This window comes from Streptomyces sp. SID5643, from assembly GCF_009872555.1.
In the GTDB taxonomy this organism is placed as follows: domain Bacteria; phylum Actinomycetota; class Actinomycetes; order Streptomycetales; family Streptomycetaceae; genus Streptomyces; species Streptomyces iakyrus.
Genome location: NZ_WWIC01000217.1, coordinates 1 through 45797 on the forward strand (window position 1 = coordinate 1; position 45797 = coordinate 45797).

A 45797-nucleotide genomic window follows, 5' to 3' on the forward strand; every position below is an offset into this window, starting at 1 on the left:
CGCCCTGCCCAGCGAGGAGGTGCCGTCGCTGCTGCGCTCCGCGGACGTCGTCGTGTGCCCCGCCGACTACGAACCCTTCGGCATCGTCCCGCTGGAGGCCATGGCCTGTGGCGTGCCCGTGGTGGCCAGCGCGGTCGGCGGGCAGCTCGACACCGTCGCCGACCCGGGCACCGGGCGTCTGGTGCCGCCCCGCGACCCGGCGGCCCTGGCCGCCGCCGTCGCCGCGCTGCTCACCGACCCGGCGGCCCGCGCCGCCTGCGGTGCGGCCGGCCGCCGACGCGTCCTGAGCCGGTACGGCTGGGGCCGGGTCGCCGCCGCCACCGAGGCCGCCTACTGCGAAGTCCTCGACACCGAGCCCGCCGCGACCCGCGCCGGCTGACCGCCCGGTCCCGCTCCCCGCCCGACGACAGCCACCACGGCCCGACGTTCGACATCCGAAGGAGGTGCGGGTTCGCCGCCGTCACCCACGGCGGTACGCCCGATCGACATGAGCGAACCCCCCGCACACCCCGTCCTGGAAACCGCGCGACTGCACTGCCGGTCACTGGAGGAATCCCTCGGAGGGTTCCGCAGGCACGGACTCGACAGGGTGGCGGACTGGGGCGGCCGCCTCGCCGACGTCCTCACCGGCGGCGGACGGCTGCTGGCCGCGGGCAACGGCGGCAGCGCCGCCCAGGCCCAGCACCTCACCGCCGAACTGGTCGGCCGCTACCGCCGGGAACGCCGCGCCTACTCCGCGCTCGCCCTGCACGCCGAGACGTCCAGCATGACCGCCATCGGCAACGACTACGGCTTCGACCACGTCTACGCCCGTCAGGTCACCGCCCACGGCCGCCCCGGCGACGTCCTGATGCTGCTCTCCACCTCGGGGCGCAGCCCCAACCTCATCGCCGCCGCCGTGACGGCCCGGCAGGCCGGACTGCGTGTGTGGGCTCTGACCGGACGCGGCCCCAACCCCCTGGCGGAAGCCGCCCACGAGTCGCTGTGCATCGACGCCGGCAGCACCGCCAACGTCCAGGAGATCCACCTCGTCGCCGTCCACCTGCTCTGCGAGTGCTTCGACACGGCCGTGTCCGCGCTGCCGGCACGCCGCGCCGTCCTCACCCACGGGAGCACCTCATGACCGGGCCCCACCCGCTCGTCGTCGTCGGGGACGTCCTCCTCGACGAGGACATCGAAGGCGTCTCCACCCGCCTCGCCCCGGACGCCCCCGCCCCCGTCGTCGACGTCACCGGGGATCGCCGCCACCCCGGCGGAGCCGGACTGGCCGCCGCCCTGGCCGCCCGCGGTGGCCGGGACGTGGTCCTGGTGACGGCGCTCGGCGACGACGAGGCCAGCGAGGCGGTACGGCGCGGGCTGCGCGGCCGGGTCGGGCTGCTGGAGATCCCGCTGGACGGCACGCTGCCGGTCAAGACCCGTGTCCTCGCGGGCGGGCGGCCGGTGGTCCGCATCGACCGGGGCGGCGGCACCCCCGGCGAACCCGGTGACGCGGTCCGTGAGGCTCTGGCCGGCGCGCACGCCGTCCTGGTCGCCGACTACGGCCGGCACACGGCCGGTGCCCTGCGGCCGCTCCTGGAGGACGCCGCCCGCCGCACGCCCCTGGTGTGGGACCCGCACCCCAAGGGCGACCCGCCGGTGCCGGGAGCCCGCCTCGTCACCCCCAACGCGGCCGAGGCACGGGCCCTGCACCCCGGCTCCGGGGACACCACGCTGGGCGCGTACGCCGAGAGGGGGGCCCGTCTCGCCGAGCGCTGGCGGGCCGCCGGTGTCGCCGTCACCCTCGGCGAACGCGGGGTGCTGCTGGTCCGGCCGGGCTCCGGCACCCCGATGCTCGTCCCCGTGCCCTACCGGGCCGCCGGGGACCCCTGTGGCGCCGGCGACTGCTTCGCCGCCACGACGGCGGCGGCCCTCGCCGACGGCCTGCTGCCCGAGGAGGCGCTGCAACGGGCCGTCGCCGAGGCGGCCGCGTTCGTCGCGGCGGGCGGGGCGGGCAACCCCGACCTGTGGCGGACCGAGCCCGCCCCCGGCCCCGCCGCCGATCCCGTGCACGACGCGTTCGGCCTTGCCGAGCGGGTCAGGTCCCGGGGCGGCACCGTCGTCGCCACCGGTGGCTGCTTCGACCTGGTGCACGCGGGTCATGTCGGCCTGCTGGAGAGCGCCCGGCGCATCGGCGACTGCCTCATCGTGTGCCTGAACTCCGACGCGTCCGTCGCCCGCCGCAAGGGGCCGGGCCGTCCGCTCAACCCGGCGGCCGACCGTGCCCGCGTGCTGGCCGCGCTGGGCAGCGTCGACGCCGTCGCGGTCTTCGAGGAGGACACCCCCGAGGCGGTACTGGCCCGGCTGCGGCCGGACGTCTGGGTCAAGGGCGGCGACTACTCCGTCCAGGACCTGCCCGAAGCGGAGGTGCTCCGCACCTGGGGCGGCCAGGCCGTCGTCCTGCCCTACCTCGACGGCCGCTCCACGACCCTGCTGGCCCGCCGCGCGGCGGTGGCGGCGGAGGCGGCCCTGCGACCGTAGGGCGTCCGGGACGCAGCCCTGCGGGTGCGGGCCGCGCGCCCGGCCCCTTGGGGCGAGGCAGCTCAGGCGGCCGGGCTCAGGGCCGGCTTGCCCAGGGCGTCGTGGTCCTCCTTGCGGAGCAGCACGGGCGCCGCGGCCCGGCGCCGGCGCAGCAGGGAGCCCGCCCCGATCGCGCCGGCGATGAGCAGTCCCCCGGCGACGAGGGCGCCGCGGGGGCCGGCCAGTTCCATGAGGAGGCCGAGTGCCGGCGGGCCGCCCAGGCCCCACACCGTGCCGATGCTGCCCCACACGCCCAGCACCCGTCCCCGCAGGTGGGCAGGCGGATCCGTCTGGAGGACGGCCGTACCGGCCGTGTCGGAGACCGACTCCACCACGGCCATGGGCAGTACCAGCACGATCAGCACCGCCAGCGACGGCGACAGGCCCGCCACGACCTGCAGCAGCGCCCCCGCGGCCGCCAGGGCGCCCACGAGCCGCACCGACGGCCGGCGCAGCCGGGCGCCCAGGACCGCGCCGAGGATGCCACCGGCGGCGAGCACGGTCGACACCGTGCCGAACGAACCGGCGCCTCCCGCGAGCGGCCCGGTGACGAGCACGGCCAGGGTGAGTCCGTAGTTGCGGCCGAACACCGCGCTGATCCCGGTCACACCCGCCAGCGCGACCAGGCGCGGCCGCCGCACGAAGTAGGCGAGCCCCTCGCGCACGGTCAGGTCCGAGCCGGCGCCCCCGGGCTCCCGGCCGGTCTGCCGCACCGCTCCGGCGGCGGGGCGCAGGAACGGGATGACAGCGGCCACGAAGAGGAACGAAAGACCGTTCGCGAAGTACGCGGCGGACGTGCCGAGGAACCCGACCGCCACACCGGCCAGGGCCGCTCCCACCAGCCGGCCCGCCTGGTGCACCAGCGCCCCGACGCCGATGGCCGAGGGCACGTCCTCCGCGGGCACGAGGTCGTTGCCCAGCAGCGCGCACGCCGGGTTGTCGACGGTCGCGACGACACCCGTGACGGCAGCCAGCACCATCAGCGAGGTCATGTCGATCCGGTCCAGTGCCACGAGGACGGCCGTGGTGAACGCGACAGCGCCGAGCAGCGCCTGGCTCACGGCTGCCGTCAGCTTGCGGGGCCACCGGTCGACGGCGGCCCCGCCCAGCACGCTGATCAGCAGCGCCGGGGCGGCCTGCACGGACATGGACAGACCCGTCGCGGCGGCGGACCCGGTGATCTGCAGGACCAGCAGGTTCTGCACGGTGAGCTGCATCCACGTACCGGCGTTCGACACGAAGTTCGCGACGGACCACCAGCGCATGCTGCGGTACCGCAGCGACCGCCAGGGCGAACGGGAGGCGGGCAGGGCAGGGGAGGGGGAGGAAGACACAGTGCGGTACTCGGAGACGAGTCGGAGGACTCAGGAGAAGGGGACGAGGGGGCGGGGCACACCGGCCGCGCTGCGCGGTGGCTCCCCTCGACGGGTACGGCGCCGCCCATCGTGGCAGAGGAGGCCGGAGAAGCGGTTCCACCGCACCGTGATCCGCCGTCCCGCACCTTCCAAACTCCCTGCCGCACACGGGCGTTGGGGTCACAGTGTGGTTACTCACACGCACACACACGGAAGCGGGGCCCGTCGCCTCGGCGACGGACCCCGCACAGACGGTGACGGCCCTACTCGAACGTGCCGCGGCCGCTCAGCGCGTCCCGCAGCCGGTCCACCATCCCGGTGCCCGGGGCCAGGAGCTTGTTCGCCGGCGGCTTGTCGGGGGCCGCCGGGTGGGGCCGGGTCGGAGCGGTCTTCTTCGCCTTGCGCACCTTGTCGCCCAGCTCGTTGAGCGCGTCCATCGGACAGGCCTGCCGCAGCCGCGGGAAGAGGTTGCCCTCCTCGTCGGCGATGTGCGAGCGGATCTCGCTCATGAGCATGCCCATCAGCCGGTCGAACTCGGCGTCGCCCGCGTCGCAGCCCTCCAGGTCCTTCATGATCTGCTCGGCCGTGGCGTGGTCCTGGAGCTCCTGGTCGGCGATGGCGTCCCCACCGGCCACGTGCTCGCGGACCGCCGGGTAGAGGTAGGCCTCCTCGGCCACCGAGTGCCGTACGAGCTCCATCGTGACCTGGTCGGCGTACACCTTGCGGTCTTGGTGGCCGGACGGCAGTGCCTCGATCCTGCCGAACATCTCCTCGACCTCGCGGTGATCGGTCACCAGCTCGTCGATGACGTTTCCTCCGTGTCCCATGTCCTTCACCTCCAGCGCTCGGGTCCCCCCGGCCCCATGGGGTTAACGTGCGGTCCCGCCGGTGCCGCACCGGCGGGCCGGGCGGGTCCGGCGGTTCACGCGGGGAGCTTGGCCCGGACGCGCCCGGCCGCGGCGGCAGGCCGTGCGGTGGCACGCACGGAGCGGCGCACCAGACCCGCGTCGCGCCGCAGACCACGGGCGGCGTGCGTGCCGCGCCACACCACCGAGGGGCGGGCGCCGGTGTCGTCGGCGGCGATCAGCAGCCCGCCGAGCATGGACAGGTTCTTGAAGAAGTGGATGCGCTGCTGGGCCCGCTCCTCGGGGTCCTCCGCCTCCCAGAAGCGGTGCCCGGCCAGCGTCGTGGGCACCAGGGTGGCCGCGATGGCCAGCGCGGCCGGACGCGGCATGCGCCCGGTGGCCAGCATCAGCCCCGCGGCGACCTGTACGGCGCCGCTGAGGCGCACGACCTGCTCGGTGCGGTCCGGCAGGGCCGGGACGCGCTCGGTGACCGGTTGGACGACAGGCTCGGCGGCGTCGGCGACCTGCTCCGGGTCGCGGACGGAACTCAGGCCGCCCGTGAGGAACATCGAGGCCAGCATGGGGCGGCCGAGCACTCGCAACAGACTCATGGCCCTCTCCAGGGGGTCGGTGGGTACAGCGTTCGCCGGGTTCCCCAGCCGGAGCCGAACCACTCACACCGCCCGGTGCCGCGCCCAGGCCTCCTCGCGCAGTTCGCCGGACAGCAGGACGTCGGCGGCGGTGCAGGCGAGCGCCTCGGTCGCGGCGAGCAGCACCACGCGGGCCCGGGGCGAGGCGGCCGCCTCGGCGAACTCCGGGGTGTGGTCAGAGCCGTCCCCGCCCATGATCGCGACGAACGGGTGGATGGCGGGCACCCGCGTGCTGACGTTGCCGATGTCGGACGAGCCCAGGTACACGCCGGGCGCCGGCGGCGACAGCGCGACCCCGGCCCGGGCCAGGTGCGCGGCGAACCGCTCGGACAGCACCCGGCTGTCCCGGAAGTGCTCGTAGCGCACGGTGGCCCGCTCCACCTCGGCGGTGGTGCCGGTGGCCCGGGCCACCCCGTTTGCGCACACCCGCAGCCGCTCCGTCAGGTCCTCCAGCGCCGCCGTCGTGGCCGCCCGCAGCCCGAACAGGCCCTCGGCGAAATCCGGGACGATGTTCGTGGCCGTTCCGCCGTGCGTGACGATGCCCTGCACGTGCGAGCCCTCCGGCAGCCTCCGCCCCAGCACGGCCAGCACGTTGAACAGCTCCACGAGCGCCGCCAGCGCGTCGACGCCCTCGGTCGGGTTGCCCGTGGGATGGGCGGCCCGGCCGTGGAAGGCCACCCGGTACTGCACCTGCGCCGTCAGCGGCGCCCGCGCCCAGCTGTACACGCCCGGGTGGAACATGAGCGCCGCGTCGACCTCGTCGAACACCCCCGCCTCCACCTCGACGGCCTTGCCGCCGCCGCCCTCCTCGGCGGGCGTGCCCACCGCCAGCACCGTCCCGGCGGACGTCTCGGGCAGGGCGGTGGCCACGGCCAGCGCGGCACCCAGTCCGGCCGCCGCGATGAGGTTGTGGCCGCACGCGTGGCCGAGACCGGGCAGGGCGTCGTACTCCATCAGCAGCGCCACGGCGGGCCTGCCCCGGCCCCGGCGGGCGCGGAACGCCGTGGGCATCCCCGCCACACCGCGCTCCACGTCGAACCCGGCGTGCTCCAGCTCACCGGACAGCAGGGCGGCCGCCCGGTGCTCGGCGAAGGCGGGCTCGGGGTCGGCGTGCAGGCGCAGGGCCACGTCCCACAGGGCGTCGGCCCGGGCCGTCACGTGTGCGCGGACGGCTCGGTGCACGGCGTCGGGCGTACGGGGCACGGTACGGGTCACGGGGGTCTCCTCGATGCCGGTTCGTCCCGGCCGGGTTTCACTCCCCGCCGCCGTGACACCCCGGGCTCCCGCCGCTCTCCCGGCCGGCACGGCACCCGTGGCGTTTCGTCCGGTGTCCGGGGTCAACACGGTCGGTGTGCCCGCCGGGCCACGAGAGCGTGGACGCCGCGGCGGCGGCTCGGGCGGGCCGGACCCGGGAGGAACCATGGACCACTCGCGCGCGCCCGTCCTGGAGGCGCTGGCGGACTTCCGGCGCCGCGGCGACATCGCCTACGGTCCGCCCGGCCACAAGCAGGGCAGGGGAGTGGACCCCCGGGTGGCGCAGATCGTCGGCCTCGACGTGTTCCGCTCCGACGTGCTCTCCCTCAACGGGCTCGACGACCGCCGCCAGTCGCAGGGCGTCCTGAGCCGGGCCCAGGAGCTGATGGCCGACGCGGTCGGCGCCGAGCACGCGTTCTTCTCGACCTGCGGCAGCTCCCTGTCCGTGAAGACCGCCATGCTCGCCGCGGCCGGGCCGGGGGAGAAGCTGCTGCTGTCGCGCAACGCCCACAAGTCCGTCGTCGCGGCCGTCGTCGTCAACGGCGTCGAACCGATCTGGGTCCGTCCGAGGTTCGACGCCGAACGTCATCTGGCCCACCCGCCCGAGCCCGACGACGTCCGACGGCGCCTGAAGGAGCACCCGGACGCCAAGGGCATGCTGCTCATCACGCCCACCGACTGGGGCTCCTGCGCCGACATCGCGGGAGTGGCCCGGGCGTGCCACGCCTACGACATGCCCGTCATCGTGGACGAGGCCTGGGGCGCCCACCTGCCGTTCCACCCCGAGCTGCCCGCCTGGGGCATGGACGCCGAGGCCGACCTGGTGGTCACCAGCGTGCACAAGATGGGCGGTGCGGTGGAGCAGAGCTCGGTCTTCCACCTCCAGTACGACCGTGTGGCGCCCGAGGTCCTCGCCCAGCGGGAGGACCTGCTCGGTACGACCAGCGCCTCCTCCCTCGTCCACGCCACGCTCGACGGCTGGCGCCGGCAGATGGTCGAGCAGGGACACGAGCTGCTGGACGCGGCCATCCGCCGTGCCCACCGCATCCGGGCGGCGGCCGCCGAGCTGCCGGGACTGCGGCCCATGGGCCGGGAGATCGTGGCGGAGGGGCTCGCCGCCGACCTCGACCCGCTCAAGATCGTGATCGACGTCCGCGAGCTCGGGATGAGCGGCATGCAGGCGGTGGAGTGGCTGCGCGACCACCGGCACGTGGACGTCGGCGGTTCGGACAGCTGCCGCATCAGCGCGTCGGTCACCTGCGCGGACGACGACGAGACCGAGGAGGTCCTGCTGGACGCCCTGCGGGCGCTCGTCGAGCACGCGGACTCCGTCGAGCGGCGTCCGCCGGTCCGGCTTCCCGAGCCGTCGGCACTGGAACTGGAGCAGGCCATGCTGCCCCGCGCGGCGTTCTTCGCCCCGGTCGAGCACGTGCCGGCCGGGCGGGCGGCGGGCCGGGTCTCCGCGGAGATGATCAGCCCCTATCCGCCGGGGGTCCCCGTGGTGGCGCCGGGTGAGGTCATCACCGACGAGGTCCTGGACTACCTGCGCAGCGGTGCCGAGCACGGCGTCCTCATCCCGGACGCGGCCGACTCGGCGGTCCGCACGCTGCGCGTCGTGGCACGCGGGGCGGTCCCTCGGGGCTGAGATGTTGAAGATGTTATTTAAGTGAATTCTGAGAAAGTTGGCATGCTTTGTCCGATTCCGGAGATCCGGAAGGTGAAGGTACTCGCTTCAGCTCAGGGAGATGGTGCTATGCCTTCCAAGGAAAAGGTCATCGAGGAACTGACCGGCATCCCGAGTGTCGACATCGAGGCGGCACTCGACCCGACCGAACTCGACGGGGTCTACCGCGACAGCCGTGAGTGCGCAGCACTGGCACTGTCCTCCGGGGCAACCAAGCTGCTGCTGTCGCCGCCGACCCCGCGCCCGAAGAAGGGCTAGTGATCGACGGGAGTAGTCAATGGAGCAGTCTGGCACTTCGACCCTCTTGCAGGGCGCGGTGCAGGACCTCGCCTCCAGTGTGGTCTCCGCCCTCCGGGGCGGAGACCACGCGCGAGCGGCCGCCCCCGGGCCGGTCGACGTGGAGGAGGGAGGCCTCGCCCTCGCGGCCGTCCGTGTGCTGGGAGCCGACGCGTTGCTGCCGGCCGTCCTGCTGGGCACCCCGCCCGACCCGGACGAACTCGCCGTGTTCCGCAAGTCCGCGGAGTCCTTCCCGCCCCGCCCCGACGCGGCACCCACCGTGCTGTGGAGCCACTGGGCCATGGGGCGCACCCTGCGCACGCTCGACCCGCCGTCCGCCGCCGCCCACACCGACGGCACCGAGCCCGGCGCCGAGTGGCTCGACGGCGCGAGCTGGCAGGTCCTGACCCACCAACTGGCCGTGCTGGCCCCCCTCGCCCTGCCCGGCGAGGACTGCGCCGTCTCCCGCGTGGCGCAGGGCCGCCCCGTGGACGTCGCCCGCGGATTCGTGCGTGCGGTGCGCCGCAGGGACTGGCGGCAGGCCGCCGGTGCCGGCCGCTGGCTCACCCTGCTGCACGGCGTCCCCGAGACGCTCGGTCTCGAACCGGGCCTGGATTTCGTGGAACTGATGGGCGGTCACGACCCGCTCGTCGCACTCCAGGTGACAGCCGCCCGCCGCCTGCGCACCGGAGCGATGGTGTGACGACGGCACAGGCCCCGGAGATCCGGCGGGTGGCGCGGACCGCGCTCGCCTGGGCGTCCGCGCACCGCGCGGACTTCGCCCTCGGCGAGGACGCGCTGGCCGCCGACGGACAGGTCAACAGCAGCTGGAAGCCGCTCGGCGAACTGGCCCAGGTCTGCGCGAGCGTCACCCGCCGCACGCCCCCGACCGACCCCCTGCACACCTGCGCGGCCGACCTGCTGGCCTTCGCATGGCGGCAGACCGGCGACGGCGAGCTGTTCCTCCTGCTGCAACGACTGGAACCCTTCGCCACCTACCCGCTGGAGGTCTACGCCGCCCTGGCCGCGGCCGGATACCGGCACCCCGCTTACGAAGCCGCCACCGCCACCGTGGCCCGGACCCGCGGCTGGCAGCTCACCGAGCAGGAACCGACCCGCCGCCTGGGCGTCCTCAAGGCCGAGGAACGGAGCGGCACGCACCGGGACGAGCCCGTGGAGCGGGCGCTGCGCCGCACCTGGCTGGGCGGCCTCCCGGAACCCTGGACCTTCGAGCGGTCCGCCGGATACGCGCTCACCCACGTCGTCTTCCACCTCACCGACTGGGGACGCGCCCCCGGGGGAGTGCCGTCCGACCTCACCGCCTACCTCGCCGACTGGCTGCCGCCCTGGCTCGACACCTGCCTGGACGCGCGGATGTGGGACCTGTGCTGCGAACTGCTCGCCGTGGCCGCGAGCGTGCCCGGCCTGCCCGGCGACGCCGTACCGGACGACGCCTGGCAGCGGATCGCGGCGGCCCAGGACGCGTCCGGCGCACTCCCCGAGGAGGGGGACGAGGGTGACCCGGGCCGGTACTTCGCACACCACTACCACTCCACCCTCATGGCGGCCTTCGCGGCGGCTCTCACCGCCGGACAAGGAGCACCGGTATGACCGACACCCGCCTGATCCACACCGTCGGAGTGGGCGCCATCGAATGGCTGTGGGCCCACCGGGACGGATTCCGCCTGGAACCCGACGTGGACCCCGAAGTCGGCTTCCTGGAGCGCTTCAAGCCCGTCGGTGAACTGGCACTGATCTGCAAGGTGCTGTTCCGCGAGGGAGTGGCCGGCTCGCGCCAGGCCCAGCTCGCACGCCGGCTGCTCGACCACGCCTGGCGCGAGACCCTCGACGGCGGCACGATGCTGGTCCGCGGACAGCGGACCGAGCCGATCTCCCCCATCCCGTTCGAGGTGTACCTCCCCTTCAGGGAGCTGGGCTACAGCCAGCCCGACGTCGAACGGGCCGCCGTACTGAACCACCGGCTCGACAGCTGGGTCGCGTTCGAGACGACCCCGACCCGGCGGCTGGGCCTCTCCGCCTTCCAGCGCCGCTACGGCCTCACCCCCCGCCCGCCCGAGGCCGACCTCGTGGGCGCGACCTGGCTGGCCCGGACCCCGGAACCCTGGACCGTCGAGGGCCACATCGCCTACGACGTCACCCACACCGTCTTCCACCTCACCGACTGGGGCGAGGACCCGGACGGCCTGCCGCCCGGCATCGCCGACTACCTCGCGACCTGGCTGCCGGTGTGGATCGACGACTGGCTGGACCTGGAGCGCTGGGACCTGCTCGGCGAACTCCTCGTCGTCGACGCCTGCCTGCCCCGGCCCACCCTGGACGAACGGGCCTGGCAGGCCTTCGCCGCCGCGCAGCAGCCGGACGGGGCGATGCCCGCGATCCGCAGGATGCCCGAGGGCACGCCCGACGAGGTGTTCGACATCGTCTACCACCCGACCCTGGTGGCCGCCTTCGCCTCGGTCCTGGCCACCTCACGTGCCCTGTCCGGCCTGGCGCACGCGTCATGACGACCCGTTCGCTGCCACCGTGGCCGGCCGAACCCGGACTGCTCGACGCCGAGGACCCGAACCGGACCGCGGCCGTCCCACGGGCCGACCTCGCCCCGGACGACCGGCTGCTCGCGGACGCCGTCACCGCGTCGGACGCCCCCGACGTCGTCTTCGCCCTCTCGCGCGGCGGCCACCGCACCATCGTGAGCGGCGGCACCGCCCCGCCCCCGCCGCTGCCCCGCGAGGACCTGCGCTACGAGATCGGCTCCGCGAGCAAGACGTTCACGGGCCTGCTCCTGGCCCGGCTCACCGACGCCGGCGTGCTCTCCGGAGGCGAACCGGCCACCGCGCTCCTGGACGACGGGCGGCCCGTCGGAGCGACCCCGGTGACGCTCGCCCACCTGATCACCCACACCTCCGGACTGCCCGCCCTCCCCGCCGGGTTCCTCCGCCGGGGGCTGCCCGCCTGGAACACCAACCCCTACGCCCGCTTCCCGGCCGACCGGGTCGTCGACGCCTACCTGCGCCACCGGCAACGGCACCGCCCGGGCACCCGCTGGCGCTACTCCAACTTCGGCGTCGCCGTCCTCGGGCACGCCCTGGCCGCCGCGACCGGCACCCCGTGGGAGGACCTCCTCACCGGCCAGGTGCTGCGCCCGCTCGGCCTCGACGGCACGACCCTGCACGCGGACGGCTCCGGGCTCGACGCCGCCGGGCACGGCAAGGACGGCGAGACACCCGTGCCGCCCTTCGACGCCGGCGGTTTCCAGGCGGCCGGCGCCGTACGGGCCACGCCGTACGACCTGCTCGCCTTCCTGGAGGCCCAGCTGCGGCCCGGCGACGCGCCACCGGAACTCGCCCCCGCCCTGCGCGCGGTGCGCCTTCCCGTGCTCCGCCGGGGCCTGACACACCGCCACGTGCACACCATCGCCTGGTTCCGTCACCCCACCGACGGCGGACCGATGTTCTTCCACAGCGGCGCCACCCTCGGCCAGCAGGCGTTCCTGGGCTTCCGCCCCGACACCGGCACGGCACTCGCGGCCGTCTGCACCCGCCGCTTCCGCGCCCAGGACCCCTTTGTCGCCACCGCGTACGCCCTGCTCGCGGAGGACCGGCCGGACCCGCCCGGCGCCGACGGCACGTGCCGCGCCGGCGCCGGGCAGCCCTGACCCCTCGTCACACCCGCTGCCACAGCGCGGGGGTGTGGGCGGGAACCCAGGGGCCCTGGGCCTGGTGCGTCTGCAGGCACTGGTAGCGCACACCCGCGTGCGTCACCGTGACGCCCGCCTCGTACACGCGGCCCGCGGCCCACGTCGGGGCCGCATTGCCCTGCGGCTCCGGGGACTCGGCCTCGGCGGTCTTCAGGGTGAGGCCGAACTCACTGAGCAGCGGGTTGAGCGGCTGGTAGAACGTGGTGCCGCCGGTCTTGCAGTCGCCGCTGCCCCCGGACGTCACGCCCTGCGCCTGGACGCCCGAGACATACGGCCCGCCCGAGTCGCCCGGCTCGGCGCACACCGTCGTCTGGGTCAGCCCGTCCACCCGGCCCTCGGCGTAGCTGACACTGGTGTCGTGCTGCTCGACCTTGCCGCAGTGCCACCCCGTGGTGGAGCCCGAGCGGCAGACGGCCGCCCCGACCAGCGCCTGGACCGAGCCGGTGACCTGCACCGTCTGCCCGCCCTCGCCCTTCACGTTCGGCGTGGCCTTCCACGGGTCGGTGACGGCCACCCACGACATGTCCTTGCCGGGGAACGTGGAGGCCTGGAAGGTGCCCTGGTCCGCCTTGTTGTGCCCGGTGGTCTTGGCGCCCTGCTTGCCGCAGTGGCCCGCCGAGGCGAAGCCCTCCTGCTCGCCCTTGGTGACGGAGAACCCGATGGAGCAGCGGGCGGTGCCGTCGATGTAGTAGGCGTCCCCGCCGGTCAGGTCCTCCATGAGCCGCGGCCGGTTCGCCGTGACCTTCACGCCCACACTCTTGGCGTCGAGACCCGCGGCCTTGACGAACCCCGCCGCGGCGGCCTTGCTCCCGGCCTCCACCACGACCCGGTTGCCCGGGATGTCGACGTACCACAGCGGCGTGTCGAGGGTGCCGACCCGGGCGGCCGCCGCGTCCAGCTTCTCCTTGGCGGTCCTCAGGTCGCGCAGCGTCTTCTTCACGACGCTCGCCTTCGCGCCCTGCGCCTTGATGGCCGGCACGTCCGCGGCGTCCGTGGTCGCCACCACGAGCTCCTGCGAGGTCGTGCCGCGCAGCCAGGCCCCCGCGAAACGCTCGCCCAGGGCGTTGCGCAGCCGCCCCGCCCGGGTGCCCGCCTCCGCCTCGTTGACCAGGCGCCGGGACGCCTGGGCGGGGGTCAGCCCGAGGTCGCGCTCCATGGCGCGCAGCACCGGGGCCGACGGCCGGTCGGCGCCGAGGGTCTGGGCGGCGCTGGGCAGGGGGCCCGCCGCGGGCGTCGGCTCGGCCGCCACGGCGGCGGGGATCCCGGTGGCGACGAGCGCGCCGAGCGCGGTCAGCGCCACCCGGCGACCGGTCACGGCATGTCTGTGGACCATGCGATGCGTCTCCTTCGATCTGAGCGTTCGATGAGGGGTGTCGATCAGAGGGGTGTCGATCTTGGTGAGCTCCCGCACAGGCCTTGCCGGAACGGGCCGGTGCGATACCCCGGGCCGCGCCGTTTCGCGCTTTGGTGCGGGGAACGGCGCCATGTGCAGTACGGGCCGGTGCCTCACACGGACTTCAGGCCGGGCGAACCCGCCTCGGTCACGAAGGACGCGGTCGTCGAGATGCCCCCGCCGGGCGTCGTGATGGCCGGGACGGTCCGGAAGTCCACCTGGGCGTTCTCGCGGCCCATCTCGACCCGGACGTAGCCGCGCCGGCCGTCGAAGTACTTCATGTGGGGGTTGGCCTTCATGTACGTGTCCCACTCGGCCGGCTTCGCGGTGCCGTTGCCGCCGCTGGCGACGGAGGTGCAGGTGAACTCCGTGCCGACCGTCTTGGAGGCCGGGTCGTCGAAGTTCTCCTTGATGTCGAAGGCGTATCCGACGTGGACGTCACCGGTGAGGACCATCAAGTTGTCGATGCCGGCGGCCTTCGCGCCCGCCATGACACGGCTGCGGGAGGCCCGGTAGCCGTCCCACGCGTCCATGGAGACCCGGGCCGGTTCGGTCAGGTCGAACTTGCGCTGGGAGAAGCACACCTGCTGGGGCAGGACGTGCCACAGCGCGTTCGACTTCTGCCAGCCGTCCAGCAGCCAGCGCTCCTGATCGGCGCCGGTGAGGGTGCGGGCCGGATCGTCCGACTCGGCGCCCGGTGCGTGCGGCCGGTCGCTGTAGGCCTGGTCGGAGCGGTACTGGCGGGTGTCGAGGATGTCGAACTGGGCGATCGAACCCCAGGCCAGCCGCCGGTAGAGCCGGGCGTCGGGCCCGTTCGGCAACTGCTCGGCGCGCAGCGGCTGGTTCTCCCAGTACGCCCGGTAGGCCGCGGCCCGCCGGACCAGGAACTCCTCCGGAGCGCTGCCCTTCTCGTCGTAGGGGCCCGCGTAGTTGTTCTCCGTCTCGTGGTCGTCCCAGGTCACGACGAACGGGTGCTGGGCGTGCGCGGCCTGGAGGTCCGGGTCGCTCTTGTAGAGCGCGTAGCGCAGCCGGTAGTCCGCGAGGGTGGTCGCCTCGCGGTTGAACACGTCGGGCAGCTTGCGGTCGGTGTAGCGGCGGGCTCCGCCGGCGGAGTCCACGGCGTACTCGTACAGGTAGTCGCCGAGGAAGAAGACCACGTCGACGTCCTCCTGCGACAGATGCCGGTGGGCGGTGTAGAAACCGTCCTGGTAGGCCTGGCAGGCGACGGCGGCCAGCCGCAGGCTGTCGGTGTCACTGCCCGGGGCCGGGGCGGTGCGGGTGCGGCCGACGGGGCTGATCCAGGTGCCCACCCGGAACCGGTAGTAGTACTCACTGTCCGCCCGCAGGCCCTTGACGTCGACGTGCACGCTGTGCGCGTACTCGGGATGGGCCGTGGCGGTGCCTTCCTGCTCGACGATGACGAACCACTCGTCGAGCGCCACTTCCCAGGAGACGGCGACCCGTTCCTGGCCGAGGCCACCGTCCTCCGCGAAGGGCTGGGGCGCGAGCCGGGTCCAGAGGAGCACCGAGTCGGGCAGCGGGTCCCCGGAGGCGATGCCGAGGGTGAACGGGTTGTCGGTGATCCGGGCGGCGTCGCGTTCTCGGGCGGCGGTGGCGCCGCGCGCCGGCCGGTTGGTGCTGAAGGCGAGCATCGCGGCGGCCGCGGTGACGGTCAGGAAGCGACGGCGGGCGAGGTGCGGCGCCGCGCTGCGCAGTACGGCGTCGTGCGGGGAGAAGGCATGCTCGGAGGGTGGTTTTTGACGGCCCGTCAGCGCCATCTGATGTCCTCTCGTACGGGGCACGTGCGCCCCGAGTGGACGCGTGGGGACATCGCCGACGTGCGGAGCGCGGAGTTCGCATGCTAAGCAGACAAAATGCCTGAAACGGGCGCGACGTGCGGGGGGTTCACACCACAGGCGGGGGGTTCACACCACAGGCGGTACCCGGACGGTGCGGTGCGCCGGACGGCGGGCAACAGAAACCGCCGCCGGCGAAGGCCGGCGGCGGAAGGGGGGAGGGGGAAGGTGCCCGCTCAGCGGGCCTGTTGTGCGGCGGCACCGGTCGCGGCGGGCTCCCGGACCGGCAGGTGGTAAACGTGGAAGGCCCGTCCGATGACCGGCTGGGCGACGTTGCGCACCCGCACACCGCCGCTCGTCATGCCGTGCTCCGTACCGGCGTGCGCGTGCCCGTGGACCGCGAGGTCGGCACCGGCGGTGTCGATCGCCTCGGCCAGCAGATAGCTGCCCAGGAACGGGTAGATCTCCAGCGGTTCGCCGGCCAGGGTGTCCGCGACGGGGGAGTAGTGGGTCAGTGCGATCCGCGCGTCACAGCCGTCCTCGCCCAGTTGCTCCAGAGCGGCCCGCAGCCCGTCGGCGCTGCGCCGGGAGTACCGGACGAACTCCTTCATGACCGGCTCGCCGAACTCCCCGGCGCACCGGCCGACGAACCCGCCGCCGAACCCCTTGGTCCCGGCGACGCCGATTCGCGCCCCGCCGCTCTCCACGACCGTCCCCTGCCCCTCCAGCACCTGCGTGCCGGCGTCGCGGAGGATGGCCGAGACCTCGTCCGGGCGGTCGTCGTGGTGGTCGTGGTTGCCCAGGACGGCGACGACCGGAACGGCGAGGTCCTGGACCTCCCGGGCCACCACCCGCATCTCCTCGGGCGTGCCGTGCCGGGTGAGGTCCCCGGCCAGCAGCAGCAGGTCGGCGCACTCGTGCAGGGTCTCGAAGGCGGGGCGCAGTACCCCCTGGCTCTCGGGCCCCATGTGGATGTCTCCGACGGCTGCGATGCGGATCATGAGAGCTCCTCCGCGTGGTCGGGGGAGGACGCCTCGGTGACCACGAGGTCGCTGTGCACGGGGAAGCCGGCGAGCTCCTCCTCGACGGTGCGCACGATCTCCTCGCGGCAGGGCGCCGAGGGCACGGTGCCGGTCAGCAGCACCGTCCGGCCGCGGGCCTCGACACGTACGCCCAGTTCACCGAGTTCGCCGGAGGCGAGGCGGTCCTGGAGGTGGGCGATGCGGTACTCCAGGTTCTCCGCGGGCGGCCCGCCGCCCGCGTCCTGTGAACCGAGGGTGCTCATGTGGGTGCTCCTTCAGATGACGTTCAGGCGCTCCAGGAGGAAGAAGAACGCCGCGGGCATGGGCTCGTCCCCGCACTCGCGCCGCACCTGTTCCCAGTCGACCTTCTCCCGCAGCGCACGCGCGATGGGCAGGGCCGCCCCGAAATCGCAGTGGTGCTCGGAGAACGCGGCGGTCAGGCTCCACAGCAGATCGGTCGGGGCCAGCACGGGCATGCGCACCGAGTCGACCGACAGCTCCTCGGCCCGCTCCAGCATGTCCGCGCCCACCGGCCGGTGCGCCAACTCGAAGATGATGTCGACCGGCTGCCCGAAACACGTGGCCTTGATCAGCCAGTCCTCCGGCGGTGTGTAGACCGTCAGCCCCGCTTCGCGGAGCGTGGCCGCCACCGCTTCCGCGTCCTCGGGGCGGATCGCGAAGTCGACGTCGTGCTGCATGTTCTTCTCGCCGCCGTGCGCGTACGCGGCCACGCTCCCGGCCAGGGCGAACAGGTGCCCCTTGCGCTTCAGCAGGGCGCCGACCTGCTTGGCCGCCTCCAGGATCGCCTGGTTGCGGTCCAGGGGCAGCTCCTGCGGCGGCTGGTCCGCCTGCGGGTCCTGTGGTGGCGCGGGCTCAGCTCCTTCCGGAGCCATCCGGAGGTCGGGGATCCCCGGTCGCCGGACGAGCGTCGCGTCATCACCGTTCTGCGTCATGACCACTCCTTCACCGAACCGGACCCTCCGCTCCCGTGCGGGGTCCGGACCCGAGACGGCCTGTTTGCCTGCACTGAGTACCCGGCGCTCCCGGCCCGACACGGACGGCTTACGAGGGCCCCGGATCCAGCGCGATCTCCCCTCCCCGCGGGGCCAGTTCACCCCGGCGCCGCCGCTCCCGGGCCCCGGGCCGGGCCGCGGGCCCTTCCCCTTCCCGAGTGGCGGCCGGCTCGCCCCCTGCCCAGCCTGGGACGGGCCGGACCGTCCGGCCGTCCATCCCTGAGGGAGCCCCGATGCGCACGTTGTCGCACGCCCTGCTCGCCGCCCTGGCCGCCACCGCGCTCGCCGTGCCGGCGACTGCCGCCGCCCTCCCGGCGGACGTCACCGCGAGCCAGTGCATCGCCGGTGGCGGCATGATCGTCATCTCCGCGGTGGGCGAAGGGTCGCCGTCGTACACCAAGCGCTGCATGGGCGGGATCCACGACGGTGAGACGGTCCTCTGACACCCGGCCGAACAAGACAAGCGCATACCACGACAAAAGCGGAATATGGGGCAAAGAGCTGGGAAACCGGATGACGCCGCTGGACAACGCGCTCGTGGAGGTCGACATGAACCAGGAGACATCACGTTCGTCCGATCTTCCGCAGCCCTTGCGGGCCATGGCCTCGGGCCTCAGGCACCTGCCGGGTGCGGAGCAGGTGGGCAAGGTGGCCACGGATGCGCTGGACACGATCGGCGCGGTCTCGCCGCGCGGCCGCCGCATGGCCGTCTACGCCGGCGCCGGAGTGCTCGGCGTGGCCGGACTGGTGGAGTGGCCGGTGGCGGTGACCGGTGCCGCCGTCGCCTGGTTCACCCAGCCGCGCCCCGGGCAGCGGCCCGACGGCGCGTCCCCGAACGGCGGAACACCGTCCGGCGAGAGCGGGGACCGCCGCTCCGCCCCGTCCGGCCGGGACGACGAGGACACCTCCGCGTACGGACCGGGCGGCAGACTCGCCGCCTCCCGCTACCGGCACGACCAGCCGGAACAGCACGTCCACGAACAGCCCGCCAAGGTCGGCGACACCGCCACCGCCTCCGCGCTGAAGCAGGTGGCCGAGGCCACCGCGCACCACGGCGAGGAGCAGCCCCACGGGCAGACACACGACAGCCGCCCCACCGGCTGAGTCGGGACAGCAGCGAATGCTCACACGCTTCGACGTCACCCCGCTCGTCGGGGCCGTGGCCGGTGCCGCCGCAGGCGCCGCCCGCAGCACCGCCCAGTCGGTGACGTCCGTCTACGACACCACCCGCCGCGTCCGCAACGTCGCCCGCAACGCCCTGACCGGCGGGCAGCACTGGAAGGCCGGACAGCGCCTTCACCTCGCCCTGCGGCACCCCGACGGCGAGGTCGAAGCCATTGCCCGCAAGCTCGCCGAGGAACTGGTCGAGCACCCGGACGTGCTCACGGCGTACTGGGACGGAGGGCTGTCCCGCCTCGTGGTCACCGTGGCCGAGGACGCCGCCACCGACCGCGTCGCCGAGCGGGCCACCGCACTCGCCACCCGCCTCGGCCTGGACCAGGGCGCCGACCCGAACCTCCGGGACACCAGCCACCCCGGCGACCCCGCCGAGGTGCGCGTCACCGCGGCCGCGATCCTGCTGGACGCCGCCGGCGCGGCCGGCGCCCTGGCCGGCCGGTCCCTGCGGATCCCGCCCACCTCGCGCATCATCACCGCCACCGTCACGCTGCTGCGCGAGAACCCCCGCTTCCGGGCCCTGCTCCGGCAGCGGTTCGGCACGTCCGGCATGGAACTCGCCCTGGCCGCCGGCAACGCCGCCGCCCACGGCATCGGCCAGACCCCGCTGGCGCTCGTGCTCGACGGCATCCTGCGCGGCAACCAGCTCACGGAGGCGGTGGCCAGGGCCGCGGCCTTCGAGGCGCTGCACGACGACGTCTGCCACCACACGCGCACCAGCCTGCCCGGTCCCACGGACGCCCGGCCACCGCTCAAGGTCACCCCCGCCGCGGAGTACGCCTCCCACGCCAGCACCGGCAGCCTCGCCGGCGCCGCCGCCACCCTCCTCGTCACCCACAGCGCGAACGACGCCGCCGAAGCGGTCCTCGCCGGATCCCCGAAGGCGGCCCGGTACGGACCAGCCGCCTTCGGCGCGACCCTCGGCACCTTCCTCGCGCGCGCCGGGATCCTCCTGCGCGACGGGGAGCGGCTGCGGCAGCTGGAGATCGCCGACGCCCTCGTCCTGCACGCCGACGCCCTGCGCAGCCTGAGCCAGGACGACACCGGCGACGGCCTCCCCGACGACCCGGTCCACCCGTTCGCCGAGGCCGTCCTGGACGCCGCCCGCCGGGCAGGACTGCACGTCGTGATCGCGGGGGGCTCCGACCTGAAGGACATCACCCGGCTCGCCGACGAGGTCGCCCCGAGCGGCGTTCCGTTCGGGGACGTCGTACGGGGCCTTCAGGACCAGGGGCACGTCGTCGTGACGGTCGCCCGCCTGGACGCGTCAGGGGACGGGCACGTCGCGGCCGGGCTGCCCGCCGGCGACGTGGCCGTCGCCCTCACCGACGGTGGGGGCGCCGTCTCCTGGGGCGTCGACGCGCTGGTCCCCGGCGGCCTCGCCGACGTCTGGCGGCTGCTCACGGCGATTCCCGCGGCACGGCGCGTCGGACGGCGGTCACAGACCCTCGCGCGCGCCGGGGCAGCCCTCTCCGGACTCCTGGTCGCGCGCGGCGGTCAGCCTCCCGGCCTGCACCTCCTGTTTCCCCTCACCCGGCACGCCCCCGTCAACATCGCCGCCGCCAACGCCCTGATCACCGGCTGGCTCGAAGCCGTCCGCGTCGCCCGGGCCACCCCGCCGGAGCCACGCCTGCACATCCCCTGGCACGCCCTGGAACCCCACGAGGCCCGCGACCGGCTGCGGCGCGACGACCATGACGGAGAGCCCCGCGGACTAGCCCTGCTCGCCGCCCGCTCACGGCAGCAGGCCGCACGCGTGTCCCGGCATCCCGCGGCCACTCCCGCCCGCTGGACCTGGCAGGCGGCCGGCGCCGTACGCCGTGAACTGGACGACCCGCTGACCCCCGTTCTCGCCACGGGCGCCGTCGCCTCCGCTCTGCTCGGCTCGGTCGTCGACGCGCTGCTCGTCGTCGGCGCCATGGACCTCAACGCCGTGACCGGCGGCCTCCAGCGGCTGCGCGCCGAACAGGCCCTGGCCCGGCTCGCCGCCCGGCAGCAGCCCAAGGCCCGCAAGCAGGACAGCCGCAACCGCACGGTCACCGTCGACGCCGCCCGGCTGCGGCCCGGCGACGAGATCAGCCTCGGCGCCGGCGACGTCGTACCCGCCGACGCCCGGCTGCTGGAGGTCGACGGTCTGGAGGTCGACGAGTCGGCGCTCACCGGCGAGTCCCTGCCGGTGACCAAGACGGTCGAGGCCACACCCGGCCTGCCCGTGGCACAGCGCACCTGCATGGCCTTCGAGGGCACCACCGTCGTGGCCGGACGGGCCACCGCCCTCGTCGTGGACACCGGCGACCGCACCGAGGCGGGCCGGGCCGTCACCCTCGCCGCCCGTACCCCGCCGCCCGCCGGAGTCCAGGCCCGGCTCCAGGAGCTGACCCGCAAGGCCCTGCCGGTGACCTTCACCGGCGGCGCTGCCGTGACCGCGCTGTCCCTGCTGCGCGGCAGCCCCGTCCGGCGGGCCGTCAGCGGCGGAGTCGCGGTCGCCGTCGCCGCCGTGCCCGAAGGACTGCCGCTCGTCGCCACCGTCGCGCAGATGGCGGCGGCCCGCCGGCTGTCCCGCCGCGGTGTCCTGGTCCGCACCCCGCGCACCCTGGAGGCGCTCGGCCGGGTCGACACCGTCTGCTTCGACAAGACCGGCACCCTCACCGAGAACAGACTGCGCCTGGTTCGCGTCGCCACCGCCGACGGCACCGTCCTGGCCACCGACGACGGACAGGCCGCACCGGTCGTCCGCCTGGCCGCACGCGCCTGCCCCCAGGAGGAGACGGGGGAGGGCCGCCGGGTCGCGCACGCCACCGACGAGGCCGTCCTCGACGTCGCCCCGCCCGACGAGGGCTGGGAGGCAACGGGCGAGCTGCCCTTCGAGACCCGCCGGGGATACGCCGCCGCGATCGGGCGCGACGGCGACCCGGACGGGGGCGAACTCCTCGTCGTCAAGGGAGCCCCCGAGACGATCCTGCCCGCCTGCCGGGACCTGCCCGCCCACGCCTGGGACACCGCCCACGAACTGGCCGGCCAGGGACTGCGCGTCCTCGCCGTCGCCCGCCGCGCCTGCCGGGCCGACGACGCCGAGGCCGAACTCGACCTGCCCCTCGGCGACCTGGAGTTCAGCGGCTTCGTGGCTCTCGCCGACGTCCCGCGCGACACCTCGCACGCCCTGCTCGCGGAACTGCGCCGCTCCGGCATCCTGCCCGTCATGCTCACCGGCGACCACCCGGAGACCGCCCGCGCCATCGCCCTGCAACTGGGCTGGCCGGAGGAGACCGAAGCCGTGACCGGTGACGAACTCGTCGCCATGGAGCGCCGCGAACGCGTCCGGGTCCTGCGCGGCGCGGGCGTCATCGCCAGGGTCGCACCCGAGCAGAAGCTGCACGTTGTGGAGGCCCTGCAACAGGCCGGGCGGGTCGTGGCGATGGCCGGCGACGGCGCCAACGACGCCGCCGCCATCCGCGCCGCGGACGTAGGGGTCGGCGTCGAGGCCCGCGGCTCCGCCGCCGCCCGCAACGCCGCCGACCTCGTGCTCACCACCGGCGACCTGTCCGTCCTCGTGGACGCGGTCGCCGAGGGCCGCGCGCTGTGGCGCAGCGTGGCCGACGCGGTGAGCATCCTCATCGGCGGCAACGCCGGAGAGGTCGGCTTCAGTGTCCTCGGCACCCTGCTCGCCGGCGCCTCGCCCCTGTCGACCCGTCAACTGCTGCTGGTCAACCTGCTCACCGACATGTTCCCGGCCATGGCCGTGGCGGTCACACCCAGCAGCGACCCCTCGACCGCCGAGCACGCCGCGACCGGCCCGATGGGCCTCGACGTCCTGGGCGCGCCCCTGCTGCGTTCCATCCGCCGCCGCGGCATCACCACCTGCTTCGGCGCGGTCGCGGCGTACCTCATCGGCCGCCTCACCCCCGGCACCGAACGCCGGTCCACCACCATGGCCCTGTGCGGTGTGGTCGGCGCGCAGCTCGTGCAGACCCTCTCCGGACGGCGCCACAGCACGCTGGTCTGGGTCACGGCCCTCGGCTCGGCCGCCGTCCTCGCCGTCCTCGTCCAGACACCCGGCGTCAGCCACTTCTTCGGCTGCACCCCGCTCGGGCCGGTGGCCTGGGCCGGCGTGGCCCTGGCCATCGCCCTGTCGGCCCTCGCTCCCCGGCTGGAGCGCCTCCAAGCGGTCCACGCCCTCTACGACGCCGCGACACGGCTCGCCCTGCGCCTGGGCGATCTGAGCCGGCAGACACGCCAGCTCTTCCGGAGCGGCATCGCCGCCCCGGTGGCGTCGTAGGGGATGAGCACAGCGGAAGGCCGCCACCACGTGTTGTGGTGGCGGCCTTCCGCACGACCGGTCAGACCTGGCCGCGCCAGGCGCCCGTCTCCGCCCCGCGGGCCTCCATGAACTCCTTGAAGCGCCGCAGATCGCCGGAGACCTGCCGCTTCACGAAGCCGAGCTTGTCGCCCACGGTCTCGGCCATGCCGCTGGGATCGAAGTCCATCTGCAACATGACCTTGGTCGTGTCGTCCTGGATGCGGTGGAAGGTCACCACACCGGCCTGCCGTGCCTCGCCGCCCACGGTGGTCCAGGCGACGCGCTCGTCCGGGACCTGCTCGGTGATCTCCGCGTCGAACTCCCGCGCCTGTCCGCCGACCTTCGTGACCCAGTGCGTGAGGGTGTCGGTGCGCTGCTCGATGCGCTCGACGCCGTCCATGAACTCGGGGAAGGACTCGAACTGCGTCCACTGGTTGTACGCGGTGTGCACCGGCACGCGGACCTCGATGGATTCCTCTACCTGCGACAAGGCGGTACCTCCCTTTCTCGTCTCTGAGCGGCGGACGGGTACCAGATCTCGCGCCGCTCACTCATCGTCATCAGAAGTTGTCCGACCGGGTGTCCTTTCCGCCTCTCGCGGGGTACCCGGCCCGCAACCACGGAACAGGAGGTGATCGCCATGACGGACACGCACCGCACGGCCTCCGCCGCTCCCCGCACGGGGAGCGCGGCCGGGGACGAGCCGGTGGGCGAGCTGGTGCAGCGTGCCACCGAGCAACTGACCGACCTGGTGCGCGGCGAGATGCGCCTCGCGCGGGCGGAGATGACCGAGAAGGGCAAACGTTTCGGGAAGGGCGGCGGCCTGTTCGGCGGCGCCGGCGTACTCGGCTTCGTCACCCTTCAGGCGCTGGTGGCCACGGTGATCGCCGCCCTGGCCGTGCCGCTGCCGGTATGGGCGGCGGCGCTGATCGTCACCGGCGTGCTGGCCGTCGCCACGGGCCTGACGGCGCTGGCCGGCCGCAAGCAGGTGCGCGGCGCCACCCCACCCGCCCCGCAGCAGACCATCGACAACGTGAAGGCCGACGTGGCCGAGATCAAGGAGAGTGCACAGCGATGACCCAGCCTCCGCACGACGAGCCGACCGCCCGCAGCCAGGAGGAGCTCCGCGAGCAGGTCGAGCACACCCGCCACGAACTCGGCGACACCGTCCAGGCACTGGCGGACCGGGCCGACGTCAAGACCCGAGCCCGTGAGAAGGCCGCCGCGGTCAGGGAACAGGCCGGCGTCAAGGCCGAGGAATGGGGCGGGCAGGCCAGGGCCAAGGCCGCGCACCTGGCCCACACCGTGGAGGAGAAGCTGCCCGAGCCGGTGAAGCAGAAGGGCGCCGCCGCCGCTCAGGGCGCGAAGGAGAAGGCCGCGCAGGCCGAGCAGGTCTGGCAGGACAAGGCACCGGAGCAGGTGCGCGACCACCGGGCCGCCCTGCTGGCCGGCGCCGGTGCCGTGCTCGTGGCCTGCCTGCTGATCCGCCGTCGCGGCAAGCGCTGAACGACAGCGGCTGCTTGCGCGACACCCGGCCCCCGTCGCCGCTTGCGGTGGCGGGGGCCGGCACGGCAAGGTCAGGTGCCGTGGCCACCTTGCTGATCGTCCATCACACGCCCTCGCCCCACTGCCAGGCGATGTTCGAAGCCGTTCTCTCCGGGGCGACCGACCCCGAGATCGAGGACGTCCGGGTCGTCCGCGTGCCCGCGCTGTCCGCCACCGCTTCCGACGTCCTCGCCGCCGACGGCTTCCTCCTCGGCACCCCCGCGAACCTCGGCTACATGTCCGGCGCCCTCAAGCACTTCTTCGACCAGGTCTACTACCCGTGCCTGGACGCCACCCGCGGCCGACCCTTCGGTTACTGGGTGCACGGCGGCAACGACGTCACCGGAGCGGTGCGCGGGATCGAGTCGGTCACGACCGGCCTCGGCTGGCGTCGCACCGCCGAGGCCGTGACCGTGACCGGTGAGCCGGACAAGGGCGACCTCGAACGGTGCTGGGAACTGGGCGCGACGGTCGCCGCCGGACTCTCGGGCTGAACCGGCGGGAGGGTCAGGTCTGTTCCAGCCGGCGGCGGTCCTGCTCGTCCCACGCCCTGGTGTCACGCGGCTGGGTGTACGGCTCCTCCTCGGGCGGATGCCCACCGGCGATGGCCCGCTGACGGACCGTCTCCGCGTCGAACTCCAGCCCCAGCAGGATCGCCAGGTTGGTGATCCACAGCCACACCAGGAAGACGATGACACCGGCCATCGTGCCGTAGGTCTTGTTGTACGAGGCGAAGTTGGCGACGTACACCGCGAAGCCGGCGGACGCGACCATCCAGATCAGCAACGCCAGCAGACTGCCGGGCGTGATCCAGCGGAACCCCTTCACCTTGGCGTTCGGCGCCGCCCAGTACAGGATCGCGATCATGAGCACGACCAGCAGCACCAGGACCGGCCACTTGGCGATCGACCACACCGTCAGCGCGGTGTCGCCGATGCCCAGTGCGTCTCCGGCCTGCTGGGCCAGTCCGCCCGAGAAGACCACGATCAGCGAGCTGATGACGGCCAGTACCAGCAGCACGACCGTCACGCCCACCCGCATCGGCAGCAGCTTCCACACCGGCCGGCCCTCGGGCATGTCGTAGACGGCGTTGGCCGAGCGGATGAACGCGCCGACGTAGCCGGACGCCGACCACAACGCCAGGACCAGACCGACGATCGCCATCAGCGAGCCGATCCCGGCGTTGCCCTGCAACTGGTCCACGGCCCGGGTGATGATGTCACCCGCCGAGCCGGGCACGAGCTCGCGGACGTTCTCGGTCACCTTGTCCGTGGTCGACCGGCCGGTGAGGCCCAGCATCGACACCAGCACCAGCAGGGCGGGGAACAGGGCCAGCACGCCGTAGTAGGTCAGCGCGGCCGCCCGGTCGGTCAGCTCGTCGTCCTTGAACTCCCGCACGCTGCCCTTCAGCACCGCTACCCAGGACTTCCGGGGCAGGTCGGTCGGCGTGTCCGGCGCCGCACGCTCCACCTCGGGGCCCGGCCCGGGCTCGTCGGCGGCCGCCGCGGTTTCTCCCCGGCCCTCCGCCCCGGCGTCCTCCCGGCGTTCCGCCTCGAAGGTTCCCGAGCGGTCCCCATCAGCGGTTCCCCGGCGTTCCGGCTCGTGGGACTCCCGGCGTTCCGCCTCGAACCCCGGGCGCGGGCTCTCCGGAGGCGGTGCCTCGGTCTCGTGCTGTTCTTTCCGTCCCGGAATATGCAGCTTCACCATGTGAGCCGGGTAACCCCGGGCGGGACGCTTAAGCCGTGCTCGTCCAAGCGGGTTGCCGTAAGGCCCGTGCGGCGCCCGCGGGGCGACCGGCCGGACCGCTCGGCCGACCGCGGAGATGTGGCTTGAGGGAGCGCTCCCACTGTGGGCACGATGCCCTCATGACCACGTCACCCGCCATCCGCCGGTACCGCCCCGAGGACCGCCCGGCCCTGGACGACATCTGTATCCGCACCGCCCATCACGGCGAGGACAGCCGCCCCCACTACGCGGACCCGGGCATCTTCCCGGCGACCTTCGCGGCGCCGTACGTCCATCTGGAGCCGGAACTGGCCTACGTGCTGGACGACGGGCACGGGCAGGCGGTCGGTTACATCCTCGGCGCGGCCGACACCGCGCGCTTCGCCGAAGCCTTCCGCACCACGTGGCTTCCCCTGGTCGCCGGCCGCTACCCCGAACCGCCGCGTCCGCCCCGCACGCCGGACGAGGTGATAGCGGGCCTGTTGCACGATCCAGAACGGATGGTGCTGCCCGAACTGGCCGCCCATCCCGCGCACCTGCACATCGATCTGCTGCCCGACTGGCAGCGCCGCGGCTACGGACGCGGGCTGATGCGGACGCTTCTCCTGGCCCTCCGGGACAGGGGGGTGCCGGCCGTGCACCTCGCCATGGCGACCGCCAACACCCGGGCCCGGGCCTTTTACGCCCGTATGGGCTTCGAGGAGATCGAGGTGTCCGAGCCGGGCGCGGCCACCTACCTCGGACGCACCACGAAGGAACCGGAGCGACTCTGAGCGACACGGAAGTGGCGCAATCGCGCATTGCCGACTCGTGTCATCGGCGCAGTCTGTGTGAAATGGGAGCGCTCCCACTCCGAAACATGATCGAAAAGCATGAACGATGGAACGCACGGCAACCCCCACACCCCCCCCATCGAAAGAGGGAGATCGTGAACTGTCATGATCATGAGATGTCTCACGGTGTACTGCGCCTCCCCAGGCTCAGGTCCCGTCGAGCACTTCGGGACTGAGCGGCCGGCACATCGTGTACACGATCTGGCAGGCCTCGCACATGGACCAGACCTACTTCCTGTGCAGTGACGTGAACATCCGATGACCTGCGCATCCCCGCCGGACGGAACGTCAGGCGGGGCCCGGGCCGCCCCGCGCTTCATGAGAGTTCTCCGAAAATTTTCGACGGGGGTGAACACCCCGCCGCTCCCGTACGTATGGGGCGAGGGGATTTTCATGCCCGGCACGCCACAAGCGCAGGAGAGCACCCTTGGGACGCAACACGCGAAGACGCCCTACCGGCCCACGACGCGCGACCTTCGCCGCATTCGCACTGATCCTGGGCGGAGGCGGCCTGATGGCCGCGAACGTCTACGCCTCGGCCACAGACGGCGGTTCGGGCGGTGACTCCGCCGCGACGCGGTCCGGCACGGGGGTCCGGACCGCGGGCGCCACGATCGACTGCCCGGACGTGGGGAGCAAACTGACCTCGGTCCCCGAGCAGGCCCGGGGGGAGGTCGACAAGGAACTCGCCCTCCTGGACGAGCAGATCGCCAAGGCGTATCAGCAGCTGAGCGCATCGGCACAGCAGATGCAGCAGGATCCCGGCTTCGCCGGCAACGCGATCGTGAATCCGCTGAAGGAGAAGCGGGGTGCGACCCTCGAACGCATCGCGATCGCCATCGACCGCGTCGGGGACCGCCCCGAAGGGCTGGAAGCCCTGGCCGCCTGCACGGTGCAGGACGGCAACCAGGCTCCCGCGCCGGGCGAAGGCCAGGACGGCGGCGCCGGCGAGCAGCCCGGCCAGGAGCAGGGCCAGGCCGGCCAGGAACAGGGGAACGGCCAGGGCCAGGGCGCCAACGGCGGACAGGCGGGCAACGGCCCCGTCGCCGCCGACTTCGCGGACATCAAGAGCGTCCAGCCCAACGTGAACAACCCCCGCCCGCAGGGCGACGCGTCCCGCGGCTCCTTCGCCACCAGTTGCGGCGTGAACGACAACGGCCTGTTCAACTCGGACAACATCATCGCCGCCCCGGGTGTCACCAACGGCGCCCACCACTTCCACGACTACGTCGGCAACCAGGCCAACAACGCCTTCGCCAGCGACGAGGACCTCGCGAAAGCGGAGACCAGCTGCGACGACCAGGGCGACAAGTCGTCCTACTACTGGCCCGTCGTCCGCCTGCAGAACGGCACGCAGGAGCAGGACGCCAACAAGCCCGGCGGCGGCATCGAGGGCAACGCCGGCGAGATCGTCACGCCGAAGCAGGTCACGCTGACGTTCGTCGGCAACCCGCGTGAGAAGGTCACGGCCATGCCGCGCCTGCTGCGCATCATCACGGGCGACGCCAAGTCGTTCGTCAACGGCCCGGCCAACGCCAACGCCTCCTGGAGCTGCACCGGCTTCGAGGACCGGCAGCTGAAGGACAAGTACCCGTTGTGCCCGCAGGGCAGCGACGTCGTCCGCACCTTCAAGTTCCAGAGCTGCTGGGACGGCCGCAACATCGACAGCGCCAACCACCGGACCCACGTGGCGTTCGCGGACGCCGCCGGGAAGTGCCCGTCGGGCTTCCGCCCCATCCCGCAGCTGGTCCAGCGCATCGTCTACGACATCGACGCGCCGAGCCTGAACGACGGCGGCCGTACGACGCCGCTGTTCGCGGTGGACTCCTTCCCGGAGCAGCTGCACAAGCCGGGCACGGACCACGGTGACTTCATCAACATCTTCGACGAGGATCTGATGGGGCAGATGGTCGACTGCATCAACGACGGCCGCACGTGCGGCGCCGGAGCGGGCGGCGGACAGGACCCGGCGCCGGGCGAGGAGCCCCAGGAGCCCACGAAGTCGCCGGAGGCCCCGCAGGAGCAGCCGACCAAGACGCCCGAGGCTCCTCAGGAGGAACCCACGAAGTCGCCGGAGGCTCCGCAGGAGCAGCCGACCAAGACGCCCGACGCCCCGCAGAACGGCAACGGTGGCGGCAAGCCCGGTGACCAGGGCGACGGCGGCAAGGGTGACGCCGCGAAGCCCCCGGCTCAGAAGCCGGAGCCCGAGCAGGAGCCCGGCGACGCGTCCACGGCCCCCGGTGGCGCCCAGCCGGAGGTCAAGGCGACCGCCTCCGCCGACGGCGGCAACGCCGCCGAGCAGGGCGGCGGTTCGAAGAACGGTGACGGCGACGACGGGGACGGCCTCGGCCAGTCCCAGGCCGTCGGTCAGGCGACCAGCGCCGCCCCGACCCCGTCGGCCCCGGCCCGGACCGAGCCGCAGGCGGTCGGCCAGGGCGGCCTGGCCGACACCGGCGCCCAGCTCTGGCCGGCCGCGGCGGGTGCCGTGCTGGTCATCGCGGGCTTCGTCGTCCTGCGCCGGGTGCGGCGGGGCTAGGAGCCGCGTCCGGACGTGAGCCGTGAACGGCGGCGGGATCCCCACCGGGTCCCGCCGCCGTCGTACGTCTCGGGCCGAGCCGCATCTCCGGCACCCTTCGACGGGCGCCGAACAGTCCACCCTCTAGCGTGACCCCATGGACCTCAGCGGAAACGGCACACCCGGCGGAGCGGCGGCGTGACGCCGTGGGAGATGGCGGCCGTGCTCGCCGCCGGAACGGGTGCCGGGGCCGTCAACGCCGTCGTCGGCTCGGGAACCCTGATCACCTTCCCGGTCCTGCTGGCCACCGGCCTGCCCCCGGTCACGGCCACGGTGTCGAACGGACTGGGTCTGGTGCCCGGCTCGATCACCGCGGCCCTCGGCTACCGCGAGGAACTGCGCGGGCAGCGTCGGCGCGTCCTCCTGCTCGGCGTCGGTGCCGTACTGGGCGGCCTCGCGGGCGCCGTGCTGCTGCTGACTCTGCCCGCGTCGGCGTTCGAACGGATCGTGCCGGTCCTGGTGGGCCTCGCCCTCGTCCTGGTCGCGTGCCAGCCCTGGATCGCCGAACGGGTACGCCGCCGTCGGACCGAGGGCGGTCCCGTGCGCCCCGACGGCGGCCCGCTGCTCTTCACCGGACTGACGCTCGCCAGCGTCTACGGCGGCTACTTCTCCGCCGCGCAGGGCATCATCTACGTCTCCCTGATGGGCATGCTGCTCGACGAGACGCTCCAGCGGCTCAACGCCGTGAAGAACGTGCTGGCGGCCGTCGTCAACACGGTGGCCGCCCTGCTGTTCCTGTTCTTCGCCCACTTCGACTGGACGGCCGTCGTGCTCATCGCCGCCGGATCAGCGCTCGGCGGCCTGATCGGAGCCCGGACGGGCCGCCGCTTCAGCCCCGCGGTCCTGCGCACCCTGATCGTGTCGGTCGGCACCGTCGCCCTCGTCCACCTGATGCTCCACTGATCCCGCCCCGGCGCGCACGCGGGGCGCCCGGGGGAGGGCCTCGGCCCTCGCGCCCCGGGCGCCCCGTGGAGATCAGCGGCGGCGCCGCTGGTCCCCGTGCTCGTCGGTTCCCTCGGTCTCGATGCGTTCCTTGCGGACCTCGCCGGTGACGGTCTCCTCCTCCGTGACCTCTTCGGTGGTCAGGCGCACCCGCTCCTTCGGCACGGCCCTGGTCTCCACCACGGGCTGCTCCTCGTAGAGCGTGACGTCGTGTTCCGCCTCGGTGATGTCCGGGCCGGTCATCGCCCTGTCCCGGTTGGCGTCGGTGATCGGCTCGCGCTCGACGCGGACCTCTTCGTGGCGTACGGGGACGGTGTACTGCTGCTCTTCGGTGACGACGTACTTGCGCAGCCGCGCCCGGCCGGCCTCGCGGCGTTCGACACCGACGTGCATCTCCTCCTCGGAGCGCGTCATCGCCTCGTCGGCGGAACCGGTGGTGCCGACGGTGCCGGCGGTGCCCGTCGCCCGGCCGGTGCCGGAGCCCGGGTCCTGCCACGAGGCGTCCCAGTCGATGCCGTAGTACTGGTACAGGCGCTGCTCCTCCTGTTCGGACAGGTGGCCGCCGGCGTCCACGTCGACATTGGGCGCGTCCTTGACCTGGTCCTTGGCGTACGGCACTTCGAGGTGGTCCTCGACGAGGGCCGCGTCGTGGATGGGTACGAAGGACTCGCTGGTGCCGAACAGGCCCGTCCGTACGCTGACCCACTCGGGCTCGCCGGTGACGTCGTCGAAGAAGACGTGCCGGGCATCGCCGATCTTGTCGCCCCTGGCGTCATGGACCGGGTGGTCCAGCACGGTGTCGATCTGCTCTCGGGTGATCATTCTGTATCTCCTGCAATCTCGATCGGTCGGGTGGAGGGGTGGTGGTCACGGTCCGGGGCTGCCGGTCCGCCCGCGTGCTTCCTCGGCCGCTGTCTGTGCGGAGCGGCGGGCCTGCTCGGTGACGTGCCCGGCTTGCTCCCCGGCCTGTTCCTTTGTGGCGCGGGCGGCTTCGGAGGCGGTGTCCTTGACCTCCTGGGCGGCCTGGCGGCCGGCCTGGGTGGCGTCCTCCTTCAGTTGCTGCGCGGACTCCAACGCGGCCTGCTTCACGGGCTCGACGGCCTCTCCGGCCCTCTCCGCCGCCTGCTCCTCGGCCTGCGAGGTGGGCAGGAGGGAGGCGGTCAGCAGTCCCGCGCCGAAGGCGATGAGGCCGGCGGCCAGCGGGTTGCCCTGCGTCTGCCGCATCGCTTGCCCGGGGGCCTGCCGTGCCGCGTCGCCGGCCTGCCCGGCGGTCTGACGAGCGGTGTCGGCGGCTTTTCCGGCGGCCTGCCGCGCGGTGTCGGCCACCTGCCCACTGGATTCCTGTACCGACCGGGCGGCCTGCTGGGTGCGGTCTGCGGTCTGCCCGGTCATCTCCGAAGCGCTGCCCATGACTCGCTCCCTGACCCCGTGCAGAGCGCCCCGGACGCGCCGGGTGCGACGCCGTACCATCCGGCGGGGGCGGGCGCGGTCGGCCAGTCGGGAGACGTCCTCGGACAGCCTTTCCCGGGTGGATTCGATGTCGGCCCTTATCCGGTCGGGTGCCGTGCCCATTGCATGTCCTCCTTCAGCGTCTGCATGGTCTGCTCCGGCTTCGGCGACACGGTGCGCATCCGCGCGCGGCCCCGGCGGTAGAGGACCAGGCCGATCACCGCCCACACTCCGGTGACGATCAGCGCGGCCCAGCCCAGATCCATGACGTTGGCCAGGGCGAACATCGCCGCCAGGGTCACAAAGACCGCCACCATGTAGCCGGCGAAACCGGCTCCGCCGAACATCCCGGCCGCCTTGCCCGCCTTGGTGGCCTCTTCCCGGATCTCGGCCTTGGCCAGTTCCGCCTCCTGGTGCAGCAGCTGCTGCACGTCCGACGTCACCGTCGAGAGCAGCTCTCCCACCGAGCTGTCCTCCTGCCCGCGGTGCTTCGGAGCGTGCCGGCGCGGGGCGTGCGGCGTGAGCGACGACATCTCAGACCTCCCCGTGACCCGGCAGCCCGGGCGGCGCCACGTCCTCGGGCAGGCTCTGAGAACCGGCTGAGGTGTGCGACTGCGCCGACCGGCCGGAGCCGTCGGCCTTGCTGCCGGCCTTGGCGAGCCGTCCGACGGCGAAGCCCGCCACGACTGCCCCGCCCAGGAAGGCGCCGGGGCGCCGGCGGGCGAAGTCCTGGAGGTCGTCGACCAAGCCGCCCACACCCCGGGTGTCCAGGTAGTCGGCGGCACGGTGACCGCGATCCGCCGCCTGCGTCACGAGGCTCCTGGCGGGTGAGTCCGCGTCGGCGCCGTCCGCGAGACCGGACAGGTCGTCCGCCCACTGCCGCATCACCCGCGCTCCACGCCGGGTCTGGCTCTCGGCCTCCTCACTGACCCGCGTCCGCAGGTCACCGGCCATCGCACCGGCCTGTGCCCTGGCCTCACCGGTGACGGCTCTGACCTGGTCGGTGGCGGTGCCGACGACCTGACTCGCACCTTCCCTGGCCCGGCCGGCCGTGACCGAGGCCTCCTGTTTCGCCGTCTGCCCGGCCTGCTGAGCACCACCGGTGCTCTCGTTCGCCATCTCGCTCATGGGTCCTCTCCCTCAGGCACCGCCCGTGAATCCGGTCTCGTCGGGATCCGGACCGCCCGCGACGACGGCGTTCGCCGTCCATCTCCGCGCTTCGGCGCGCCCGGCCTGCGCGGGGCTCACCGCCGGCTTCTCACTCCGGCGGACGTCCCACGCGCACCCTCCTCGATTAACCACACCAACTAGGCCAAAACAGTAAATACGGATTTTTCGGGCCGAGGGGTTCGGGGTGAGGCGGGAAGCCGCGGCAAGCAGCCGATGCCATACGCGAGTTGGGGCAGCGGTGGGAGTGGCGTTTCAGTGAGACGCCGAACGCGCCTCGGCGCGTGCCCCCTCGGCATCGACGTGCGGCACCACCCGGTCCAGCCACCGGGGCATCCACCAGGCGTGCCGCCCGAGCAGTGTCATCACGGCCGGCACCATGAGCAGGCGTACGACGGTCGCGTCGATGAGCACGCTGACGGCCAGCCCCAGTCCGAGCATCTTGACCACGATGTTGTCGCTGACGATGAACGCCGCGAACACGCTCACCATGATCAGTGCGGCACAGGTGATGACCCGGGCCGTGATCTCCAGGGCGTGCGCGACCGCCCCCTCGGCGTCCTTGGTGCGGAGCCAGGCCTCGTGGACACGCGACAGCAGGAAGACCTCGTAGTCCATGCTGAGGCCGAAGATGATGGCGAACATCATCATCGGCACGTAGCTCTCGATGGGCACCTTGCCGTGGACGCCGAGAGCGGGACCGCCCCACCCCCACTGGAAGACCGCGACGACCACTCCGTACGACGCGGCGATCGACAGCACGTTCAGGACGGCCGCCTTGACGGCGACGAGGAGCCCCCGGAACACGGCCAGGATGATCAGGAATGCCAGACCCACCACGACGGCGATGATCACGGGCAGCCGGGAGGCGACGATGTCACGGAAGTCGACCTGCGTCGCCGTCGTGCCGGTGACGTACCCCTTGGCGTCCGTGCCCTGGACGGCGTCCGGCAGCGTGTCGTCGACGAGACGGTTCGTCAGGTCCGTGGTCGCGGCGTTCTGCGGCGACTTGGCCGAGTAGACCGTGCCGAGCAGGAGGTCGCCGTCCTGCGTGGGCGTCAGGGGAGTGACCACGGCGGCCCCTTGGACTGCGCCGAGCGACTGCTGGGCCTTGGAGGCCAGGGCGGAACGCTGCGACTGCGGCACGTTCGTCTGGTCGATGACGACCGTGAGCGGACCGTTCGAGCCGGGCCCGAAGGCGTCGGCCATCAGGTCGTACGCCCTTCGGTCGGTGAAGGAGGCCGGGTCGGCGCCGTCCCCGATGTGCCCGAGCTGGATGGAGAACAACGGGACCGCGAGGACCACGAGCACGGCCACACCCGCCGACAGGAACGACAGCGGTCTGCGCTCCACCCGCTGCGCGTACCGGTGCCAGGTGCCCTGCGGCGTGTCACCCGCCCCGGCTTCGGTCTCGGCGATGGGGGGACGCACGTGGTAGCGGTCGATGTGCCGGCCGATGAGGCCGAGCAGGGCCGGCACCAGGGTGAGCGCGCCGGCGACGGCCGAGACGACGGTGGCGGCGGCGGCGAGACCGAGCAGGGCGATGAAGGAGACCCCGGACGCGGACAGGCCCGCAAGCGCGATGATCACCGTGCAGCCGGAGACGAGAACGGCATGGCCACTGGTGCTCGCGGCCTGGCCCGCCGCCCGCACCGGGTCCATGCCGTCGATGAGGTTCTGCCGGTGCCGGGTGAGCATGAACAGCGCGTAGTCGATGCCGACACCGAGGCCGATCATCGTCGCCAGGGTCGGTGAGACCGTCGCGAAGGTGAAGGCCGCCGCCAGCAGTCCGAGGATGGCGAGACCGCCGACGACGCTGATCAGCGCGCTCAGCAGCGGGACGACGGCGGCGATCACGCTGCCGAACCCGACGAGCAGCACGATGACCGCCACGCCGAAACCGATCAGCTCGCTCACCCGGTCGTCGGCGGCCGGCCGGGCCAGCTCGCCGAGCGGTCCGCCGTACTCGACCTCCGCCCCGGCCGACCGCAAGGGCTGCACCGCGGTGTCGACGCCGTCGAGGTAGTCGTCGCCGAGCGTCGAGGGCTGCACGTCGAAACGGACGGTGATGTAGGCCGTCTTCTTGTCGTCCGACAGCGGCCCCACGTTCTGCTGGCCGCTCGGCGTGCCCGGGGCGGACAGCGGGTTCTGGGCGGACAGCACGTGGGGGAGCTTCTCCAGGTCGGCGACCGTGGCCGACATCTGGGAACTCAGCGCGGTCAGGGGCTGCTGGTCGTCGCGCAGCACGATCTGGCTGCTGTAGCCGCCGGCCTGCGGATCGTGCGCCTTCAGCACGTCCAGGCCCTTCTGGGCCTGCGCCTGGGGCAGGCTGAAGTCGTCGGAGTACGACCCCCCGAATTCACGGCTGACGACCTGGAGCGCCACCAGTGCCACGAGCCAGGCGATGACGACGGTCACGAAGTGGCGTGCGCACCACTCGCCCAGCCGCCGCAGCACACCCCCGCGAGAGGCTTTCGTGTGCCCTTCACCGGTGCGGCTGTGCGGCATGGACGTCGTCTCCAGTGTCGGCCGGGAGGTCAATGCCCTTCATTACATGCGCGCGGGATCACTCCGGCGTCTCAGGCACGCGGACTCCCCGGGACTGCGGTCGTCCGTTCCCCCGAAAGGCCCGACCCCGCGGGGCCCGCTTCCGCTCCGCCCGTCGCAGCGCGCCCGACCCGAGCGCCACGCCGAGCCCCACCAGCGCACTGCCCGCCGCCTGCGCGGGGCCGTAGGAGCCCGTGCCGACGAGTGGTGCGGTGCAGGCCGCCGCGACCGGGATGAGGCCGGAGAAGAGCGTGGCGCGCTCCGCACCGATGTGCTGCATGCCCAGGTACCAGCACACGAACCCGACCACGGTGACCACCACCGCCTGCCACAGCAGCGCGGCCGTCTCGACGGCGTCCGGACGCCGCAGCCAGCCGGTGCCGTCGACGAGCAGTCCGACCGCCGCCGACTCCAGCGCGGCGACCGCGCACACCGTGGCGGACAGCAGTCGCGGCCCGAGCGGCCGCAGTACGGGCACCGCGAGCACGGCGAACCCGACCTCCCCGGCCAGGGCGCACACGGAGAAGGCGATGCCGGTGCCGTCCGTGCGCCCCCAGCCCTGCACGGTGAAGGCGCCGACGGCCACCAGCAACGACCCGTACAGCACGACCCGTTGAGGCCTGCGTCCGTCCATGAGGGGCACGAGCACGGCGACGGCCACCGGCGCGCAGCCCACGAACACGCCGGGCACCGCGGGTTCCGCCGTGCGCTCGGCGGCGATGACGGCCAGGTTGAATCCGACCATGCCGACCGCGGCCAGCAGCATGAGACGGCCCCACTGACGGGGCGTCAGGGCCCGTAAGCGGCCCGCGGCACCCTTGCCGGCCAGCGGTACCAGCAGCAGGCAGGCCAGTGCGTAGCGCAGGAACTGGCCGCCCGCGTACGGGTAGCCGCCCAGGACGCTGTTGGCGGTGAAGGACCCTCCGACGAGGACGCAGGCGAGCGCGGCGAGCAGGGCTCCGCGCGTGGTCGTGGCGTTCATGGGGGTGACGCTAGGCAGCCGGGAGGCCCGGGACGGGGTCCACTTCCGTGCCCGCTTGGTGGACCACTTCCCGCCCGGGCCGATCGTGTCAGCCGATGTGGTAGCTGTCGCCGTAGACCTTCCAGTCCAGCGGCGGGTTCAGGTCGAGGTTGCGCCGGCGCAGGAAGACGCGCTGCGCGGTGTCGACCCGGCTCGTGTCGCTGTGCGCCTCCTCCTGCTTCATGGCCCACACCCGTGCGTCCAGGAAGGCGTCGAGGTATGACACCTCGTCACCGCCCTGCGCCGGCGGCTTCGCCGTGCGCAGCGCGCGCCTGCGGATGTTGCGGAAACTCAGGGGATCGGTGCCGTCGCCGTGCATCACGATGGCGTCGTAGTACGCGAACTGGCCGAGCACGCGCAGCCCGTCCGTCTTTCCCTGCCGGACCGCCGGGCCGAAGTACACCCGGTCGCGCTCGTCGTCCTGCGTCCGCTGGAACGCGGCGTCCCGGGCGGCCCGGCGCCAGTCGCCGGGGAAGCCGGGGTCGAGCCCGGCATGCGAGTCCGAGCCGTTGACCTCGCGCAGGGCCGGCAGGTACTTCGCGAGGACGTTGCCGGGCCGGCGGTCGGTGTAGAGCTCCACGAGATCGAGCATGTCGCCGGTGCCGGAGCAGAACCCGATGATGCCGGCGGTGTAGCCGCGGCCGTCGCGGATGTCCTCGATGTACTGGTACTGGGCCTTCCAGTCGAGCGAGGAGTTCTCGGCGCTCGACACGAGCTGCATGGCGATCTCCTTCTTCGCCGGGTCGTCGAGCCCGATCGCCCGCACGGACGCCGTGGCGGGAGCGGGCTTCAGGAACGGGGTGGCCGCGAGGGCCGCGCCGAACAGCGTCAGGGCGGTGCGGCGCGTCGCCGGGGTGGCGGGGTGTCTCACGGGGCCTCCAAACAGGGTGGGGGGTTGGAAGAGCTGGCCGTGCAGAACTGATAGGAAGGTTTCCTATCATCCTCGGGTGAGAAGGGGAACCGCCGAGGTGAAAGTTCGTTCGGTCGAACAGGTGCCGGTGGCGGCGCGACCTACCCGGCTGCGCGGTGCCACGGGAACCAGAAGCCCCTCCCGCACGTCAACTCATTGCCCACCAAGGGACGAACGGTCGGACCGACCAGCCGGAGAGGGGAATCGCCGTGGACGAGGCGACGACGCAGCAGGGGAGCGAGGCGGAGGGCGCGGCCCGCCGGGCCCGCTTCGGGGCACTGCCGGAGCCGGTGCGCGTGGAAGACATGGTCGAGGAGCGGGCGGCGAGCGTGCCCGACCCGGCGCGTACCACGTACAACCAGGACGAATGGATGGTGCGCTACTGCCTGTGAGATGCCTCGCCGGAGCTCTTCGTCTCCGCGCCCAGGTCGCGCAGCCAGCGCACCACGTCGTCGGCGTCCTGGGCGCGGGCGACGTCCAGCGGGGTCATGCCGTCGTAGCCGCACCAGTCGGGGTCCGCGCCCCGTTCGTGGAGGTACTGCGCCGTGGACAGGTGACCGCCGTGGCAGGCGCCCCAGAAGGCGCTGGTGATCTCCTCGGGTGACGGCGCCTCGTCCGCCTCGACGCAGGCCCGGACCCGGTCGAGCAGACCGAGCGTGGCGGCGTCCTGGAGGGTGACACGGGCGCCGTGCTCGACGAGCCGGTGTGCGGCGCGCCACTGGCCGAAGCCCCGGGCGTCGGCGAGCGGGGTGCCGCCGCCGATCACCGCCCCGGGCGCCTCGATGTCGGCCCCGGCCGCGATCAGAGCGTCCAGAACGGGCACGTCGTTGTTGCCGGCGGCCCAGTGCAGCGGCGTCTCCGCGTGCGCACCGTCGAAGCGGGCCTGCGGATCGGCCCCGGCGGCCACCAGGATGGCGACCACCTCGGGCCCCTTGGGGAAGTGACCGGGCCAGTCGGCCGCGATGTGCAGCAGACTGCGCGTGCCCCTGCCGTCCTCGCCCTGCTCGGTGATGCGGGCGGCGGCGAGACCGGGGTGGCCGGCGAGCAGCCGCCGGAGCCCGGGCAGATCCCCGGCGCGGATCGCCTCCGTGACGGCGACGGCCGGCGGGTCCTGCGATGTCAGCGTCTGCAAGCGGCCTCCCGTTGCCGTCAGGGCTCCCGATTCTGCCAGCCGGTGTCCTCCCGCACGGCCGCCCGCCGGAATCGGCCGGACCATCGTTCCCGGCAGCCCTGCGGCCCCGTTCCGAGACCTGCACATCCGGCGACAGACCGGGCACCCGTTCGTCTGACATGCCCGGACGCTCCGCCAGGCGTAGCGTCCGGGTAGGAGCGGGAGGACACCATGCCCGGGAGCATCGAGCACCCCGGCGGCGCCGGATCACCCGACGACGCCCTGGGGGCGGCCCTGGCCGACACCGTGCGCGGCACCGGCGCCTCGACCGGCGGCCTCTACCTCATCGAGGAGGCCGAGCCGGTGCTGCGCCTGGTGGCCCTGTGCGGCCTGCCGGTGGCCTTCACCGCCCCCTGGCGGCGGCTGCCCCTGAACGCACCGGTCCCGGTCGCCGACGCCATCCATGACGACATCCTGGTCAGCGTGCTCGGCCAGGACGACATGGCCCGCCGCTACCCCCGCGCCGCCGCCGTCCTGCCCTACCCGTTCGCACTCGTCGCCGTCCCGCTGACCGGCGTGCGGCGCCCCTGGGGCGGCCTCGTGCTGATGTGGCCCGCCGGCCGGCCGCGCCGGATCACGCCACGGGAGCGCGACCACATCACCTCCAGCGCCCGCCGCATGGCCCGCCTCCTGGACGACGCCTCCCAGCCGCCGTCCCTGCCCGAGCTGCCGCGGGTCGTCCCCGTGGACGCCACCCGCCACCCCGCGCAGACCGGCCTGGCCGCCGCCGACTACCTCGAACGCCTCCCCGAAGGCGCCCTGGCCCTCGACCTGGAGGGCCGCGTCACCTTCCTCACCACCACCGCGGCCCGCCTGCTCGGCCGCGGCGCCGACCGGCTCCTGGGTACCAGGCCCTGGCAGTCCCTGTCGTGGCTCGACGACCCCGTCTACGAGGACCACTACCGCACGGCGGTGGTCAGCCGCGTCCCCGTCTCCTTCACCGCGCTCCGCCCCCCGGACCAGACGCTGACCTTCCAGCTCTACCCCGACACCAGCGGCATCAGCGTCCGCGTGCTGCCGAGCACGGAGCAGGCCGGCGACCCGCAGCCCGCCGGCGCGCGGCAGCCCGCCGCGGCACCGACGGGACGCCTCTACCAACTCGTGCACCTCGCCGCCGCGCTCACCGAGGCGGTGACCGTCCGCGACCTCGTCGCGCTGATCGCCCACCAGATCCTGCCCGCCTTCGGCGCCCAGGGCCTGGTGCTGTCCGGCGTCGACGCCGGACGGCTGAAGATCACCGGCTACCACGGCTACCCGGCCGAGGTCATGGAGCGGCTCGACGCCCTCTCCCTGGACACCGACCTCACCCCCGCGGGCCAGGTCCTCGCCAGCGGCACCCCCGCCTTCTTCTCCGACCCCGCGGAACTGGCCGCCAGCTATCCCAGAGCACCCCAGATCAGCGGCAAGCAGGCCTGGGCGTTCCTCCCCCTGATCATTTCCGGCCGGCCGGTCGGCTGCTGCATCCTGTCCTACGCCCGGCCGCACACCTTCACCGCCGACGAACGCGCCGTCCTCACCTCGCTCTCCGGTCTGATCGCCCAGGCCCTCGACCGCGCCCGGCTCTACGACACCAAGCACCGGCTCGTGCACGAGCTGCAGCGCGCCCTGCTGCCCCGGGCCCTGCCGCGCCTGCCCGGCCTCGACGTCGCTGCCCGCTACCTGCCGGCCGGCCACGGCACCGAGGTCGGCGGCGACTTCTTCGACGTGCTGCGCGTCAACGACACGACCGCCGCCGCCGTCATCGGGGACGTGGAGGGCCACAGTGTCGCCGCCGCGGCCCTCATGGGCCAGGTCCGCACCGCCATCCATGCTCACGCCACCGCCGGCGCCGCCCCCGGCCAGGTCCTGGCCCGCACCAACCGGCTCCTGGCCGATCTCGACTCCGATCTGCTCGTCTCCTGCCTCTACGTCCACCTCGACCTGGCCGGCCGGCAGGCGTCCTTCGCCAGCGCGGGACACGTGCCGCCGCTGCTGCGCCACGCGCGGCACCCCGCCCGGGTCCTGGACGTCGACCCCGGCCCGCTGCTGGGCATCGACACGGGCGGCGACTACCCGGTCACCAGCGTGCCCCTGTACCCCGGCACGACCCTCGCCCTCTACACCGACGGCCTGGTCGAACTCCCCGGCACCGACGTCACCCGCACCACGACCGACCTCGCCGGGCACCTGGACGCCGCCGACGGGCAGGACCTGGAGCGGCTCATCGACCGGCTCGTCCGCCACACCACACCCACCGGACAGCACAACGACGACATCGCGGTGCTCCTCCTGCGCGCCGTGAGCCTGCCGGACGGTCAGACCTGACCCGACGGCTGGGCCCGGACCCGCCGGGCCACGTCGCGCAGCTTGAGGTTGTGATCCTGGGAGACGCGTCGCAGCACGCCGAAGGCCTCGTCCTCGCTCAGCCGATGGCGCTCCATCAGGATGCCCATGGCCTCGCCGATGGCGTGCCGCGTCTCCAGGGCGTGTTCCAGCTGGTCGACGGTACGGGCCGTGGACAGGGCGACGGCGGCGTGGGAGGCGAGCAGCCAGCCCGCCGACTCGATGTCCTTGCCGAACGCCCCGGGACGGCGCGAGTAGAGGTTCAGCGCGCCGAAGTCCTCGTCGTCGGTGTAGAGCAGCACCCCGGTCATGCTGCCGATCCCGAGGTCGCGGGCGGCCCGGCTGTAGCGCGGCCAGGACGGCTGCGGCCGGGTCATGTCGGCGATGCGGAACAGCCGCTCACCGTCCACACGGCGCGCGGCGTCGAAGCAGGGGCCCTCACCCAGCTCACCTTGCAACCGGTCCGACTCCGCGACGAAGTCGCCGCACACGGCCAGCGTCACGGCCCGGCCCTTCGAGACCGTCAGGATCCCCGCCGCGTCGCAGCCCTCGACCAGCTCCACCGCCGCCGCCGAGACCGCGTCCAGCGTCCCCTGCACCGAATCCTGGGCGACCAGGTCCCGGGCGAGCTGCGCCATCTGCTCGGCGTACCGCCGCCAGTCCACCGCCACCACCGCCTCGCTCGCCGGTCCCGCCCACGGTACTCCGCGCCGCTTCGTACACTCACCGGTACGCCGTCAGCAGCAGCGCCACGTCGTCCGGCCGCTCCCGGGCCCTCCGGGCCGTCCCCACCAGCCGGTCGGCGAGGTGCTCCACCGAGTCCGCCGGGGTCTCGGACAGCCGGTGCCGGACCGCGTCGATGCCGGTCTCGATGTCGCTGCCCGGCCGCTCCACCAACCCGTCGGTGTACAGGGCGAGAACACTGCCGGGGGCCAGGGTGAGCGCGGTGACGGGATACACCGAGTCGGGCTGCACGCCCAGCATGACGCCGCCCACGAGATCCAGCGTCTCGGCCCGCCCGTCGGGGTGCCGCAGCAGCGGCGGGGGATGACCGGCCCGCACCGCGAGGGCCCGTCCGGTTCCCGGATCTAGCTCGATGTAGCAGCAGGTGGCGAAGACGTCCGACTCCAGCTCGGTCAGCAGCCGGTTGGTGTGCGTGATGACCTCCTGCGGCGGGCGCTCGCTCGCGGCGAAGGCGTGGACCGCGCTGCGCAGTTGCCCCATCACCGCCGCGGCGCCGACGCTGTGTCCCTCGACGTCCCCGATGACCAGGGCCACCCCACGCCCGGTCGTGATCACGTCGTACCAGTCCCCGCCGATCGCCATGCCCTGCGTACCGGGCAGATAGCGGCCGGTCGTGCGCAGACCCTCGACGGCGGGCAGGCGGTGCGGCAGCAGCCCCTCCTGAAGGCCGCGGGCGACGGCGGACTCCGAATCGTAGAGCCGGGCCCGTTCCATCGCCTGGGCGGCCAGGCCGCTCAGCGCGGTGAGGGCGGAGCGTTCGTCCGGGGTGAAGCGGTGCGGGGCCTCCCAGCCGAGGATGCACGAGCCGACGGAACGGCCGGAGGCGATCAGCGGCAGGAACGCCCAGGCGTTCATGCGGTCCAGGGTGATGCCCGGATAGGCGAGGGAGAGGTCCTCGGGCGACTCGAAGAACAGGGGGAGCCGGGTGGTGAGCGCGTGGACGCCGGGCAGTTGTGTGTCGAGGGTGACGCCTTCGAACGGGGTGAGGAAGCCCTCCGGGTATCCCGACTCCCACAGCAGGTACATCCGGCCCTCGCGGACGGTGTACAGCGCCAGCTCCCGGGCGCCGAAGGCGGGCAGCAACTGCTCGGCCACGGCCCGGCAGACGTCCCGCACGGTGACCGCCTCGGTGAGCACGCTCGCCATCTGCACCACGTGGTAGAGCGCCCCGGCACGCGCGGCGGTGACCGGCCCGGGCGGGCGCACCGTGGCCGCGGCGTCGGGACCGGCGGCGGCACCGGCCTCCGGACCCTGTTCAGTCCCGGTGGGCGGCCCGGTCGGGGAGACCCGGCCGGTCAGGCCGTGCACGTCCGGGTACAGCACGAAGCTCAGCCAGCTCCCCTCGGGATGCCGGACGAGGAAGGACACCGGCTCCTGCGACAGCATCGCCGCCCGGTAGCGGTCCTCGTACGCGGGATCCCTCAGCCAGGTGATCACTTCCCACGGGTGGCGGCCGAAGAGCTCTTCCCGGCCGGAATCCAGCAGTTCCTCGCACCGGCGGTTGGCGTAGGTCAGGCGGCCGTCCTGGTCCAGTGAGAAGATCCCGTCCGGCAGCCGCTCGGCCGCCTCGGCCGCGGTGAGTCCGCCGGCCGCGTCGACGAGGGCGCCCACCAGGATCCGGGGGGAGCCGGCGCCGCCCTGCACGAGATGGCCCCACAGTTCGACCGGCCGGTAGCCGGTCTCCTCCCCGCCCGTGGACGTGTCCCGCACCCGGAAGTGCCGGGACCTGACCCGGCCGCCGGCCAGCGCGTCGTGCCGGCTCTCCCGCAGTTCGTGCAGGTCGTCCGGGCTGACACGGGACTCGACGTCCGCGATGGTGCCGCCGTAGTCCGCCCGGTCGATGCCCAGCAGGGCGAGGGCCTCGTCGTCCGCCGTGCACCGGTCGCTGTCCACGTCCCAGTCGATGAGGCCCACCCGGACCGGATGGGCGGCGGCGGTGGGCAGCCGCACGCTGATCGGCTCGTCGTCGTACTCGACGCGACGGGCGGCGAGGCCCACGCCGGGCGGGTGCGCGGAGAGGCGGTCGAGGCGGTCTTCCATGGCCCGCTCGGCGGGACGCAGCGCGCGGTCCACCGTCTCCGCGTCCATCGGCGCCCGGCTGGCCGAGCGCAGCACGACCAGGACGCCGACGGCCTCACCGCCGGTCCGCACGGGCTGGTAGGCGGAGCCGAAGGAGTAGGGCAGCCCGGCGGTGAAGTGCGGGAAGCGCACCATGGAGGCGCGCTCGTCCGGCAGCCACAGCGTCTCGCCGCGCCGGTACGCCTCCGCCATGGGCAGGGCACCCCCGACCGGCACCCGCCACCAGCTCTTGAGCAGCGAGCGGGGCACGCCGGTGACCATCGCGAGCACCAGTGAGCGCCGGTCGCGGGAGCGCAGGTAGACCAGTCCGCCGTAGCCGTCGAGATCCCGCACGGCCTCCACCAGCGGATCCGTCAGGGCGTCCTCGATCCGGCCCGGGCTCCCGTCCGGGGCCCGGCTCCCGGCCCCGCCCCGGCTCGGGCCGTCGGCCGACCGCGGCCCGTCCGGTACGGCGGCTGCCTCATCCATCTCGCGTCCTCCCGGTACGGACGCACCGGACACCAATCGCTCCCCACCAGGATGTGCCATGCCCGGCGGTCCGGCGCGGCAAGTGCAACCTTTCGGTCCGCCCGGTCGTCTCACCCGGCATCAACCACATGCAAGCCTCGGGGGCGGCAATGGTACGCATCAGAAGAGCATGCGCGACTCTCGCACTCGTCGGCGCCACGGTGGGCGTCGCGGCGGTCCCGGCCGGCGCCGCACCGGACGCCACCTCGCGCTCCACCACGAAGGCCACGACGTGCCCGACCGGCTGGGGAAGCCTCGCCAAGACGGACGCCGGCGCAACCGTCGAGCCCATGACGAACGTCAGGACCGGCCGGCACACCTGCTTCGACCGGATGGTCGTCGACGTGCCGGGCGCCGGCAGCGGCGTCGGCTACAGCGTCCAGTACGTCACCCGGCTCTACCAGGACGGCTCGGGACGCCACATCCCCGTGGCCGGCGGTGCCGTCCTCGCGGTGCGGGTCACCGCACCCGCGTACGACCCGGAGACCGGCGCGGCCACGTACCCGGGCCGGGTGTCACGCCCGCTGCCGGGTGTGGACCTCACCGGCTACCGCACCTTCCGGGACACCCGGTTCGCCGGCAGCTTCGAGGGCGAGACCCAGATCGGCCTCGGCGTCCGTGCCCGGCTGCCGTTCCGCGTGCAGCAGCTGGACGACCGCGTCATCGTGGACGTCGCGCACAGCTGGACCGCCACGGGCTGACCGGACCGCACACCGCGCCCGGCTCCCCGGAGCCGGGCGCGCCGGCCTCAGCCACCGCGCAGCCGGCCCACTTCCTCCAGGGTCCGTGCCGCCGCAGCGGCCAGGGCGGGCCGGTTGCGGACGAACCGGCGGGCCGCCCGGGCGGGCTCCCGGCCCAGCCAGTGCACGGCTCCCCCCGGCACCGCCCGTACCACCGCTCCTTCGTACACACGCAGGTCACGCGTCTTGAGCGACTCCTTGTAGCGGGCCGGACCGCTTCCCAGATCGAGTGTCTCGACACCGTCGGCCGCCGCGGCCTCCAGCATCCTCAACTGCAGCACCAGACCGGGGGAGTACTTGGCGTACGCGCGGTCGTAGGCCGGGAACCACCACGACAGCACCGTGCGCGACCGCAGCCCGAAGTGCGCTGCCACGGGCCGGTCCGCGGCATACAGCACGGACAGCACCCCGCGGCACTCCGGGTCCTCGCTCCTCGCGAGCAGCCCCACCAGCCGGGTGATCCACTCCTGGGCGAACCGGTCCCG

General features: G+C 73.5%; 43 protein-coding genes and 2 pseudogenes. 22 read left to right on the top strand and 23 right to left on the bottom strand.

Annotated features, from left to right (window positions below; genetic code table 11):
• From GTY56_RS24470 to rfaE2, 3 genes are all read left to right on the top strand, one after another.
• Positions 1-379: glycosyltransferase (locus GTY56_RS24470; protein WP_161367487.1), on the top strand; the 379-nt coding region annotated here is incomplete at its 5' end.
• 108 nt (positions 380-487) lie between these two features.
• The gene (locus tag GTY56_RS24475; protein ID WP_161367488.1) at positions 488-1123 is read left to right on the top strand and encodes a D-sedoheptulose-7-phosphate isomerase; all 636 of its coding nucleotides are present in this window, start codon (positions 488-490) and stop codon (positions 1121-1123) included.
• Positions 1120-2517: a D-glycero-beta-D-manno-heptose 1-phosphate adenylyltransferase gene (rfaE2, locus tag GTY56_RS24480; RefSeq protein ID WP_161367489.1), complete on the top strand. Its 1398-nt coding sequence runs from the start codon at positions 1120-1122 to the stop codon at positions 2515-2517. The genes GTY56_RS24475 and rfaE2 overlap by 4 nt, the downstream gene beginning before the upstream one ends.
• Positions 2518-2579: 62 nt before the next feature.
• Here rfaE2 and GTY56_RS24485 read toward each other — a convergent pair whose 3' ends face one another.
• The 4 genes from GTY56_RS24485 to GTY56_RS24500 all read right to left on the bottom strand — a co-directional run bounded on the left by GTY56_RS24485 (position 2580) and on the right by GTY56_RS24500 (position 6621).
• Positions 2580-3821 carry an MFS transporter gene (locus GTY56_RS24485; RefSeq protein WP_237525005.1) on the bottom strand — a complete coding sequence of 414 codons (1242 nt, stop codon included), beginning with the start codon at positions 3819-3821 and terminating at the stop codon, positions 2580-2582.
• A 353-nt stretch (positions 3822-4174) separates the two neighbouring features.
• Positions 4175-4738 carry a hemerythrin domain-containing protein gene (locus GTY56_RS24490; RefSeq protein ID WP_161367491.1) on the bottom strand — a complete coding sequence of 188 codons (564 nt, stop codon included), beginning with the start codon at positions 4736-4738 and terminating at the stop codon, positions 4175-4177.
• Positions 4739-4833: 95 nt separating this feature from the next.
• On the bottom strand, positions 4834-5367 hold the full coding sequence (locus GTY56_RS24495; protein ID WP_161367492.1) for a DoxX family protein: 534 nt from the start codon (positions 5365-5367) through the stop codon (positions 4834-4836).
• 63 nt (positions 5368-5430) lie between these two features.
• The gene (locus tag GTY56_RS24500) at positions 5431-6621 is read right to left on the bottom strand and encodes an amidohydrolase (protein WP_524540140.1); all 1191 of its coding nucleotides are present in this window, start codon (positions 6619-6621) and stop codon (positions 5431-5433) included.
• Between the two features lie 205 nt (positions 6622-6826).
• Here GTY56_RS24500 and GTY56_RS24505 point away from each other — a divergent pair, with 205 nt between their 5' ends.
• From GTY56_RS24505 to GTY56_RS24530, 6 genes are all read left to right on the top strand, one after another.
• On the top strand, positions 6827-8305 hold the full coding sequence (locus tag GTY56_RS24505; RefSeq protein ID WP_161367493.1) for an aminotransferase class I/II-fold pyridoxal phosphate-dependent enzyme: 1479 nt from the start codon (positions 6827-6829) through the stop codon (positions 8303-8305).
• Positions 8306-8413: 108 nt separating this feature from the next.
• Entirely contained in the window at positions 8414-8602 is a 189-nt protein-coding gene (locus tag GTY56_RS24510) for a hypothetical protein (RefSeq protein WP_161367494.1), read from the top strand.
• A gap of 19 nt (positions 8603-8621) precedes the next feature.
• A complete protein-coding gene (locus GTY56_RS41400) occupies positions 8622-9323 on the top strand; it encodes a hypothetical protein (protein WP_161367495.1) in 702 nt (233 codons plus the stop codon).
• Positions 9320-10231: a DUF6895 family protein gene (locus GTY56_RS24520; protein WP_346345562.1), complete on the top strand. Its 912-nt coding sequence runs from the start codon at positions 9320-9322 to the stop codon at positions 10229-10231. The genes GTY56_RS41400 and GTY56_RS24520 overlap by 4 nt, the downstream gene beginning before the upstream one ends.
• Entirely contained in the window at positions 10228-11145 is a 918-nt protein-coding gene (locus GTY56_RS24525) for a DUF6895 family protein (RefSeq protein ID WP_161367496.1), read from the top strand. Before GTY56_RS24520 ends, GTY56_RS24525 begins: the two co-directional genes overlap by 4 nt.
• Positions 11142-12296 (top strand): serine hydrolase domain-containing protein, encoded by a 1155-nt coding sequence (locus GTY56_RS24530; RefSeq protein WP_161367497.1) that lies wholly within the window; start codon positions 11142-11144, stop codon positions 12294-12296. The genes GTY56_RS24525 and GTY56_RS24530 overlap by 4 nt, the downstream gene beginning before the upstream one ends.
• Before the next feature lie 7 nt (positions 12297-12303).
• Here GTY56_RS24530 and GTY56_RS24535 read toward each other — a convergent pair whose 3' ends face one another.
• From GTY56_RS24535 to GTY56_RS24555, 5 genes are all read right to left on the bottom strand, one after another.
• A complete protein-coding gene (locus GTY56_RS24535; RefSeq protein WP_161367498.1) occupies positions 12304-13671 on the bottom strand; it encodes an alpha-lytic protease prodomain-containing protein in 1368 nt (455 codons plus the stop codon).
• A 173-nt stretch (positions 13672-13844) separates the two neighbouring features.
• Positions 13845-15509 carry an alkaline phosphatase D family protein gene (locus GTY56_RS24540; protein ID WP_161367499.1) on the bottom strand — a complete coding sequence of 555 codons (1665 nt, stop codon included), beginning with the start codon at positions 15507-15509 and terminating at the stop codon, positions 13845-13847.
• Between the two features lie 254 nt (positions 15510-15763).
• Positions 15764-16528 (bottom strand): metallophosphoesterase family protein, encoded by a 765-nt coding sequence (locus tag GTY56_RS24545; RefSeq protein WP_161367500.1) that lies wholly within the window; start codon positions 16526-16528, stop codon positions 15764-15766.
• Positions 16525-16812: a BON domain-containing protein gene (locus GTY56_RS24550; RefSeq protein ID WP_161367501.1), complete on the bottom strand. Its 288-nt coding sequence runs from the start codon at positions 16810-16812 to the stop codon at positions 16525-16527. Before GTY56_RS24550 ends, GTY56_RS24545 begins: the two co-directional genes overlap by 4 nt.
• A 12-nt stretch (positions 16813-16824) precedes the next feature.
• Complete coding sequence (locus tag GTY56_RS24555; protein ID WP_033311752.1) at positions 16825-17502, bottom strand: nucleotidyltransferase family protein; 678 nt, start codon at positions 17500-17502, stop codon at positions 16825-16827.
• Positions 17503-17795: 293 nt separating this feature from the next.
• On the opposite strand from GTY56_RS24555, the gene GTY56_RS24560 reads away from it, so the two are divergent.
• From GTY56_RS24560 to GTY56_RS24570, 3 genes are all read left to right on the top strand, one after another.
• The gene (locus GTY56_RS24560) at positions 17796-18005 is read left to right on the top strand and encodes a hypothetical protein (protein ID WP_161367502.1); all 210 of its coding nucleotides are present in this window, start codon (positions 17796-17798) and stop codon (positions 18003-18005) included.
• Between the two features lie 70 nt (positions 18006-18075).
• Positions 18076-18666 carry a hypothetical protein gene (locus tag GTY56_RS24565; protein WP_237525006.1) on the top strand — a complete coding sequence of 197 codons (591 nt, stop codon included), beginning with the start codon at positions 18076-18078 and terminating at the stop codon, positions 18664-18666.
• 16 nt (positions 18667-18682) lie between these two features.
• Positions 18683-23014: a cation-translocating P-type ATPase gene (locus GTY56_RS24570; RefSeq protein ID WP_161367503.1), complete on the top strand. Its 4332-nt coding sequence runs from the start codon at positions 18683-18685 to the stop codon at positions 23012-23014.
• Positions 23015-23075: 61 nt separating this feature from the next.
• On the opposite strand, the gene GTY56_RS24575 is transcribed toward GTY56_RS24570, so the two are convergent.
• Positions 23076-23525 (bottom strand): SRPBCC family protein, encoded by a 450-nt coding sequence (locus GTY56_RS24575; RefSeq protein ID WP_161367504.1) that lies wholly within the window; start codon positions 23523-23525, stop codon positions 23076-23078.
• Positions 23526-23675: 150 nt separating this feature from the next.
• On the opposite strand from GTY56_RS24575, the gene GTY56_RS24580 reads away from it, so the two are divergent.
• From GTY56_RS24580 to GTY56_RS24590, 3 genes are all read left to right on the top strand, one after another.
• A complete protein-coding gene (locus tag GTY56_RS24580) occupies positions 23676-24113 on the top strand; it encodes a phage holin family protein (protein ID WP_202510672.1) in 438 nt (145 codons plus the stop codon).
• A complete protein-coding gene (locus GTY56_RS24585; protein WP_161367505.1) occupies positions 24110-24541 on the top strand; it encodes a DUF3618 domain-containing protein in 432 nt (143 codons plus the stop codon). The genes GTY56_RS24580 and GTY56_RS24585 overlap by 4 nt, the downstream gene beginning before the upstream one ends.
• 80 nt (positions 24542-24621) lie before the next feature.
• Positions 24622-25074 carry a flavodoxin family protein gene (locus tag GTY56_RS24590; protein ID WP_033311748.1) on the top strand — a complete coding sequence of 151 codons (453 nt, stop codon included), beginning with the start codon at positions 24622-24624 and terminating at the stop codon, positions 25072-25074.
• A gap of 13 nt (positions 25075-25087) precedes the next feature.
• On the opposite strand, the gene GTY56_RS24595 is transcribed toward GTY56_RS24590, so the two are convergent.
• The gene (locus GTY56_RS24595; protein WP_237525007.1) at positions 25088-26287 is read right to left on the bottom strand and encodes a YihY/virulence factor BrkB family protein; all 1200 of its coding nucleotides are present in this window, start codon (positions 26285-26287) and stop codon (positions 25088-25090) included.
• Positions 26288-26445: 158 nt separating this feature from the next.
• Between GTY56_RS24595 and GTY56_RS24600 the strand changes: the two genes are divergently transcribed.
• From GTY56_RS24600 to GTY56_RS24615, 4 genes and pseudogenes are all read left to right on the top strand, one after another.
• Positions 26446-27078, top strand: a complete 633-nt coding sequence (locus tag GTY56_RS24600; protein ID WP_161367506.1) for a GNAT family N-acetyltransferase — start codon at positions 26446-26448, stop codon at positions 27076-27078.
• Between the two features lie 214 nt (positions 27079-27292).
• A pseudogene (locus GTY56_RS24605) lies at positions 27293-27400 on the top strand (lytic polysaccharide monooxygenase); the annotation flags it as partial.
• A gap of 252 nt (positions 27401-27652) precedes the next feature.
• Positions 27653-29674 (top strand): DUF1996 domain-containing protein, encoded by a 2022-nt coding sequence (locus tag GTY56_RS24610; RefSeq protein WP_161367507.1) that lies wholly within the window; start codon positions 27653-27655, stop codon positions 29672-29674.
• A gap of 177 nt (positions 29675-29851) precedes the next feature.
• Complete coding sequence (locus GTY56_RS24615; RefSeq protein WP_161367508.1) at positions 29852-30616, top strand: TSUP family transporter; 765 nt, start codon at positions 29852-29854, stop codon at positions 30614-30616.
• Between the two features lie 72 nt (positions 30617-30688).
• On the opposite strand, the gene GTY56_RS24620 is transcribed toward GTY56_RS24615, so the two are convergent.
• The 8 genes and pseudogenes from GTY56_RS24620 to GTY56_RS24650 form a co-directional block, all read right to left on the bottom strand.
• Positions 30689-31477 carry a YsnF/AvaK domain-containing protein gene (locus GTY56_RS24620; RefSeq protein WP_161367509.1) on the bottom strand — a complete coding sequence of 263 codons (789 nt, stop codon included), beginning with the start codon at positions 31475-31477 and terminating at the stop codon, positions 30689-30691.
• Between the two features lie 45 nt (positions 31478-31522).
• Positions 31523-32065 (bottom strand): hypothetical protein, encoded by a 543-nt coding sequence (locus GTY56_RS24625; protein WP_237525010.1) that lies wholly within the window; start codon positions 32063-32065, stop codon positions 31523-31525.
• 81 nt (positions 32066-32146) lie between these two features.
• Positions 32147-32227: pseudogene (locus GTY56_RS40765) on the bottom strand (DUF3618 domain-containing protein); the annotation flags it as partial.
• Positions 32203-32637, bottom strand: coding sequence for a phage holin family protein (locus GTY56_RS24630; protein WP_161367511.1), 435 nt, complete (start codon positions 32635-32637; stop codon positions 32203-32205). The pseudogene GTY56_RS40765 and the gene GTY56_RS24630, both read right to left, overlap by 25 nt.
• 1 nt (position 32638) lies before the next feature.
• Complete coding sequence (locus tag GTY56_RS24635; protein ID WP_161367512.1) at positions 32639-33232, bottom strand: hypothetical protein; 594 nt, start codon at positions 33230-33232, stop codon at positions 32639-32641.
• Positions 33233-33526: 294 nt separating this feature from the next.
• Entirely contained in the window at positions 33527-35779 is a 2253-nt protein-coding gene (locus GTY56_RS24640) for an MMPL family transporter (protein ID WP_161367513.1), read from the bottom strand.
• A 58-nt stretch (positions 35780-35837) separates the two neighbouring features.
• Positions 35838-36800 (bottom strand): DMT family transporter, encoded by a 963-nt coding sequence (locus GTY56_RS24645; RefSeq protein ID WP_161367514.1) that lies wholly within the window; start codon positions 36798-36800, stop codon positions 35838-35840.
• A gap of 88 nt (positions 36801-36888) precedes the next feature.
• Positions 36889-37710 carry a chitosanase gene (locus GTY56_RS24650; protein WP_346345563.1) on the bottom strand — a complete coding sequence of 274 codons (822 nt, stop codon included), beginning with the start codon at positions 37708-37710 and terminating at the stop codon, positions 36889-36891.
• 248 nt (positions 37711-37958) lie between these two features.
• Between GTY56_RS24650 and GTY56_RS24655 the strand changes: the two genes are divergently transcribed.
• Positions 37959-38141: a hypothetical protein gene (locus GTY56_RS24655; RefSeq protein WP_161367515.1), complete on the top strand. Its 183-nt coding sequence runs from the start codon at positions 37959-37961 to the stop codon at positions 38139-38141.
• On the opposite strand, the gene GTY56_RS24660 is transcribed toward GTY56_RS24655, so the two are convergent.
• Positions 38129-38881 carry an ankyrin repeat domain-containing protein gene (locus GTY56_RS24660; protein WP_237525008.1) on the bottom strand — a complete coding sequence of 251 codons (753 nt, stop codon included), beginning with the start codon at positions 38879-38881 and terminating at the stop codon, positions 38129-38131. The two genes, GTY56_RS24655 and GTY56_RS24660, sit on opposite strands and share 13 nt — an antisense overlap.
• A gap of 210 nt (positions 38882-39091) precedes the next feature.
• On the opposite strand from GTY56_RS24660, the gene GTY56_RS24665 reads away from it, so the two are divergent.
• Positions 39092-41224, top strand: a complete 2133-nt coding sequence (locus tag GTY56_RS24665) for a SpoIIE family protein phosphatase (RefSeq protein WP_161367517.1) — start codon at positions 39092-39094, stop codon at positions 41222-41224.
• Here GTY56_RS24665 and GTY56_RS24670 read toward each other — a convergent pair.
• Entirely contained in the window at positions 41215-41907 is a 693-nt protein-coding gene (locus tag GTY56_RS24670) for an ANTAR domain-containing protein (protein WP_161367518.1), read from the bottom strand. The two genes, GTY56_RS24665 and GTY56_RS24670, sit on opposite strands and share 10 nt — an antisense overlap.
• A gap of 58 nt (positions 41908-41965) precedes the next feature.
• Positions 41966-44533, bottom strand: a complete 2568-nt coding sequence (locus GTY56_RS24675; RefSeq protein ID WP_161367519.1) for a SpoIIE family protein phosphatase — start codon at positions 44531-44533, stop codon at positions 41966-41968.
• A gap of 149 nt (positions 44534-44682) precedes the next feature.
• Here GTY56_RS24675 and GTY56_RS24680 point away from each other — a divergent pair, with 149 nt between their 5' ends.
• The gene (locus GTY56_RS24680) at positions 44683-45273 is read left to right on the top strand and encodes an AMIN-like domain-containing (lipo)protein (RefSeq protein ID WP_161367520.1); all 591 of its coding nucleotides are present in this window, start codon (positions 44683-44685) and stop codon (positions 45271-45273) included.
• Positions 45274-45320: 47 nt separating this feature from the next.
• On the opposite strand, the gene GTY56_RS24685 is transcribed toward GTY56_RS24680, so the two are convergent.
• Positions 45321-45797: GNAT family N-acetyltransferase (locus GTY56_RS24685; protein WP_161367521.1), on the bottom strand; the 477-nt coding region annotated here is incomplete at its 5' end.

Excerpts from the sequence above, each read along its gene's own strand:
- GTY56_RS24630 (WP_161367511.1), bottom strand. The coding sequence starts at position 32,637 with ATGTCGTCGCTCACGCCGCACGCCCCGCGCCGGCACGCTCCGAAGCAC.
- GTY56_RS24505 (WP_161367493.1), top strand. The coding sequence starts at position 6,827 with ATGGACCACTCGCGCGCGCCCGTCCTGGAGGCGCTGGCGGACTTCCGG.
- GTY56_RS24540 (WP_161367499.1), bottom strand. The coding sequence starts at position 15,509 with ATGGCGCTGACGGGCCGTCAAAAACCACCCTCCGAGCATGCCTTCTCC.
- GTY56_RS24490 (WP_161367491.1), bottom strand. The coding sequence starts at position 4,738 with ATGGGACACGGAGGAAACGTCATCGACGAGCTGGTGACCGATCACCGC.
- GTY56_RS24530 (WP_161367497.1), top strand. The coding sequence starts at position 11,142 with ATGACGACCCGTTCGCTGCCACCGTGGCCGGCCGAACCCGGACTGCTC.
- GTY56_RS24525 (WP_161367496.1), top strand. The coding sequence starts at position 10,228 with ATGACCGACACCCGCCTGATCCACACCGTCGGAGTGGGCGCCATCGAA.
- GTY56_RS24485 (WP_237525005.1), bottom strand. The coding sequence starts at position 3,821 with ATGCGCTGGTGGTCCGTCGCGAACTTCGTGTCGAACGCCGGTACGTGG.
- GTY56_RS24595 (WP_237525007.1), bottom strand. The coding sequence starts at position 26,287 with ATGGTGAAGCTGCATATTCCGGGACGGAAAGAACAGCACGAGACCGAG.
- GTY56_RS24680 (WP_161367520.1), top strand. The coding sequence starts at position 44,683 with ATGGTACGCATCAGAAGAGCATGCGCGACTCTCGCACTCGTCGGCGCC.
- GTY56_RS24625 (WP_237525010.1), bottom strand. The coding sequence starts at position 32,065 with ATGGGCAGCGCTTCGGAGATGACCGGGCAGACCGCAGACCGCACCCAG.
- GTY56_RS24645 (WP_161367514.1), bottom strand. The coding sequence starts at position 36,800 with ATGAACGCCACGACCACGCGCGGAGCCCTGCTCGCCGCGCTCGCCTGC.
- GTY56_RS24495 (WP_161367492.1), bottom strand. The coding sequence starts at position 5,367 with ATGAGTCTGTTGCGAGTGCTCGGCCGCCCCATGCTGGCCTCGATGTTC.
- GTY56_RS24535 (WP_161367498.1), bottom strand. The coding sequence starts at position 13,671 with ATGGTCCACAGACATGCCGTGACCGGTCGCCGGGTGGCGCTGACCGCG.
- GTY56_RS24570 (WP_161367503.1), top strand. The coding sequence starts at position 18,683 with ATGCTCACACGCTTCGACGTCACCCCGCTCGTCGGGGCCGTGGCCGGT.
- GTY56_RS24560 (WP_161367502.1), top strand. The coding sequence starts at position 17,796 with ATGCGCACGTTGTCGCACGCCCTGCTCGCCGCCCTGGCCGCCACCGCG.
- GTY56_RS24665 (WP_161367517.1), top strand. The coding sequence starts at position 39,092 with ATGCCCGGGAGCATCGAGCACCCCGGCGGCGCCGGATCACCCGACGAC.
- GTY56_RS24635 (WP_161367512.1), bottom strand. The coding sequence starts at position 33,232 with ATGAGCGAGATGGCGAACGAGAGCACCGGTGGTGCTCAGCAGGCCGGG.
- GTY56_RS24580 (WP_202510672.1), top strand. The coding sequence starts at position 23,676 with ATGACGGACACGCACCGCACGGCCTCCGCCGCTCCCCGCACGGGGAGC.
- GTY56_RS24640 (WP_161367513.1), bottom strand. The coding sequence starts at position 35,779 with ATGCCGCACAGCCGCACCGGTGAAGGGCACACGAAAGCCTCTCGCGGG.
- rfaE2 (WP_161367489.1), top strand. The coding sequence starts at position 1,120 with ATGACCGGGCCCCACCCGCTCGTCGTCGTCGGGGACGTCCTCCTCGAC.
- GTY56_RS24620 (WP_161367509.1), bottom strand. The coding sequence starts at position 31,477 with ATGATCACCCGAGAGCAGATCGACACCGTGCTGGACCACCCGGTCCAT.
- GTY56_RS24565 (WP_237525006.1), top strand. The coding sequence starts at position 18,076 with ATGACGCCGCTGGACAACGCGCTCGTGGAGGTCGACATGAACCAGGAG.
- GTY56_RS24475 (WP_161367488.1), top strand. The coding sequence starts at position 488 with ATGAGCGAACCCCCCGCACACCCCGTCCTGGAAACCGCGCGACTGCAC.
- GTY56_RS24600 (WP_161367506.1), top strand. The coding sequence starts at position 26,446 with ATGACCACGTCACCCGCCATCCGCCGGTACCGCCCCGAGGACCGCCCG.
- GTY56_RS24555 (WP_033311752.1), bottom strand. The coding sequence starts at position 17,502 with ATGACGCAGAACGGTGATGACGCGACGCTCGTCCGGCGACCGGGGATC.
- GTY56_RS24550 (WP_161367501.1), bottom strand. The coding sequence starts at position 16,812 with ATGAGCACCCTCGGTTCACAGGACGCGGGCGGCGGGCCGCCCGCGGAG.
- GTY56_RS24545 (WP_161367500.1), bottom strand. The coding sequence starts at position 16,528 with ATGATCCGCATCGCAGCCGTCGGAGACATCCACATGGGGCCCGAGAGC.
- GTY56_RS24610 (WP_161367507.1), top strand. The coding sequence starts at position 27,653 with ATGGCCGCGAACGTCTACGCCTCGGCCACAGACGGCGGTTCGGGCGGT.
- GTY56_RS24585 (WP_161367505.1), top strand. The coding sequence starts at position 24,110 with ATGACCCAGCCTCCGCACGACGAGCCGACCGCCCGCAGCCAGGAGGAG.
- GTY56_RS41400 (WP_161367495.1), top strand. The coding sequence starts at position 8,622 with ATGGAGCAGTCTGGCACTTCGACCCTCTTGCAGGGCGCGGTGCAGGAC.
- GTY56_RS24510 (WP_161367494.1), top strand. The coding sequence starts at position 8,414 with ATGCCTTCCAAGGAAAAGGTCATCGAGGAACTGACCGGCATCCCGAGT.
- GTY56_RS24675 (WP_161367519.1), bottom strand. The coding sequence starts at position 44,533 with ATGGATGAGGCAGCCGCCGTACCGGACGGGCCGCGGTCGGCCGACGGC.